The organism is Tumebacillus permanentifrigoris (genome assembly GCF_003148565.1).
Classification (GTDB): Bacteria; Bacillota; Bacilli; order Tumebacillales; family Tumebacillaceae; genus Tumebacillus; species Tumebacillus permanentifrigoris.
In genome coordinates, this window is sequence record NZ_QGGL01000010.1 from 1 (window position 1) to 53,569 (window position 53,569).

55 protein-coding genes are annotated in these 53,569 nt (G+C 55.2%); 49 read left to right on the forward strand and 6 right to left on the reverse strand.

Annotated features, from left to right (window positions below; all coding sequences use genetic code 11):
- Positions 1 to 165: 165 nt before the first annotated feature.
- Positions 166 to 603, reverse strand: coding sequence for a hypothetical protein (locus tag C7459_RS12340; RefSeq protein ID WP_109689616.1), 438 nt, complete (start codon positions 601 to 603; stop codon positions 166 to 168).
- A gap of 616 nt (positions 604 to 1,219) precedes the next feature.
- On the opposite strand from C7459_RS12340, the gene C7459_RS12345 reads away from it, so the two are divergent.
- Both C7459_RS12345 and C7459_RS12350 read left to right on the forward strand, forming a co-directional pair.
- Positions 1,220 to 1,762, forward strand: coding sequence for a site-specific integrase (locus C7459_RS12345; protein WP_109689617.1), 543 nt, complete (start codon positions 1,220 to 1,222; stop codon positions 1,760 to 1,762).
- Positions 1,763 to 1,845: 83 nt separating this feature from the next.
- Complete coding sequence (locus tag C7459_RS12350) at positions 1,846 to 2,271, forward strand: hypothetical protein (protein WP_109689618.1); 426 nt, start codon at positions 1,846 to 1,848, stop codon at positions 2,269 to 2,271.
- Positions 2,272 to 2,615: 344 nt separating this feature from the next.
- Here the strand turns inward: C7459_RS12350 and C7459_RS12355 are convergent, their stop codons facing one another.
- A complete protein-coding gene (locus C7459_RS12355; RefSeq protein WP_109689619.1) occupies positions 2,616 to 2,918 on the reverse strand; it encodes a hypothetical protein in 303 nt (100 codons plus the stop codon).
- A 177-nt stretch (positions 2,919 to 3,095) separates the two neighbouring features.
- Between C7459_RS12355 and C7459_RS12360 the strand changes: the two genes are divergently transcribed.
- From C7459_RS12360 to C7459_RS23335, 12 genes are all read left to right on the forward strand, one after another.
- Positions 3,096 to 3,479, forward strand: coding sequence for a helix-turn-helix domain-containing protein (locus C7459_RS12360; RefSeq protein WP_109689620.1), 384 nt, complete (start codon positions 3,096 to 3,098; stop codon positions 3,477 to 3,479).
- Entirely contained in the window at positions 3,476 to 3,712 is a 237-nt protein-coding gene (locus C7459_RS12365) for a hypothetical protein (protein ID WP_109689621.1), read from the forward strand. The genes C7459_RS12360 and C7459_RS12365 overlap by 4 nt, the downstream gene beginning before the upstream one ends.
- 72 nt (positions 3,713 to 3,784) lie before the next feature.
- Positions 3,785 to 4,522 carry a class I SAM-dependent methyltransferase gene (locus C7459_RS12370; protein WP_170119440.1) on the forward strand — a complete coding sequence of 246 codons (738 nt, stop codon included), beginning with the start codon at positions 3,785 to 3,787 and terminating at the stop codon, positions 4,520 to 4,522.
- 107 nt (positions 4,523 to 4,629) lie between these two features.
- Positions 4,630 to 5,358 (forward strand): iron-containing redox enzyme family protein, encoded by a 729-nt coding sequence (locus C7459_RS12375; protein WP_245884516.1) that lies wholly within the window; start codon positions 4,630 to 4,632, stop codon positions 5,356 to 5,358.
- Between the two features lie 95 nt (positions 5,359 to 5,453).
- Positions 5,454 to 7,052 (forward strand): spore germination protein, encoded by a 1,599-nt coding sequence (locus C7459_RS12380; RefSeq protein WP_109689768.1) that lies wholly within the window; start codon positions 5,454 to 5,456, stop codon positions 7,050 to 7,052.
- Complete coding sequence (locus C7459_RS12385) at positions 7,049 to 8,245, forward strand: GerAB/ArcD/ProY family transporter (protein WP_109689623.1); 1,197 nt, start codon at positions 7,049 to 7,051, stop codon at positions 8,243 to 8,245. The genes C7459_RS12380 and C7459_RS12385 overlap by 4 nt, the downstream gene beginning before the upstream one ends.
- Complete coding sequence (locus tag C7459_RS12390) at positions 8,226 to 9,407, forward strand: Ger(x)C family spore germination protein (protein WP_109689624.1); 1,182 nt, start codon at positions 8,226 to 8,228, stop codon at positions 9,405 to 9,407. Before C7459_RS12385 ends, C7459_RS12390 begins: the two co-directional genes overlap by 20 nt.
- 38 nt (positions 9,408 to 9,445) lie before the next feature.
- Positions 9,446 to 9,709 carry a hypothetical protein gene (locus C7459_RS12395; protein WP_109689625.1) on the forward strand — a complete coding sequence of 88 codons (264 nt, stop codon included), beginning with the start codon at positions 9,446 to 9,448 and terminating at the stop codon, positions 9,707 to 9,709.
- Positions 9,710 to 9,788: 79 nt separating this feature from the next.
- Complete coding sequence (locus C7459_RS12400) at positions 9,789 to 10,532, forward strand: HAD family hydrolase (protein ID WP_109689626.1); 744 nt, start codon at positions 9,789 to 9,791, stop codon at positions 10,530 to 10,532.
- Positions 10,532 to 10,981 (forward strand): DUF188 domain-containing protein, encoded by a 450-nt coding sequence (locus C7459_RS12405; protein WP_109689627.1) that lies wholly within the window; start codon positions 10,532 to 10,534, stop codon positions 10,979 to 10,981. The genes C7459_RS12400 and C7459_RS12405 overlap by 1 nt, the downstream gene beginning before the upstream one ends.
- Positions 10,982 to 11,151: 170 nt before the next feature.
- Positions 11,152 to 13,491, forward strand: coding sequence for a diguanylate cyclase (locus tag C7459_RS12410; RefSeq protein WP_109689628.1), 2,340 nt, complete (start codon positions 11,152 to 11,154; stop codon positions 13,489 to 13,491).
- A gap of 123 nt (positions 13,492 to 13,614) precedes the next feature.
- Positions 13,615 to 13,752: a hypothetical protein gene (locus C7459_RS23335; RefSeq protein ID WP_170119441.1), complete on the forward strand. Its 138-nt coding sequence runs from the start codon at positions 13,615 to 13,617 to the stop codon at positions 13,750 to 13,752.
- A gap of 98 nt (positions 13,753 to 13,850) precedes the next feature.
- Here C7459_RS23335 and C7459_RS12415 read toward each other — a convergent pair whose 3' ends face one another.
- Positions 13,851 to 15,767, reverse strand: a complete 1,917-nt coding sequence (locus C7459_RS12415; protein ID WP_109689629.1) for an ABC-F family ATP-binding cassette domain-containing protein — start codon at positions 15,765 to 15,767, stop codon at positions 13,851 to 13,853.
- 111 nt (positions 15,768 to 15,878) lie between these two features.
- Here C7459_RS12415 and C7459_RS12420 point away from each other — a divergent pair, with 111 nt between their 5' ends.
- The 6 genes from C7459_RS12420 (at position 15,879) to C7459_RS12445 (ending at position 25,240) form a co-directional block, all read left to right on the forward strand.
- Positions 15,879 to 17,780 carry a DUF2334 domain-containing protein gene (locus C7459_RS12420; RefSeq protein WP_170119442.1) on the forward strand — a complete coding sequence of 634 codons (1,902 nt, stop codon included), beginning with the start codon at positions 15,879 to 15,881 and terminating at the stop codon, positions 17,778 to 17,780.
- 327 nt (positions 17,781 to 18,107) lie between these two features.
- Positions 18,108 to 19,490, forward strand: a complete 1,383-nt coding sequence (locus C7459_RS12425; protein ID WP_109689631.1) for a glycine--tRNA ligase — start codon at positions 18,108 to 18,110, stop codon at positions 19,488 to 19,490.
- Positions 19,491 to 19,718: 228 nt separating this feature from the next.
- Entirely contained in the window at positions 19,719 to 20,993 is a 1,275-nt protein-coding gene (locus C7459_RS12430) for an MFS transporter (RefSeq protein ID WP_109689632.1), read from the forward strand.
- A gap of 16 nt (positions 20,994 to 21,009) precedes the next feature.
- A complete protein-coding gene (locus tag C7459_RS12435) occupies positions 21,010 to 23,433 on the forward strand; it encodes a B12-binding domain-containing radical SAM protein (protein ID WP_109689633.1) in 2,424 nt (807 codons plus the stop codon).
- Positions 23,434 to 23,666: 233 nt separating this feature from the next.
- A complete protein-coding gene (locus C7459_RS12440) occupies positions 23,667 to 24,545 on the forward strand; it encodes a multinuclear nonheme iron-dependent oxidase (protein WP_109689634.1) in 879 nt (292 codons plus the stop codon).
- Positions 24,542 to 25,240 (forward strand): hypothetical protein, encoded by a 699-nt coding sequence (locus C7459_RS12445; RefSeq protein ID WP_109689635.1) that lies wholly within the window; start codon positions 24,542 to 24,544, stop codon positions 25,238 to 25,240. The genes C7459_RS12440 and C7459_RS12445 overlap by 4 nt, the downstream gene beginning before the upstream one ends.
- 106 nt (positions 25,241 to 25,346) lie before the next feature.
- Here C7459_RS12445 and fliD read toward each other — a convergent pair whose 3' ends face one another.
- The gene (gene fliD / locus C7459_RS12450) at positions 25,347 to 26,591 is read right to left on the reverse strand and encodes a flagellar filament capping protein FliD (protein WP_109689636.1); all 1,245 of its coding nucleotides are present in this window, start codon (positions 26,589 to 26,591) and stop codon (positions 25,347 to 25,349) included.
- Positions 26,592 to 26,797: 206 nt separating this feature from the next.
- Here fliD and spoIIIAA point away from each other — a divergent pair, with 206 nt between their 5' ends.
- The 29 genes from spoIIIAA to C7459_RS12595 all read left to right on the forward strand — a co-directional run bounded on the left by spoIIIAA (position 26,798) and on the right by C7459_RS12595 (position 50,350).
- Complete coding sequence (gene spoIIIAA, locus C7459_RS12455; RefSeq protein WP_109689637.1) at positions 26,798 to 27,823, forward strand: stage III sporulation protein AA; 1,026 nt, start codon at positions 26,798 to 26,800, stop codon at positions 27,821 to 27,823.
- Entirely contained in the window at positions 27,816 to 28,334 is a 519-nt protein-coding gene (gene spoIIIAB, locus C7459_RS12460; RefSeq protein WP_109689638.1) for a stage III sporulation protein SpoIIIAB, read from the forward strand. The genes spoIIIAA and spoIIIAB overlap by 8 nt, the downstream gene beginning before the upstream one ends.
- A 20-nt stretch (positions 28,335 to 28,354) precedes the next feature.
- A complete protein-coding gene (spoIIIAC, locus tag C7459_RS12465) occupies positions 28,355 to 28,558 on the forward strand; it encodes a stage III sporulation protein AC (protein ID WP_109689639.1) in 204 nt (67 codons plus the stop codon).
- Between the two features lie 30 nt (positions 28,559 to 28,588).
- Positions 28,589 to 28,978, forward strand: coding sequence for a stage III sporulation protein AD (gene spoIIIAD / locus C7459_RS12470; RefSeq protein ID WP_109689640.1), 390 nt, complete (start codon positions 28,589 to 28,591; stop codon positions 28,976 to 28,978).
- Between the two features lie 30 nt (positions 28,979 to 29,008).
- Positions 29,009 to 30,292: a stage III sporulation protein AE gene (spoIIIAE, locus tag C7459_RS12475; RefSeq protein WP_245884518.1), complete on the forward strand. Its 1,284-nt coding sequence runs from the start codon at positions 29,009 to 29,011 to the stop codon at positions 30,290 to 30,292.
- A 7-nt stretch (positions 30,293 to 30,299) separates the two neighbouring features.
- Entirely contained in the window at positions 30,300 to 30,959 is a 660-nt protein-coding gene (gene spoIIIAF / locus C7459_RS12480) for a stage III sporulation protein AF (protein WP_109689641.1), read from the forward strand.
- A gap of 16 nt (positions 30,960 to 30,975) precedes the next feature.
- On the forward strand, positions 30,976 to 31,557 hold the full coding sequence (gene spoIIIAG / locus C7459_RS12485; protein WP_109689642.1) for a stage III sporulation protein AG: 582 nt from the start codon (positions 30,976 to 30,978) through the stop codon (positions 31,555 to 31,557).
- A gap of 38 nt (positions 31,558 to 31,595) precedes the next feature.
- Positions 31,596 to 32,135: a SpoIIIAH-like family protein gene (locus C7459_RS12490; RefSeq protein WP_109689643.1), complete on the forward strand. Its 540-nt coding sequence runs from the start codon at positions 31,596 to 31,598 to the stop codon at positions 32,133 to 32,135.
- Positions 32,136 to 32,324: 189 nt separating this feature from the next.
- The gene (accB, locus tag C7459_RS12495; RefSeq protein ID WP_109689644.1) at positions 32,325 to 32,840 is read left to right on the forward strand and encodes an acetyl-CoA carboxylase biotin carboxyl carrier protein; all 516 of its coding nucleotides are present in this window, start codon (positions 32,325 to 32,327) and stop codon (positions 32,838 to 32,840) included.
- A gap of 19 nt (positions 32,841 to 32,859) precedes the next feature.
- On the forward strand, positions 32,860 to 34,203 hold the full coding sequence (gene accC / locus C7459_RS12500; RefSeq protein WP_109689645.1) for an acetyl-CoA carboxylase biotin carboxylase subunit: 1,344 nt from the start codon (positions 32,860 to 32,862) through the stop codon (positions 34,201 to 34,203).
- Positions 34,204 to 34,272: 69 nt separating this feature from the next.
- Positions 34,273 to 34,692: an Asp23/Gls24 family envelope stress response protein gene (locus C7459_RS12505; RefSeq protein WP_245884533.1), complete on the forward strand. Its 420-nt coding sequence runs from the start codon at positions 34,273 to 34,275 to the stop codon at positions 34,690 to 34,692.
- Positions 34,693 to 34,763: 71 nt separating this feature from the next.
- A complete protein-coding gene (amaP, locus tag C7459_RS12510; protein WP_109689647.1) occupies positions 34,764 to 35,303 on the forward strand; it encodes an alkaline shock response membrane anchor protein AmaP in 540 nt (179 codons plus the stop codon).
- A 3-nt stretch (positions 35,304 to 35,306) separates the two neighbouring features.
- Positions 35,307 to 35,534: a DUF2273 domain-containing protein gene (locus C7459_RS12515; RefSeq protein WP_109689648.1), complete on the forward strand. Its 228-nt coding sequence runs from the start codon at positions 35,307 to 35,309 to the stop codon at positions 35,532 to 35,534.
- A gap of 86 nt (positions 35,535 to 35,620) precedes the next feature.
- Positions 35,621 to 36,043 (forward strand): transcription antitermination factor NusB, encoded by a 423-nt coding sequence (gene nusB / locus C7459_RS12520; RefSeq protein ID WP_109689649.1) that lies wholly within the window; start codon positions 35,621 to 35,623, stop codon positions 36,041 to 36,043.
- Positions 36,043 to 37,002 (forward strand): Kae1-like domain-containing protein, encoded by a 960-nt coding sequence (locus tag C7459_RS12525; protein WP_109689650.1) that lies wholly within the window; start codon positions 36,043 to 36,045, stop codon positions 37,000 to 37,002. Before nusB ends, C7459_RS12525 begins: the two co-directional genes overlap by 1 nt.
- Before the next feature lie 87 nt (positions 37,003 to 37,089).
- Positions 37,090 to 38,100 (forward strand): NAD(P)/FAD-dependent oxidoreductase, encoded by a 1,011-nt coding sequence (locus tag C7459_RS12530; protein WP_109689651.1) that lies wholly within the window; start codon positions 37,090 to 37,092, stop codon positions 38,098 to 38,100.
- Between the two features lie 126 nt (positions 38,101 to 38,226).
- Positions 38,227 to 39,564 carry an exodeoxyribonuclease VII large subunit gene (xseA, locus tag C7459_RS12535; RefSeq protein WP_245884535.1) on the forward strand — a complete coding sequence of 446 codons (1,338 nt, stop codon included), beginning with the start codon at positions 38,227 to 38,229 and terminating at the stop codon, positions 39,562 to 39,564.
- Entirely contained in the window at positions 39,548 to 39,799 is a 252-nt protein-coding gene (xseB, locus tag C7459_RS12540) for an exodeoxyribonuclease VII small subunit (protein ID WP_109689653.1), read from the forward strand. Before xseA ends, xseB begins: the two co-directional genes overlap by 17 nt.
- A gap of 4 nt (positions 39,800 to 39,803) precedes the next feature.
- Positions 39,804 to 40,700: a polyprenyl synthetase family protein gene (locus C7459_RS12545; RefSeq protein ID WP_109689654.1), complete on the forward strand. Its 897-nt coding sequence runs from the start codon at positions 39,804 to 39,806 to the stop codon at positions 40,698 to 40,700.
- A 158-nt stretch (positions 40,701 to 40,858) separates the two neighbouring features.
- Positions 40,859 to 42,079: an ATP-grasp domain-containing protein gene (locus tag C7459_RS12550; protein WP_109689655.1), complete on the forward strand. Its 1,221-nt coding sequence runs from the start codon at positions 40,859 to 40,861 to the stop codon at positions 42,077 to 42,079.
- Between the two features lie 10 nt (positions 42,080 to 42,089).
- A complete protein-coding gene (locus C7459_RS12555) occupies positions 42,090 to 43,133 on the forward strand; it encodes a YheC/YheD family endospore coat-associated protein (RefSeq protein ID WP_109689656.1) in 1,044 nt (347 codons plus the stop codon).
- A 142-nt stretch (positions 43,134 to 43,275) separates the two neighbouring features.
- Positions 43,276 to 45,483: an ATP-binding protein gene (locus C7459_RS12560; protein WP_109689657.1), complete on the forward strand. Its 2,208-nt coding sequence runs from the start codon at positions 43,276 to 43,278 to the stop codon at positions 45,481 to 45,483.
- A 3-nt stretch (positions 45,484 to 45,486) separates the two neighbouring features.
- Positions 45,487 to 46,062, forward strand: coding sequence for a Pvc16 family protein (locus C7459_RS12565; protein ID WP_109689658.1), 576 nt, complete (start codon positions 45,487 to 45,489; stop codon positions 46,060 to 46,062).
- A gap of 19 nt (positions 46,063 to 46,081) precedes the next feature.
- Positions 46,082 to 46,933, forward strand: coding sequence for a hypothetical protein (locus C7459_RS12570; protein WP_109689659.1), 852 nt, complete (start codon positions 46,082 to 46,084; stop codon positions 46,931 to 46,933).
- Positions 46,934 to 46,982: 49 nt separating this feature from the next.
- Positions 46,983 to 48,758, forward strand: a complete 1,776-nt coding sequence (locus C7459_RS12575; RefSeq protein ID WP_109689660.1) for a phage tail sheath family protein — start codon at positions 46,983 to 46,985, stop codon at positions 48,756 to 48,758.
- Positions 48,759 to 48,788: 30 nt separating this feature from the next.
- On the forward strand, positions 48,789 to 49,223 hold the full coding sequence (locus C7459_RS12580; RefSeq protein WP_109689661.1) for a phage tail protein: 435 nt from the start codon (positions 48,789 to 48,791) through the stop codon (positions 49,221 to 49,223).
- A gap of 93 nt (positions 49,224 to 49,316) precedes the next feature.
- Positions 49,317 to 49,694 (forward strand): hypothetical protein, encoded by a 378-nt coding sequence (locus C7459_RS12585; protein ID WP_109689662.1) that lies wholly within the window; start codon positions 49,317 to 49,319, stop codon positions 49,692 to 49,694.
- Entirely contained in the window at positions 49,691 to 49,882 is a 192-nt protein-coding gene (locus C7459_RS12590; protein ID WP_109689663.1) for a DUF6760 family protein, read from the forward strand. Before C7459_RS12585 ends, C7459_RS12590 begins: the two co-directional genes overlap by 4 nt.
- A gap of 15 nt (positions 49,883 to 49,897) precedes the next feature.
- Positions 49,898 to 50,350, forward strand: coding sequence for a phage tail protein (locus C7459_RS12595; protein WP_109689664.1), 453 nt, complete (start codon positions 49,898 to 49,900; stop codon positions 50,348 to 50,350).
- 32 nt (positions 50,351 to 50,382) lie between these two features.
- Here C7459_RS12595 and C7459_RS12600 read toward each other — a convergent pair whose 3' ends face one another.
- Both C7459_RS12600 and C7459_RS12605 read right to left on the reverse strand, forming a co-directional pair.
- On the reverse strand, positions 50,383 to 50,643 hold the full coding sequence (locus tag C7459_RS12600; RefSeq protein WP_146200998.1) for a hypothetical protein: 261 nt from the start codon (positions 50,641 to 50,643) through the stop codon (positions 50,383 to 50,385).
- Between the two features lie 1,121 nt (positions 50,644 to 51,764).
- A complete protein-coding gene (locus C7459_RS12605) occupies positions 51,765 to 52,469 on the reverse strand; it encodes a hypothetical protein (protein ID WP_109689666.1) in 705 nt (234 codons plus the stop codon).
- Positions 52,470 to 53,569: the final 1,100 nt, after the last annotated feature.

Genomic DNA, 53,569 nt, shown 5'->3' on the forward strand with positions numbered 1-53,569 from the left:
TAACAGGGTTTGCTATGATCACGCGGTCATGATTCACGTCAACTCTTGGACAAAAGTTACCGTCAGTTTTCGGACATCAAAAGGCGGTAGTAACATGATTGGTCAGCAAGAAAGAAGATGCAAGTGCAAGAGAGACGAAAGCTTTTTTCAATTCCAATTCTCCTTTCAGATTGACTTATTTTTTGTACGGTCGATGGTTTCAATTTCATCGAATACAACTTTCCATCCGTCTGCATCCTTTACCATCTTCGTTGTGAAACGTTGGTTTCCAAGCTCCTTCGAGTCATACTCGAAATCCATGACAACATGAGTTGCATCTGAAACTTTGACAGAATGGATTTTGTAGTCGTAAACAGGATCGTTTTGAAGCATCGTTTTGTAGGCAGATGCCAACTCGTCATGGTCTTTGAAGCGAACGTCTTTGACGTACTTGGTGGCTTCCTCAACGTTCTTGTTCACGACAGCATCAAAGTAAGTAATTGCTGTTTTTTTTGCTTCCAGTTCGGGAGTAGCGGACGCTTCGGACTTGGAAACACCAAAGTATAGACCGCCAGCTACACCGACAGCTATGAGCGCGGCAATTAGAGAAGTTGATTTCTTCAATTTACTGACCTCCTTGTAAGTTATCACTACAATTATACTTTTTTTGGCAAGTTTTACAAGTCGAATTTTAAACGCCAATTATTTAGTTAAATGAATTTATGCACACTGTAGTAAGCACTGTCGGTGTGGTCATTTACTGTCGAAGATCGGACGTATCACTACCTCCCCGCAACCGTGTTTCTATTTCTCGACGACGAAATTGATGTAAGTGGCTAAATCCGTGTAAGTTCTTGGTGATTGGTAAGATCGTCGATGACATGCTGACTACGGTATTCGGCTAACGTCCCGTACAAGGCTCATTAGGGCATGTCTATATGCAAGGGGCAAGATTGTGCGCCCTCCCACTCTGTCGTACCTTCGCGCTTACGTGAGAGCTGTTCGCGAAGGCTATGGACGTTGGCATGGGTCGTTGGTGGTGAGAACGTAAAAGGGTAACTCATTCCCACTATAAGAATAGATTATTAGAATGATAGTACATGTGAATATATTACTATACTGCTAAAGAATTACCCTTTTACGGTTGAAGATGCTGAGTTGGTCGGTCAGTACGGATGAATGCAACACAAAGCATGATAATATTGCATTGAATACAACATATTGGATAGAGGTGTTGAAGATGGAGTTCGTTCAACCGATTCGAAATTCAGAAGACATTGCAAAGATGAAAGCCACATTGAAGCGTCAATCCATGCGTGACTGGTTCCTGTTCGTCATGGGTATCAACGTGGGACTTCGAGTATCCGATCTACTGCCACGAACCGTAGCTGACGTTCGTGGACGGACGCACATCGTCATTCGGGAGAAGAAGACAGGCAAAGAGAAGCGATTCAAGATCAACACCACGATGCAATCAATCGTTGAAGAATATACCGAAGGGATGGCAGACACTGACCTCCTCTTTCCCTCTCGTAAAGGTGACAAGCCCATTGGAAGAGAGCAAGCGTACCGAATTTTGAACAACGCTGCAAAACAATGCGGTCTGGAAGAGGTTGGGACGCATACCATGCGGAAGACGTTCGGCTATCACCACTACCAGCGTAACAAGGACGTAGCACTGTTGCAGAAGCTATTCGGTCACTCTGCGCCTTCAATCACTCTCAGATACATAGGGATTGAACAGGACGAAATGGACGCATCTATTGATGACTTTAGCTTGTGAGCCACCTACTAACGGTGGCTTTAGGATTGAAGGAATTTGTAAGAATATGTAGAATCAAGTTGTTAGTCTAAAGGAGGGTTACTATGAATTTGGAAAGCGTTACTAATCTTATCATGGAAATGAACAGCAGGATGAAGGAATACGCAACCGCACTTGAAGAAAAAGGTAATATTGTTGTTGTGAAAAATTCCCCGCTCTATTCTCAGTACGAGGAACTTCTGTCCCTAATTGCTGAGTCGCGCTTAACTTTGCGTGATGTGGTGTTGAGGTTGGTTTATCTGGAACTTGAATATAATAAATTTTATCAAGTTTATGAGGAGATGAAGGTATCCCTTAATTTCATGGATGACTTCGAACCTCACAATATCCTCACAACGATATGCAATAAAGATCAACTGCTTGAAAACTTGGAGGCATTTGACGAAGAGGGCGATTATACAGAAGAGATGATTGTGGACTATATCTTGTTAACGAAACAAGAATTAGACGCAAAGTACGCCACCGCTTAGGTGGCTTTTTTTGTTCAATGAAACAATAGTTTTATCTGGGTTGAGGGGTGGGGGGCTAGTTTAGACCTTTCGCCCCCTATCTCTTTTGGGGAATGAGCATAGCACATCTAGCGCTCGACCCGTGAACATTTACCGACTCGATAACAAATAAGCCCTCCGTTGATGAAGGGCTTACAATTCTATTACAAGCACATTTGTTCTTGTGATAAGATAAACCGAGTGTAGTCTCCGTTTTCTCGTATACGTTACGCTTTGCAGAATACGTTACGATGATGGGAAACTACCTAAAAACTACAATGTTCTCTTGGGTTAATATACATCAGCTACCTAATCATCCCCTAGTATTAACAAACCCGCTCCGGCTGGAAGTACTCACTGTGTGTGTACTTGCTCGCAAACTGATACAGGCTCATCTGGGCAAGGTCGTGGAAGATCATCGGAAGGTCATCGCCTACATAGAACAGCGGGTTGGAGGCGAATTGCAGGTCGTACTCGTTGGGGTCGTCTGTTGCGGTGACGAGGTGGACTTCGAGGTGGAGATCGAAGATTGCTAAGGCGGTGTTGTCATTGACGAGGCAGCCGGGGATCTTGAAGTAGCTACCAGTGTCTTCGTTCGGCCAACGGATGACAATCGGGTGGGTTAGCATGGGGGAACCTCCTGTGAGATGGAGTATTGTGATAGAATGGAAGGGATGTTTCTATCATAAACACAACTATAGTTTCAGTCGAGTGGGCGAGGGTCAAAATTTGGCGATAGGATCGCTGTAGCTCGTTGTAGGTCATTATTTGGAGTGAAAACGAACGTGTGTTTGGGAGGCGGATGCATGGCGGAGTTGGGGACGTTGATTCGACAGGCCCGCAAGGAGATGGGTCTGACGGCCGTACAATTGGCGGAAGCGGTCGGCGTGACACCGACCTATATTGGGGAATTGGAACGCGGGGTCAAGAAAAACCCTTCGATGCAAGTGATCGCCGGCATGGCGGAGCGACTGGACAAGCCAGTCAATTACTTTTTCGGGGCGTCACAGGAGAGTCGCATCATCCGCTCGTTGCCACAGGACGTCAGCGGTTACGTGCGCGAGACGATCCTCGAACCGTACTGCGCCACGCGCGATCGTGTGGAGACGTTGAGCGACGCTGACGTGATGGAGGCGCTGGTCGACTATTTGCGCACGTTGAAAAGACGGACGGAGAGTGAAGAAAAATGAACCCACGCCTCGCGCTGATTCTCGCGTTATTCGCAGAGCTCGGACTGCTCGGCTGGCTCTATAGCCGCTACCACCAACTCGAACAAGACATCCTGATGGTCCAAGGGCAAAATCAACTGCGCTACGCAGAGCTGCACGCGGATTGGTTGAAGCTGGCGGGCGGGATTATCCTCGTCGTGATGGTGGCGGTCGGCACCGGCTACGCGCTTTGGAAGAACTGGCGCAAAGGGTAGCTTTTTTTCTCGTTGTGATCATACATATGGAACAGGCACAAACTTGATCGCAACTAGAGGAGAGAAGTGAGTGTGAGAGACCTTACCTATCATGATTTTTTGGCGACGTTCGGCATCGGCGGTGCCCACCCAGGGGGGATCGCACTGACCCGGGAAGTCGTGGCGAAGGAAGTGTTGACCCGCAAAAGCCGTGTGCTCGATGCGGGCTGCGGAACTGGGCAGACCGCCGCCTATCTCGCCAAGGTCTTCGGCTGTCAGGTGACGGCGCTCGACCTGCACCCGCTGATGTTGGAAAAAGCAGGCCGCCGCTTTCAGCGGGAGCATCTGCACGTGCAACTCGTGCGCGGCGACGTGCACGAGTTGCCTTTTGCCAGCGGGTCGTTCGATCTGGTGCTCGTCGAGTCGGTGACGATCTTCACGACGATCAACAAGGCGCTCGGCGAATACGCTCGCGTGTTGAAGCCAGGCGGCGTCCTGCTCGACCTCGAGATGACAGCCGAACGCCCGCTCTCGGCCCGGGAGCTAGAGGAGCTGCGCAGCGTCTACAACACCCGTCAGGTTCCCACAGAAGCGGAGTGGACCGGGCGGTTGCAAGGGGCGGGCTTTGCCGATGTGTCGGTCCTCCACGGCGGAACCGTCGCGTCGGCGATCCCTGGACAGGAGGTTTCGGAGCAGGAACTTCCGGAGTTTGACCCGTCTCAGCAGGTCGACCCACGCCTGTATGAGATCTGGCGCGGGCATCAGGAGTTGACGGAGCGATACTCGCGTCGACTCGGCTACCGGGTCTATCGCGCTGTACACCAGAGGTAAAAAAGGGACGGGGGAGCAGCGCTCCTTTCGTCCTTTTTTTGCTTGCAAGTGTGTGAGGGTTTGCTACAATGTGTTAGGTTAGGACATAGGATGGGGAGACGAGAGAGATGCAAGAAACAATGATGGAACTGCGTACTTATCAAGACGTGGAGCGCGCGGTGATGGAGCAAGTGGAGACACACATCGTGCGAGGACGCTTTTTACAAGCATTGGGTGCGGGGACGTTCACTCCAGCCCAGATTCGCGAGTTTGCGTTGCAATACGGTTATTACAGCCGCAATTTCCCACGTGTGTTGGGCGCGGCCGTCGCGGCCGTTGAACCGCTCGACCGCTGGTGGGTGCCATTGGTCGACAACCTCTGGGATGAGGCGGGACGTGGCAATCCGAAGGGCCTGCACTCGCGGATGTACCGCACGTTCCTCGAATCAGCTGCTCCAGACGTGGAGATCAACGACGAGCATGTGCCGAAGTATCCGGTCGGAGCCGCGACCAAGCGCGCAGTCGATGCGTTCCTGGATTACCTGCGCAGTGCGACCACGTTGGAAGCGATGGCGGCGGTCGGACTTGGTTCTGAGCTGTTTGCAGGCCTTGTGATGGGTTTGATCGGCGAAGGGTTGCGCCACCCGAACTACAACGTCGCACGCAAGTTGAACGTCGGGTTCTGGATGGCGCATGCCGACATGCATGAACCACGCCACTACCAACTCTGCCGGGATGTGCTGGTTGATTTCCAAGAACCCGAGCAATTACAGGCGATCTACCGTGCAGGCGTGACGATCGCGTTGTCAGAAGCCGCGTTCTATGACGGGTTGTACGACGAGATGATGGGCAAATAAAATATCCATTTGAGGTCATCCTACAGGTTAAGGGTGGCCTTTTTTTCATGGGCTGGTAAAAACGGGACGAAAGGGGGCGGCGACTTGTGGCCAGGATGATCAAACCGCGCAAACTCAAGGACTTCAAACAAGACAAGAAATTAGAGCAACGGTTTGAAGAGCAGATGCAAAAACTTCCTGATGCACAATTGGCGTCGAGTTTGGACGACCAGATTCGGGAGGTTAAGCTGATGTTGGGTGAGAGCAACGATCTCGTGATCCGCGAGTTTCACTGGGGGCCAGGTCGAACGTTGCGAGCCGGGTTGGTGTTTCTGGACGGACTGATCAAATCGGAGACGATCGACGAACAAGTCCTCGCGCCTTTGATGATCAGAACTGTCGAACTGCCCCCGTTGGAGAGGATACAGGAGTCGGAGATTCCCAAGCTGGTGTTGCAACACTACCTACCGCGAGCGGATGCCCAGATCGCCAAGAACTGTCGCGACTTGGTGAAAGGCGTGCTATCCGGTTCGACGGCGTTGCTGTTTGACGGCTCGGAGCAAGGCGTGCTCCTCAACACGCAAGGGTGGGAAAAGCGCCCCGTGCAGGAGCCGGTCTCTGAATCGGTTGTGCGCGGGCCTCGTGAAGGCTTCACGGAAACGCTGCGTGTCAACACGGCACTGATCCGGCGCCGGATTAAAGACCCGAATCTGCGCTTGTACAATTTCAAAGTCGGCACGCGCACTGCGACCGATGTGACGATGATTTATATCATGGGGCTGGCCAAGCCGGGTGTGGTCGAGGAGGTCAAAAACCGTATTGCGGCGATTGAGGTCGATGGCATCCTCGACAGCGGCTATATCGAACAGTACATCGAGGACAACCACTGGACTCCCTTTCCGTTGATCCAAAACACAGAGCGATCCGACAAGGCGGTGGCGAACCTGTTGGAAGGCAAGGTGATCATCCTCGTCGACGGCTCGCCGTTCGCGCTGATCACACCCTCTGTGTTCTCGCAGTTCTACCACAGTCCAGAGGATTATTATGAGCGGTTTCTGATCGCGACGTTGCTCCGTCTGATTCGAACAATTTCGATGACGATGGCCTTGTTGCTGCCTTCCCTCTATATCGCGTTCACGTCCTTCCATCCGGAGATGATTCCGTCAAAGCTGGTGATCGCGATGGCGGCGGGTCGAGCGACGGTGCCGTTTCCCTCCGTGATCGAAGCGCTTGCGATGGAGGTGTCGATCGAAATACTGCGCGAGGCCAGCGTCCGCTTGCCGGGCCCGATCGGTCCGACCATCGGGATCGTCGGAGCCCTCATCGTCGGCGAAGCGGCGGTGCGTGCCGGCATCGTGTCACCGATCATGGTCATCATCGTGTCGCTGACGACGATCGGCTCGTTTGCCGCACCGAGTTATAATTCCGCGATCGCACTGCGCATGTTGCGCTTTCCCGTCATGTTGCTCGCAGCCGCCTTCGGTCTCTATGGCATCATGTTGTTCATCATCGCCATCGTCATGCATCTCTGTTCACTGAAATCATTTGGCGTACCCTATCTATCTCCCATCACGCCAGTCAACTTGCTACAGATGGGGGACAGCTTTATTCGCATTCCGTTGCACAAGATGAAAAAGCGTCCGAATGAGTTCGCACAAGATCGCGAAAGTAGACGGATCAACCCCACTTCGGCGGAGGACATTGAACCCAAATGAGCAACGTAACCCAAAAAAAGTCGACCAAAAACAAGGAAACCTCGAAATACAACATCACCAGCTACCAGATGACAGCGATCATTGCGAGCACGATCATCGGCGTAAGCGTGCTCACCTTGCCGCGCTCCTCCACAGAGAAAGCTCATCAGATGGGCTGGATCTCGATCCTGTTCGCGCTTTTGATCTCGCTTTTGGGGATGTTGGTGATGAACAAGTTACTCGTTCGTTTTCCTGGCAAGACGCTCGTCGACATCTTGGCGGAACTGCTGGGCAGCCGCAAGAAACCTTGGGTCGGGCGTGTGTTGTCCATGCCGTTCAGCTTGATTTATTTCGCTTATTGGGCGTGGTTGACCGGGATGGTTTTGCGCACGTTCGGGGAGGTGGTGGTGACGGCGGTGCTCGTCAACACGCCACTGGAGGTGATTGTCCTCACGATGCTGTTGTTGTGTTTCTCCCTCTCGTACTATGACGTTGAGGTGGTCTCCCGCGTCAATGAGACTTTGCTGTTGCTGATCGTCATCCCCGTCATCGCGCTCGCCGTTTCTGCCTACCAGACGGCGCATCTCGACTTCATCCTGCCGTTGTTTTCCCTGCGTCACATGTCGGGTATTTTGCATTCGACAGTCACAGCGATGACGAGTTTATTCGGTTTTGAGGTGTTGATGATGTTCAATTCGCACTTGAGCCATGACCGACACATGTTGCGAGCGCAATTGATTGGGGTCCTGTTGCCGGGGATGATTTACTTGTTGATCGTAATTGCCGGCATTATGGCGTTCGGTTACGAGGAACTGTCGCGGCAAGCTTGGCCAACGTTGGAGTTGGTCAAGACCACGCAAGTGCCGGGGCTGGTCCTCGAACGGCTAGAAGCCGTGTTCTTGGGCGTCTGGGTGGCGGCGGTGTTCACGACGGCGGGCAATTGGTTTTACTGTGCCAACTGGATCATGAATGCCTTGATCTCCCGCAAAAAACGCACGTGGTGGAGTTCCGTGCTGTTGTTTGGGACCGTGTATTTGATTGCGATGACCCCGCGCAATGTAGAGGACTTGTTTCACTACTGGGAATGGATCGGCTACGCAGGATTCGCAACGACGTTTCTGTTGCCGTTGCTGTTTCTGATCTTCGCGATGATCCGTCGTCTCGATCATCGCCAGCAGGAAGGCGGGGAGACGGATGCGCAGGCTGCGAGCTAAACGCTTTTCGTCCGGCTTGCTGGTCGTGCTCCTGTTTAGCACCCTGTTGACCGGCTGTTGGGACAGCCATGAACTGGAGGAACGCACTTCGGTGGTCGCCCTTGCGGTCGACAAAGTCAAAAGCGAGAACTCGGCGCAGCAGTTGATCAAAGTGACGGTACAGATTCCGATCCCGATCAAGATCGCAGGATCTGGAGGAGGAGCGGGGGAGGGCGGACGCACGGCTGTCCGGGTGATGTCGTCAACGGGTCTCTCGATGGCCGATGCGTTGCGGCGACTGCAACAGCGGCTGAACCAAGAACTTTTCTACGGGCATACCCGCGTCATTGCCGTCAGTGAGGAGGTCGCTCGCGACAACATGGCGGGCATCATCGATGCCTTGCGCCGCACGCCACAGATGCGCCGCCTGTTGTGGTTGTTGATCACACCGGACGAAGCGGTCAACATGCTCCATACCGACCCGAAGTTGGAACAGATTCCGATCGTCTACGTCATGGATCTGATCCAGAACGGTGCCAAGCAAGGCCGCATCCCAGACATCACACTGGGACATTGGTTCATCGAGCGCTCCTCAACTGGGGTTGAGCCTTCAGCCAATCTGATCAGGGGCAATGACGAAGAGATCAAGTGGGAAGGCTTGGCGTTGTTTCACGGAGACCAGATGATCGGGAAACTTTCGGAGAATCAGTCTTGGGTGCTGATGAACATCAAGCAGGATCAAGTCGGAGGCACGATCACAATTCCGAGCCCGATTCCAACTCCGCAGGCCGGAGCCTCGCATTGCTACATCACCGTCCGCCCGAAAAAAGTTCATACTAAAACCAAGGTCATGCCAGACGGCGACACATTTCGCATGCAAAGCAAGGTCAAGATGGAAGTCGATGTGACAGAGACCATGTGCGATATCGACTACACAGATGAAAAGTCGTTCCGCATCATTGAGAGCGCATTGACCAAGGAAATGAACAACCGCGCCAAGGAGTTGATCGCCGATGTGCAGGGCAAGTACAAAGTCGACGTGTTCGGATTGGGCGATAAAGTACGGGGGCATTACCTCGATCGCTACGAGGCGTTGAACAGCTGGGAAGACGAGTTTCCCAAGACGAAACTCGAGATCAACTACGAGGTGCTGATCCGCCGAGTGGGAATGAAAATGCACTAATTGCAGACTCTAGTAGTGGAAGGGAGGCGTGATGGCTCATGAACCATGAAGACCAAAAGCGAAACGAACGCAAAAACTTTGACGATAAGTTTGAAGAGAACATGCACAAGGAGTATAACGATATCGAGGAGGAGTACCACGCGGCCTACCCGAACACCCCGGCACCGTGGACGATGGGCGCACTGACCGCCATCTTTAGCCGGAACGGCAAAGGCTTCCTCCTCTGGGGGTTGGTCGGTGCCGCCGTGGCGGTAGCGCTCTGGATTGCGTATATGGCGCTCTACCCAAACGGCAACTACTAGGACGGCGAACCGACGAACGTGCGGTTCGTCGGCTTTTTTTGTGGTAAAATATACGTTGCGAGAGGAGGGGATTTTGTAAATGAAGCAACATATCTTGTTTGACTTAGATGACACCTTGATTCATTGCAACCGGTTTTTCAACGAGGCGCGCTCTGAATTTATGGCGGCGATGCAATCGTTTTTTACAGAGTACCCGATTGAGGCCAAACTGATCGACGACACGCAACAGCACATAGACCTCTCTGGCATTGAGCAACATGGGCTCGGCAAGCATCGCTTCCCCGAATCGTTGGTCGCCACGTACCGCCTGATGTGCGACAAGTACGGCAAGACGCCGTTGCAAGCAGAGGAGCAAGAACTGGAAGCGATCGGCTACGGCGTGTACACCAAGCCAGTCGAACTGTACCCACACGCGCACGAGACGCTGGAAGTGCTGAGCAAGGAAGGGCATGAGCTCTACCTCTACACGGGTGGTGATCTGGAGATTCAGACTTCAAAAGTCTTGCGCGCTGGGCTTGATCAGATCTTCCCGGAGCAGCGCCGCTTCGTAAGTGAGCACAAAAACCGCAGCGTACTGGCGCGGATCATGCAGGAGCGAAATCTCCAGCACGAACACACATGGATGATCGGGAACTCGGCGCGCAATGACATCCGTCCTGCGCTAGAGGAAGGCATCCACGCGATCCATCTGCCAGACAAAGGCGGTTGGTCGTTCGACCATGCCGACCTCAACGTGCCGGTGATCAGACGGTTTATCACCCTGGACACGATCCAGAGTGTGCCGGAGATCATTCGCAAGCACGTCGCGGATGTGACGGAGTGATGTACTCCATCTGGATTGACGGAGATGGGTGCCCGCGTGGAGCGGTGCAGTTCACGATCGCCGAGGGGGAGCGACGGGGGCTAGACGTCTGGCTGGTCACCAACGTCCATCACGAACAGGTGGCCAAAAACCGCCTGGTCGTGGACGGCCACGCCCAAGCGGTTGATTTGGCAATCCTCAACCGCTTGCAGGCGGGGGACGTGGTGATTACGCAGGACATCGGGTTGGCGGCGATGGTGCTGGGGCGCAGTGGTTTTGCGCTCAATCCCAACGGTACGGAGTATGACAGCGCCGGGATGCCGCTGCTCTTGGAGATGCGCGAGGCCGCTGCCAAACACCGGCGCGGCGGTGGGCGGACGCGCGGTCCGAAAAAACGTACAAATGAAGACCAAGAGAAATTTCAATTTCATTTAGTCGGGTTGTTGAACAGAATTGGCGACTCTTGTTAAAGTATGCGGCCTATACGCATGCTTTTTTTATGCTATCGACTGAAACAACCTCTTTAAATAGAATGGCTTTAATTATTGCGTGAATATATACTTTGTTCTATCATAAAGGTACAACATTAAAAAATACACACCCAGCAGAAGGAAGCCTTTTATAAAGGAGGTGATATTCATTGAAGACGTCGCTTCGACTCTATGTCTACACGATCAATATCATCGGACTGGCATTGGTTGCCTACTCCCTGCAACAATTTCCAAAAGGTTTTTTTCTAGACGCTGTCATTTTTATCGTGTTGGCGGGCGTTGTGCAATTGATGCCTGTGGCACTGGCTAAGCAATCGTGGGTTTCCGTTTCGTTCTCCATCGCGTATGCGTCTGTGCTGTTGCTCGGTTCGGAAATCGGGGTGCTGACTTCGGTGGCGATCGGGTTGGTCGGTTCAACGTACCCGAAACGATTGAAGCCGCATAAAGTGATCTTTAACATCGCGTGTCTGGCGATCCCGGCGTACATCTCGGGGGAGATCTTGCACCTCACCTTAGAATCCGGCATGTTCTGGCTGTACGAGTTCTTGTTGGTGCCGCTCTTGTTTTACTCGTTGAATTCGTCGCTGATCACGTTCGCGATCGCACTGACGACCAACGAGTCGCCGGGGCGAATCTGGAATGAGAACTACCGCTGGCCGATGCTCAACTACCTGCTGCTCGCATGGATTGGCATCGGGTTGTACCGTGCATATGAAGTGCTAAACGTTCTGGGCTTGATGATTTTCGTGCTCCCGTTGATCATGGCGCGCTACAGTTTCAAACTGTACATCGACCAGACCAACAAGGTACAGCAGCATATGGAATCCCTGCAGACGGCGAACGGCATGTTGAACCGCAAAGTCAACGAAGTCGCAGCCCTGCAGAAACATGCGTTGCTGATGGGCACATCGCTCAACCTCGAATCGACGCTGCAGACTGTGTTTGCCCGCGTCTCAGACGAAGTGCCTTATCAAGCGCTCTACATCGTCTGGAGAAGTGCAGACGGTGAGCATTTCGAGCAGTATAAAGTCAACGAGTTGTTTGACGTTGAATTGGACAAGTCTGCTGAAGTCGATTCTAGCATCGCCCACGTGTTTGAATCGGGCAAGCGCCTCGTGCTCACAGCCCGTGAACAGACCCATGTCAAACTGTTGTGCCCCATGATAGCGCAGGGCAATGTGCAAGGCGTGATGGCGCTGTTGTGCCCCCGCGACTTGCTTGAGGAAATCGATTCCTCGCTCGACGTTTACGTATCACATGGCGCGGCGGCACTCTCGAACGCGTTTTTGTACCACCGTTTGGAGAAGGTCGCCAACACCGACAATTTGACCAAATTGTACAACCGTCACTTTTTCGCGCGAAAGTTATCCGAGATGCGTCAGGCTCCGCACGTTCCGAACACCGTGATTATCATGGACTTCGATAATTTCAAGGACATCAACAACCGCTATGGGCACCATGTAGGGGACTTGGCCTTGCATTACGTTGCCTCGTTAATCCGGGTGGAAGCACGTGTTCAGGACATACCAGTGCGGTATGGCGGGGATGAATTCGCGTTGCTGATGCCAAACGCCACGGAGGAAGTGGGACTGATCGTCGCTGCACGGTTGCTCGAACAGATTCGCATGCCTGTTGAATTGGACGGACATCTGCTGTCCATCTCGCTCAGTTTCGGGATCGCCACCTGTTTTGATGTCAACTGTGAAATTCGGGAGACGGTCAAACAAGCGGACAAGGCTGCGTATTTCTCCAAAGCCAGCGGCAAAGGCTGTATCACGCTCTACTCGCAAATTCAATCAGAAAACCAACCAGTCTATACAGGCACCTCAAGTTCGATCGTGCCAAGAGCAGAAGAAGTCGAATCAAGGCGCTCGATCACCAAGGGATTGCTGCATGCACTGAAAGCGCGCGACGTCGTGACCTACAACCATTCGATTCAAGTCGCCACCTACTGCGTCTGGTTGGCTCAACATCTTGGCCTGCCGCCGGAAGAGATCGAACGAGTCCGTTTCGGTGCCTTGCTGCACGACATCGGCAAGCTCGGCATTCAGGACCAAGTGTTGAAAAAAGCAGCGCTCTTGAATCGGGCGGAGCACATCAACATGCGGACACACCCGGTCGTCGGGCACGATATATTACGACATTTCGGAACCGTCTACGATTCCATACTGCCGATTCTCTTGTCACATCACGAACGGATGGACGGGCAAGGGTATCCGCACGGAATAGAGGCGTCCAAGCTAGATCAGGCGGTGCGCATCGTCACCATCGCCGACGCTTTCGATTCCATGACGCGAGACAGTTGCTACCGAGACAAATTACCGATGCACTGGGCTGTCGAGGAACTACGTCGCTGCAAAGGGACGCAATTCGACCCCGAATTGGTGGATCATTTTCTCGAAGTAGTACAAAAGCATTTTCCTGATCGCTGGATGGATCAAGGGGAAATTTCCGATCCAGCACTGGTAAGGGAGGCCTCGCTCCAATGATACGGAAGTGGATCGATGACTTAATGAAACGCATTCTGCGCTCGCTGTAGGGGTACAGCTGACAGAGTGAACATGGGGCTGGGTAACACAGGGGTATCAACCTATTAAAAGGGGATATGAGAAATGAAAAAAGTGGTACTGGCTGGCGTATTGGTAGCTTTTGGTCTGTTCATAACGGTTGCAGGCTTCGGAACGTCGCAACATCTGGCTGATGGTTGTACACCTCCAGCTTTTCCGAATGTCTTCATCTGGGGTGACTGATTGAATTGAAGCTACCAATCACTACTACACAAACATAAAGGAGAGAATCTTCCTGTGACGGAATGATTCTCTCCTTTTTTATGCCCAGCGGGTGGGGCTTAGTTTTTGGTGCGGGCAATCTCTTCGGCGAGTTCGTTCAGTTCGGCCCAGCGCTCGACGGCTGTTTCCAGTTCGGCGGTCAGGCGGTTTTCCTCATCGGTGAGCTGTTGTAGGTGTGTATAGTCACTGCCGCCCTTGGCGAGTTCGGCTTGTACTGCGGCGAGTTTCGTCTCCAGACTCGCGATGCGCTCGTCGATCGACTCGTACTCTTTTTGTTCAGCGAACGTCATCTTGCGGGCGCGCGGTTTCTCTGAGCGTTGGGCTTGCGTTTTCTCGCGTTCCTCTGGGGAGGGACTTGTAGGCGAGGCAGACGCGAGCCTTTTTTCCCGTTCCGCCTGGTAGGACGAGTACATGCCAAGGTACTCGAAGATCCCGGCAGACCCTTCGAAGGCGACCAGACGGTCGACCGCACGGTCGAGAAAGTAGCGATCATGTGAGACGGTGATGACGGTTCCGTCGAAATGGTCGAGATAGTCTTCGAGGATGGTCAACGTCTGAATGTCGAGGTCGTTGGTCGGTTCGTCCAGCAACAGAACGTTCGGTTCGCTCATCAAGATCCGCAACAGATAGAGGCGGCGGCGCTCTCCGCCCGAGAGTTTGGCGATCGGCGTCCATTGTTGATGGGGCGGAAACAGGAAGCGTTCCAGCATCTGACCGGCGGAGATCGTCTCGCCGTCGGTGGTTTTGATGTAGGAGGCGACTTCGCGGATGTACTCGATGACGCGCATCTCTTCATTCATGTCGAGGCTTTCCTGTGTATAGTAGGCGAGCTTGACGGTCGAGCCCGTGTCGACGGTGCCGCTGTCCGGTTGGAGACGACCTGCGATCAGGTTGAGCAGCGTCGATTTCCCGCTGCCGTTGGGTCCGACGATGCCGATGCGTTCGCCCGGCCCGACGAGCAGTGAGAGGTTGCGGATCGGCGTGCGCTCACCAAATGACTTGGTGACGTCGGTGAGTTCGAGCACTTTTTTGCCGAGGCGTTGTGAGCCGATGGCGATGTCGAGTTGTGCGGAGGCTTTTTCCACTTTTTGATCGCGGAGGGTGGTTGCGAAATCGACGCGGGCTTTCTGCTTGGTGGTGCGGGCCTTGGCTCCACGGTGCAACCATTCCAATTCGCGACGCAACAGGTTCTGACGCTTGTCTTCACTGGCTGCGGTCGACTCTTCGCGCGCCGCTTTGCCTTCAAGGAACGTTGCGTAGTTTCCGTTGTAGGAGTAGAGCTTGCCTTTGTCCAGTTCGATGATGCGGTTGGTGACGCGGTCGAGGAAGTATCGATCGTGCGTGATCATCAGCAGGGCCGCTTTGCTTTTCGCCAGATAGCCTTCGAGCCAGTCGACCGTCTCATTGTCGATGTGGTTGGTCGGCTCGTCGAGAATCAACAGATCGGCCGGGCGGATCAAGGCGCGCGCCATCGCGACACGCTTGCGTTGTCCGCCGGAGAGCGTGCCGACGACCGCATCGTAGTTGGTGATGCCGAGGCGGTTGAGGATGTTTTTGGCGTTGGCTTCCATCTCCCAAGCGTTGTTCTGGTCGATCTCTTGGGAGAGGCGCAACAGACGCGCCTGCATCTGCTCGTCATCTGGGTGCGCGTGCAGATGTGTCAAGGTCTGCTCGTACTCGTAGAGCAGGCGCAACACAGGGGAGTCGCCTTGGAAGACCGATTGCAGGACGGTGAGGTGCTCATCAAACTGCGGGTTCTGCGGTAGGAATTCGACGCGGATGTTGCTGGTGTGTACAATTTGCCCCGAATCGGCATGTTCCGTGCCTGCGATCGTGCGCAGGAGCGTCGATTTGCCAGTGCCATTGACACCGATCAAACCGATCCGTTCTCCGGTTTCGATGCCAAACGTGAGGTCTTGAAACAGCGTTTTCTCGCCGTGGGTTTTGCTGAGGTTGAGGATGGAGATTAGGTTCATTGAAATCTACCTTCTTTTCGTGTCGTTTGCTACTCTCCAGTGTAGCACATCGCTGCACCGACGAGTGGGGAGATGCATACTTTTTTACGTAGGCAAAGGGAGGGACGGCATGTGAAAAAAGCTCTGATTCGCTTGGAAGACGTTGGGCCGGGCGGGGAGTTTGGCACGGAGGAGCGCTTGCTGAAGCTGTGCGTGGTCGCGGATTTGCTCGCGCGCGAGGGCGTGCCTTTTCAGGTGGCGATGATTCCGCGCTTTGTCGATCCCAGCACCGGGTATGACAAGTCGATCGCGGATCGTACAGATCCCTTCGTGCGGAAGTTTTTGCGTGTGATCGAGTATTTGTGGCAACGCGGAGGCTCGATCGGCATGCACGGATATACACACCAATACGGCAAGGCTGTCAGTGCGGCAGGTTATGAGTTTTTCTACAGCGCGTGTGAGAGCGATTGCCCGCCGGAGGAGCCGGATGCGGCGTATCTGGAGCGGGAGGCGTTTGAGCACTCGTACTCGTCGAGTCGGATGCGGGCAGGGCTGGCGGCGGCAGAGCATGCAGGTGTGCCCGTGGACTGGTTTGAGGCCCCGCACTACGCGGCGGAGGGCAACGCTCGGCAGGTGTTGGAGGGGTGGGTCGGGGTGTTTTTTGAAAATGACCCGCGCCATGCCGAGACGAACAGACGCGTGCTGTTCGAGGACATCGACACGCCGTTGTATCGCGGGGCGGTGTATGTGCCGACGCCGCTTTTTTATGTGGACGGTTCACACCCGGATCAGGATGTGGCGCGGATGTGCCGGGAGATTGAGACGTATTCGCCACAGGATCTGGCGGGGTTCTTTTTCCATGCGTTTTTGGAATTTCCGTTTATTCAGTTGGAGCCGACAGCGGGGGGCAAGATGCGCGTCAGGTATGACCAGAACTCCTATCTGCACCGCTTGATCCGTTGTTTTAAAAAGCAAGGGTGGACGTTCGTGCCGTTGTTAAGTTTGGTGCCATTTGCCCCGTCGGCGAGGAAGACAGCGCTTTTTCCAGGTGCAGATGTCGTGGTGTTGACCGCAGACCTAGATGGTGATGCGCGATCGGAGTTGCTGTTCTGGGAGCAGGAGACCGGGAATTGGTCGATGCTGCGGGCGCGCTTGGATGGATATCCGAACCGCAACCTTGGGCTCGGTGAGCCACAGTCCCTGCTGACCGGATGGGCGCAGGGCGCGTATTGGAAACCGTTTACCGGGGATGTGAACGGAGACGGACGGGCGGATGTGATCGTGCTCGATACGAACCGTGGGCAGTGGCAGGTGGCGTTGAGCGAGGGTGGGAAATTGGTGCCAGCGGTCGGGGACCGCAACTTTCTGTGGCTGGAGAACTTCGCGGTTGGAGCGGATTGGGTGCCGCTGGTCGGGGACTTCAACGGGGATGGAAAAACGGACGTGGCGGGCTATCACCGCACGACCGGCGAACTGCGTGTCGCGCTGAGCACGGGGGCGCACTTCGAAGAAGTGTGGGTCGCGGGGAACGCTGGTACGTCGGAGATGGTGCCGCACAGTTGGCTCAAGGGCTGGGTGATGGGGGCAGATTGGACGGTGGCTGCGGGCGACTTCAACGGGGATGGTCGTGCCGACCTCGTGGCATGGAACGCTCGAACGGGCGACTGGAAAGTGGCGCTGAGCGACGGGAAGCGGCTGATTCCAGCGCTTGGGCACCTGAGCCCCTACTGGCGGCGCGAGTTCGGTGTGGGTGACCGTTGGCAGTTGCTGATCGGCGACGTGGATGGGGACGGGCGCGATGATGTCGTGCTGGTTGATCCGACCCAAGGCCAGTGGCTCGTTGCACGCAATGCTCGCGATCGCTTCGTCCCGCTCGACACCCCGTTTGGACCGTGGGCGGCAGGGGCGTATGCAGTCCCTTTTCTAGGAACCTTCACCGCAGACCGCCGCGTCTCGATCGGCATGCGGCAGCCGTTTTTGCGCGGGGGGAGTGTTGATTTTGCGGTTTCGCTGATCGGGAGAAAAAAGGGCTAGCTGTCCGCTTGACTTGGTTCCTACAAATTGGGTAAGATAGTTTCAACGTAAAATGTTGCGGCGATGAAGGAACAGATAGTACCTGTCGTTCCATCCAACAGCGAGTCGGGGACGGTGTGAGCCCGGTGGATGCAGGCAGGGAAACGGCGGTTTCGGAGCTGCAAATCGTGAAGAGGTGGGCGTGGCGAGTTCTCGCTGCGTCAACTAGGGTGGAACCGCGGGAAGCAAGCTCCCGTCCCTAGGCTGTTTAGCCAGCCATTGGGACGGGAGCTTTTTGTATGCTCTTGGCCCTGGGCTGAGCCCACACCCGTGAAGGAGATGTTACAGATGAGTGTTAAAATGGAAGAAATCGTAGCGTTGGCGAAACACCGTGGTTTTATTTTCCCAGGTTCAGAAATCTATGGTGGCCTCGCCAACACTTGGGACTACGGCCCGCTCGGCGTCGAGTTTAAAAACAACGTCAAAAAAGCATGGTGGAAAAAGTTCATTCAGGAGTCCCCGTACAACGTCGGTCTCGACGCGGCGATCTTGATGAACCCGAAGACATGGGTGGCATCTGGTCACGTCGGCAACTTCAACGACCCGATGATCGACTGCAAGTCCTGTAAAGCCCGCCACCGTGCAGACAAGCTGATCGAGGAAGCGCTGGGTGCCAAGGACATCGAGATCATCGTCGACGGCATGACGTTTGCACAGATGGCCGATCTGATCAAGGAACACAACATCGCGTGCCCGGATTGTGGCGCACATGACTTCACCGACATCCGCCAGTTCAACCTGATGTTCAAAACCTTCCAAGGCGTCACGGAGTCCTCCACCAACGAGATCTTCATGCGTCCGGAGACGGCACAAGGGATTTTCGTCAACTTCAAAAACGTACAGCGCACGATGCGCAAAAAACTTCCGTTTGGTATCGGCCAAATCGGTAAATCGTTCCGCAACGAGATCACGCCGGGGAACTTCACGTTCCGTACCCGCGAGTTCGAGCAGATGGAATTGGAGTTTTTCTGCAAGCCGGGTGAAGAGTTGAAATGGTTCGACTACTGGCGTCAAGAGATGAAGTCGTGGCTGTTGAACCTCGGTCTGAAGGAAGACGGCCTGCGCCTGCGCGATCATGACGCGGATGAACTGTCCCACTACTCGAACGCGACGACCGACTTTGAATACAAGTTCCCGTTTGGTTGGGGCGAACTGTGGGGCCTCGCGTCCCGCACCGACTTCGACCTCAAGCGTCATATGGAGCACTCCGGTGAGGACTTCCATTACCTCGACCCGGAAACCAACGAGAAGTACGTGCCGTACTGCATCGAACCGGCACTGGGTGCGGACCGCGTGACGCTCGCGTTCCTGATCGACTCTTATGAAGAGCAGCAACTGGAAGGCGGCGATTCCCGCACGGTCCTGCACCTGCACCCGGCACTGGCTCCGTTCAAAGCGGCAATCTTCCCGCTCTCGAAAAAGCTCTCCGAGCCGGCGACGAAAGTGTTCGCAGATCTGGCGAAGAACTTCAATGTGGATTATGACGAGACCGGCTCGATTGGCAAGCGCTACCGCCGCCATGATGAAATCGGCACGCCGTTCTGCATCACGTTCGACTTTGAGTCCGAGACCGACGGCGCTGTGACCGTGCGCGACCGCGATACGATGGAACAGACGCGTATGCCGATTGCAGAGTTGAAGTCGTTTATTGAGTCGAAACTGGAGTTTTAAACGGTAGGAAAAAGGGAACTGCACATGCAGTTCCCTTTTTTCGTCTCGTTGTTCGAAGCAATTCTCTGCCAACAGAGCGTGTCCGCTAAGCGAATCTGTAATTTGATCGAGTTAACTAGTGAATTATTTATAAATAGGTTATTGATTTTTCGTGCTATTTTGGATATGATTTGGTTAAGAAACACACCGAGGAATCAACACTTAAAATGAGGGAGTAGAAAATTCACCATGTCAAGACAATGGACTGTCCCTTTTCGTTATAAAGGGTTTCGTTGGTTCTTCTTGGGCCAATCGATCACCACGCTGGGTGACTGGATCAGTTATGTGATCCTCCCGGTGCTCTTGTACCACATCAACAACGATCCGAAATTGATCGGGCTGCTGATGTTGTGCAGGTTCCTGCCGAGTATCTTCGTCGCTCCGTTTGTCGGGCGCGTCTTGCGCAAGTTCTCGACTCTGCGCGTGATGATCGCGGCAGACGTCCTGCAGGGGATCTGTTATCTGATGTTTCTCTACACGACGAATGTCTGGATCATTTTCCTCCTACAGATTCTAATCGCGCTGGGGATGGCCTTCTACCGACCGGGCCGGGTGACCTTGATCCCGAAGCTTGTCCCGGAGGAGTCGTTGCTCGCCCGTGCGAACAGCTATATCTTTGGCGTTTCGCAGTTCATGATGTTGTTGGGTCCGGCCATCGGGGGTCTGATTTTCGGAATTCTCGGTCTCCAGATCGGGATCGTGTTCAATGCGGCGACGTTCTGGATCTCAGCTCTGACGCTGATGTTCGTCCGGGTGGACGAGCAGGGGGCTTCAGAGCAGGGAGCGGCGCAGAGCCAGGACGCACAGCCACAAGCGCAATCGGCTGAACCGGAGAAGACCTTCCGCGCGAAACTCGGTTTTCTCATCGGCGATCAGACCCGCCAGTTGTTACTCTTCATCGTCATCGGCGATGTCGTTGGCAGCATGGGCTTCGGAGCCCTGAACGTCATGTTCCCGATCGTGTCGTCCGACGTGTTCGGCTCGCCACAGGAAGTCTACGGGTACTTGATGTCGGCGCTCGGCGGCGGTCTGTTCCTCGGCACGATGTGGGGTCCGACGCTCATGAAGAAGATTTCGAGCGACTTGCTGTTCTGCTTGGCGATGATCGCCGGCGGGGCATGCGTCATCGCATTTGGTTGGTCGGGTCTGGTGCTGCTCTCGGTGGCGATGATCTTCCTGATTGGGATCTGGAACGGGATTCAGGACAACGCTTTGATCACTTTTATTCAGACTGCGACTTCGGAACGCGGCGACACCGCGGACGTTTTTTCGATCTACCAAGGGTTGATCTCCGCCACCATCGCCGTTGCGATGATCGGATCAACCTCGCTCGCTTCGGTGGTCGGCGTAAGCAAGACGATCGTGATCATGGGTCTGATTCCGCTGCTCATCGGCCTCTGTACCGTTGCAGCGCGTACCCGCCTTCGTGAGAAGATGGGCAAAACCAACAATTTAACTCTTTGAGTAAGGGGCGATAGAGATGGATGTCAGGCCGCTTCTGGTTTTCCCGCCGGGTTGGACGCCGTTCGGACCGTATCTTGCACTTCCGGCACTCAAGGGATACTTGGAAAATAGAGATGTACACTGCGAGATCATGGATTTGAACGTGGACTTTTTCGACTATCTGTTCACGCCAGAGTTCATGGCGGAGTGCTACGAGATCGTGAAGGACAAGCACGAGGAGCTGGATACGCGTGAGACGTTGACCCAGGAGGAACGTGTTTTGTACAACAAGTACGCCCGTGCGATGTTGAGCAAGAATACGATCACCAACGTCAACAAAGCCAAGGACACGATCCGCTCCGATGAATACTACGACCTGTCCAAAGCCAAGTACACGCAGAATATCCTGTTTGACGCTTTGCATCTGGTCGCCTCCCGCTATGACGGGATCACAATTCGCTTCAATAAGATCGGCCTGAAGTATAGCTCGAGATCCACGAAACAGGTTTTGCAAGCTGTGGAGGACCGGATTCTCAATCCGTTCATTCAATACTACGAACGCAACGTGATTCCGGGCATCCAAGAGAGTGGCCATACGTTTGTCGGCATCTCGATCACAAGCGAGTCGCAGTTGATCGCTGGGATCACGCTCGCGAAGTTGATTCGCGAGCACTGCCCGAATGTGCAGCATATCACCTTCGGCGGGAACATGATGACGCGCCTCGCCACCGGCTGGGAACAGCCGCATCCCTTTTTCGAGATCTTTGACACCTGTGTCATGTACGAGGGGGAGGAGGGGCTCTATCAACTGCTGACGGCGCTTGCAACCGACCAGCCGCTGGCGTTCGTCCCGAACCTATGCTATGTGGAAGACGGGAAACTGGTCAAGAACTCGGCCGTCACGGTTGCCGTACACGAATTGGCGGTGCCGAACTTCGATGGGTTCCCGATGGAGAAATACTTCATGCCAGATCTCGTGCTCCCGCTCTACAGTGCCAAGAGCTGTTATGCACGCTGCACGTTCTGTACGATTCCCTATGCCAGCCACGGAAAATACAGAATCTTAGATATCGACCAGATTTATGAAATCATGAATGAACTCTCGCAGCGCTACAACACAAAGTATTTCACCTTTGTGGACGAGACGTTCGCGCCCAATACGATGCGCAAAGTGGCTCAGGCGCTGATCGACAACAACGCCGACTTCCTGTGGTACGGGGAAACGCGATTTACCAAGTCGTTCACCAAGGAGTTTTGCGATCACATCTACCAGGGCGGTTGCCGCAAGATCCAGTTTGGTTTGGAATCCTACGACCAGCGCGTGCTGAACATGATGAAGAAGGACACGAAGGTCGAATGGATCGAACCGACGCTCGTCAACTGTTTCGAAGCAGGGATCGCGGCGCATCTGTTCTTCATGATCGGTTTCCCCACAGAGGAGCGGCATGAGGCGTTGAAGACCATCGAGTTTTCCCGTCGTATGCTCGACCTCTCGCGCAACACCTACAACAACCCGCACTCAACCCGTGGCTTCGGGACCTTCGGTCTCGACAAGTACTCAGGCGTTTGGATGAACCCAGAGGAATACGGCATCCAGATCACCGACCCCGGAGAAGAGTATGACCTCGCACTAAACCTCGACTATGAAGCGACGATCGGTCTCACGGCCGATGAAGCAGAGCAAGTTGTCTCCCTCTACAACCAGAACCCCTACACCATCTTAGATCAAACCAACTATCAATCGTTCCATGAATCAGCGAACAAACTGCACGCCGAGGAGGAACCGTTCCTTCGCTTGTGCCTGAATGAATCGACGGAAGAGAGCATGCCGACGTATTTCAACGTCCGTGTCCGTCTCGCCAGCCGTCCGCCCTCCGAAACGCTCTCGCTGGACGAGGAGACGCTCGCCTTCACGATGAAGCGCGACCTCTCGCGCAAGGATCTGGCGACCAACGAAAACATTCTCTTCTATAACAGCAAGACTCGTCGTTACTTCCAATTGGAGTCACGCTACCAGCCAATCGTGGACAGCTTGCAGGCCGGTGTTCTAACGGTCGGTGATATCCAAGGTGATGCCGACCTGCTCGAACGGTTCGAAGACCTGCTGTACTATGACATGCTGTTGCTACAAGGTCAGCGCTCATCTGTACAGAAACTCGATGTGCTCGACAGCCCGTTGCATTTCAACAAAGCGGCGACCCCGGTGCAGACCGGCGAGAAGGAAATCGTCCTGTTCAACCGCGTGACGGGCGAGATTATGAAAATGAACTCTCTGTCCTATGGCATCCTCCAGTTGCTGGACGGGAATCAGACGCTGCAAGAGTTGATGGGCGTTCTGCGAAGCAATTCCATCCCGGTGGACGAAGGGCTTTTGCAAGGCCTCGTGAAAAGCGGGCTGCACAATGGCATGATCCATTTCAGCGAACCGTTCGTGGAGTCTCGACAGGCTGAGCTGGCTTGATGACCCTTCGCTTTTGAAAGGAGGTGATTAGAATGTCCGTTGAACAACTCCGCAACCTCGCAACCGAGGAAGAAATCCAGTTCGAAGAAATCGATGTAGTAGAAGCAAACAACTCCAAGTACGCGGCTGCCTAATGGCGGTTAGGTGTCTCAAATGATTCACGTGAGGAAGTTTGTTGCGGCCTTCGAGCCTCGACAACTTCCTCATTCTTATATAGAAGGGGGTACATCTCAATGACGTTTGATCCTAAAACGTTTGATTTCAAGCAACTGCCCAAAATGGGGCTGGGGGTAGGACTCGATATCCACGATACCCAACCGAACATCCCAAACGTACTCCGCTTGAACAACGGCCACTTCGACTACCTTGAGTTTTACACCAGCAACCGCACCAGCATGACCGACCATGTCAAGCAGATGGTCGACAGCAACCTGCCCTTGCTCTACCACAATGAAATTCTCGACGTCTGCTGTCCGATCGACGGCTTGGAAGAGGCGCAGAGCATGGTCGTTGAGTATGTCAAAGTCCTGAATGCCAAGTGGTGCATCGAGGAAGCTGCGTTCCGCTCTGTCGGCGACAAGCGCTGTGACTTCATGATCCCGGCCCTGTTAACCGAGGAATCGCTGAAGACGACCATCGAAAACCTCCAGTTTATCCAGTCACACTTTCCATGTCCGGTGTTTCTGGAAAACCCGCCGTTCCAATTCGTCTACGGCGGTATCCACATCGTGGACTTCATGTCGCGACTTGCCCAAGAGCTCGACACGGCGTTCGTGCTCGATCTCGGCCACCTCTGGTCCTATCAAGTGGCTGCCGGTTTGCCGTGGGATGCGAACCTCGACAACTTGGCGTCCGACCGCATCATCGAGATCCACGTGGCGGGCGGTACATGGATGGAGAAAAACGGGGTCCAAGCCTACATCGACTCACATGGTCACGATAACGGTGTGATCTTCGAAGAGACCTACCGCTACCTCGACTACATGCTCCCACGCACGAAGAACTTAAAAGGCGTCACCTACGAAGCGGAAGGCACACCCGATGATGTGCTTTTGCAAAACCTCGTCGATCTACGGGCGCGTTGCCAGTCGTTCTTGGAGGTGAAGGCATGAGTCTCGAACAACAAATCCACCTGACGTACCACGTCTGCTACTCGTCCTACCTGCGCGAACAGATTCGCCAAGGCAAGACCGACGCGTTCCCTTACCCGATCACCGAAGTGGAACTAGGCCTGCTGGAGCAGACCAACCTCGACCGCCTCGAGATGATCGGGGATAACCACACCTTGCAGATGGTGAAAAAGTGGCGGGATCGCCTCTTCCCGCTCACCATCTCCCAGTTGCTTACCACGCGTTCGTTACAGGAGCTGGTGGACGACTACCTCGCATACAGCCGCATGACACCCGTCGGCCCACGCATGGATGTGGACATCTCTCCGGCACGTTTTGCTCAATATGTCCTGAAGCGTGAGGGGGCTGACCCGATTCTTTGCGAGCTGTTCATCCACGAACTGCTCGCAGCCGCGATCTCGGGCACGCAAAAAGAGCTGCAGTACGCCCCGGTTGAGTTGGAGTACGGGGCGTTGCAGGACAAGGTCTTCATCAAGGCATACACCGTGAACGTGAACAAAGGCAAGGACTTGCTGGAGCAGGTAGCAGGGGAGCAGCCAACCTACATGCTTTATTTAAATCTTGGGGGCAAAGCATTGAAGACTCCGTTACGGGAGACGTTCGCCCGCAACTTCATTGACGCAGGCCATCGCTACGAACCGGAAGAACTCTATGCGATGCTGACCCAGAAAAAGTAATCGTGCGTAGAAAAAAGAACCCATAAGATACAATGGGTTCTTTTTTACTGTCTACCGTAAGGGGATTGTTGGGCTGCTCTGAGGAAACGAAAAAGGAAGCAGTGCGTCAAGCCAACAAGTTCATAAAGTTCCCTTGGTTCATGCTGGAAAACTGGAAGTTCATCATGTTTTGATAGCGGCTGTACTCATCTACATGGACAGAGTCTGTTGGTCGCGCACTTTCAAAATACTGTGCCATCTGAGAGGCGCTCGTCTTCTGGGCTTGCACACCAACGCGTGCGATCAGTCCTCTAGGTCCAGTCAGGGCGTTTTGAACTTGGTCGAAGTGTGTACTGGCTGCCTTGGTCAGCACCGCCTCATCGACTCGAAGCGTATGATCCGCGTTGACCGTGATCCCGATTTTACTCAGGTCGGCACGGGTGGACTGTTGCGTCAGTTCGTTGTGCCATTTTTTGTTGATCGCAAAACCGGAGTTGCTTTTTAACGTTGTCAGCGTCTCGTTGTACGCCTTCACGAACTCTTTTACCCCGCTGGTAACGGCCTGCGTGTCCGATTTTACACGCAGCGTCTCCAGCTTCGCGGTTGCACCCTTTAAGGAAAGCGCAACTTTGCCATCGTCGAGTGTTACTTCATTGCTTTGGCTCGTGTAGGATTTTCCGTTCACTGAATACTCTGCGTTTTTTGCAGTTGTAGACACCGTGTTGGCTCCAGTGGCAGCTGCTAGATTGCCTGAGGTGTCGGTCAACTTGAATCCGGCATCTGTGCCCGTCTTCGCAGAGGTAACGACGAGCCGAGTCTGTGTGGTGCCGTCGCTTTGCTTTGCCGTCACCGCTTGCGCTTTGACGCCGAGGTTGGAACTGTTGATCGCACCCGCCATGTTTTTCAATACGGTTTCGTTGCTTTCACCAGACTTCACATTGACGGAGACGTTCACACTTTTCCCATCGGAGAGAGCGAGCTTCATCGAATGCGTTCCGTTGCTGAACGCTCCCGTCCCGTTCGATTGAAACAATCCGCCGGTGTTTTGCTGCGCGGTGGCGATCTGCTTGACTCCGACTTGATAGGAGGCGATCGACGCTCCTTGTTTCGCCGTTGCGCTGAAGAATTTCGAGTCCCCGGTATCGACTGCACGCTTGTTCAGCACGTTGTCGGTTTTGTCGGTCAGATTCCCCACGACTTTGCTCAGCGACGTGAAACTTTGGAAGACGCTCGACATCGCTTTGCTGTAGTTTTTCTGGAATGGATCGAAGGATGTCGTGGGGAGCGTCGGCTTCGTCGTGCGTGTGTACGGGGAAGCGGCCCAGTTCGTGCTGTACGGGTTCGTAGACGAGTTGATGCGGTAGCTGTTCATTTGCTATCACCCCTTTGAATTAAAAGTTTATTTTATTATATCACCTTGTTTAAATAAAATCTTTCGACTAAAGTCCTATGTCTCTAGCAAAGCCTGTGCAACCTATAAAACTTTTTCCTAGTGTTTCTTCACACAAGTTGGTATAACTGCACATCCTGTCCCATACACATGAAATAACCAAACGGGAACAGGGAGGTGGAGACACGATGATCGTACACAACCGGCCGCAAACGTCGCTCGACATCGATCCCGTCCTGCGGGATCAAATCGCGCCGGTGCTTCCTCAGCGCCTTCGCCAAGCGATCCTCTCGTTACCAGAAGAGGTTCGCCACCAACTGGAGGAGGTTCGCATCCGGCTCGGACGACCGCTGCAAGTCTACTATGGGGGACGAGAGGCGTTTGTCACGCTTGCCGGGTTGACTTCTCCCCGCGTGGAGGACGGGCACCTCGTCACGGACGAGGACATCGCCCAAACGCTCAATTTGATGACCAATTCGTCGCTGTACGCACTCGAGGAGGAGCTCAAGCGCGGCTACCTCACCATCCCCGGCGGGCACCGTGTCGGTCTCGCGGGACGAGCACTGCTGGATGGAACTGGACAGCTCCGGGGCTTGAAGGAAATTACCACCTTCAACCTCCGCATCGCTCGTGACGTTCGTCACGCGGCGGAGCAGATCCGCCACTTGCTGATCGACTCCGCCGCCTACCGTCTGCACAACACGTTGCTGATCTCACCGCCCCAATGCGGCAAGACCACGCTGTTGCGCGACCTCGCCCGACACCTCTCCACTGGCACGTTGCACGCCAAACTGCCGCCGTTGAAAGTCGGCATCGTGGACGAGCGTTCTGAGATCGCTGCCAGTTGGCGCGGAATTCCGCAACACGATCTCGGGCCGCGCACCGATGTGTTGGACGCCTGTCCGAAAGCCGAGGGCATGCAGATGCTGATCCGCTCGATGTCGCCCAACGTCCTCGTCACCGACGAGATCGGACGGCCTGAGGATGGAGCAGCCCTGCTGGAAGCGATTCACGCCGGGGTTCATGTCGTCACCACCGCACATGGCTTCGGGATGCATGAAGTTCGCAACCGCCCGGTGTTGCGCCAACTGTTCGAGCAAGGCGCGTTCACCCGCTACATCGTGCTCTCCCGTCGTCGAGGGCCCTGCACGATCGAAGGCGTGTACGACCGCCGTGGCGAGCGTGTTCAGACGGGGAGTGAGGATCATGATTAAACTCCTCGGCGGCGTGTTGGTGCTCGCGGCCTCGACGATGGCTGGCTTTCGCATCGCGAACCGCTATGGCGACCGCCCCAAGCAGTTGCGACATTTCGTCAGCGCTTTGAAAGTGCTGGAGACCGAGATCTTCTACGCAGCCACACCGCTGCCGGAAGCCTGCCAGCGCATCGCTTCGCGCATGCCCGCTCCGGTCGGAGAGTTTTTTCAAAAAATCTCTGACAAGCTCCGCGACGGGCGCGGGCTGACTGGCGATGGTGCCTGGCAGGAAGCGCTCAGCGAGATGCGCGGGAAGTTGATCCTGAAAGAGACCGACCGCGATGTGCTCCGTCAATTCGGACGGACGCTCGGCGTCTCAGATCGCGCCGACCAGATCAAGCACATCCACCTCGGCGTCGCACACTTGACGGCGGAGGAGGCCGGCGCCCGCGATGACCAAGCCCGCAACGAAAAAATGTGGCGGTACCTCGGCGCACTGCTCGGGCTCGCCGTCTTGATCCTGTTGTATTGAGTGGGGGGAAACGAACGATCATGGGCACCGAGATCAATGAAATTTTCTTTATCGCTGGCGTGGGCATCCTCACGGCTGTGATCCACACCGTCTTAAAGCAGTCCGGCAAGGAAGAGTTCGCCTCTTGGGCGACCTTGACCGGCTTCATCGTCATCATGTTCACGGTCGTTTCCTACATTGGAGACCTGTTTGACAAAGTCCGCGACGTGTTCCTGTCGCACTAGCGTCCGGGGTAGCAAAGGAGTTCGACGCCTATGGACATCATCCAAATTGCGGGCCTCGGATTGACCGCCACCATGCTGATCGTCGTCATCAAGGGCAAGTCCCCGCAGATTGCGTTTTTGCTGACCGTGCTCGTCGGGGTCTTCATCTTTATCTTCTTGCTCGACAAGATTCAGCTGGTGATATCGCTCTTGGAGCGGCTGTCCGTGCAAGCCGGGGTCGAGATGATTTTTTTACAGACGATCCTGAAAATCATCGGGATCGCTTACATCGCAGAATTCGCGGCCCAAGTCGCCAAGGACACCGGAGAAGGCTCGATCGCTTCCAAGATCGAACTCGCCGGGAAAATTCTGATCTTGGTGTTGGCTCTGCCGATTGTGCAACGCGTGGTGGAAACGGTGTTGAACCTGCTCCCGAATTGACACAGCGGGACATTCCAAGGAGGTGAGGCGATGAGGCTGAATCAAAAACGGACAACCAAGACGCGCTATACCTGGCTCTTCACGTGGCTTGCACTGATGATCGCTGTGAGCGTGGGCAACCTCACCTCCGCCTATGCGGAAGGGACCTCGCCGCCACCTGCGACACAAACCGTGCCCACGACGGCTCAACAGCCGCCGCAGCAAAGTCCGAGTGCAAGTTTGACCGACCCGCTGGTCGAGCAACAACTGAGCCAACTGGACCTGCACGACTTCGATCAATTTATGGACGAGATCGTGCAAGAGTACGGTGACTACCTGCCAGCGGAGGTCAAGGGACATGTAGGCGACCTCGTCCTGCATGGGCATCTCGGCACCGTGTTTCAAGGCTTGCTGACGGGGCTGATCAAATATCTGTTCCACGAGCTGTTTCTCAATTCGCGGCTGCTCGGCACGATTATCGTGCTCGCGGTGTTCGCGGCCATCCTTGAGAACATGCAGACCGCGTTTGAAGGCAACAACGTCTCCAAGATCGCCCATACGATCTGCTTCCTCGTCTTGATGTTGCTCGCCGTGCAATCGTTCGCAGCGGCGACCGGGTATGCCAAGGACGCGATCTCCACGATGGTCGACTTCATGACGGCCACGATTCCGATGTATCTCGCCTTGCTGGCCTCGACAGGCGGTGTGGCGTCGGCGGCGATGATCCATCCGCTGATCGTGTTTTTGATCAACGTGATCGGCGACCTGATCCAGTACGTGATCTTCCCGCTGATCTTCTTCTCCGCCATCCTGAACTTGGTCAGCAAGCTCTCCAGCCGTTACCAAGTCACGCAACTGGCGGGCTTCCTGAAGACCACTGCTGTCTGGATCATGGGTGTGTTCTTCACGATCTTCCTCGGCGTCGTCTCCGTCCAAGGTGCGGCGGGAGCGGTCGCTGACGGGGTCTCGCTGAAGGCTGCCAAGTACGTCTCCAGCAATTTCGTTCCGATCGTCGGCAAGCTGTTCTCCGACGCGGCCGATACGGTCGTCGGGGCCAGCCTGATCGTCAAAAACGCCCTCGGCATCACCGGGGCGGGCGTTCTGCTCCTGCTGGCGGCGTTCCCAGCGATCAAAATTCTCTCGCTGGCGATTGTCTACAACGTCTCGGCGGCGATCATGCAACCGCTGGGCAACTCACCGATCATCGCCTGCCTGTCGACGATCGGCAAGAGTTTGATCCTCGTGTTCGCGGCGCTGGCGACGGTCGGCTTCATGTTCTTCCTCGCGGTCACGGTGATCATCGCGGCCGGCAATCTGTCGGTGATGGTGAGGTGAGTCCACGATGATGACATTTCTAAGCGATTGGTTGCGCGGGTTGATCCTCGTGATCTTTCTCGCCGTGATCCTCGACATGATCTTGCCGAACAACGCCATGCAGCGCTACGCCAAACTGGTGATGGGGCTGTTGATCATCTTGCTGATGCTCAGTCCGATCTTGAAACTTTCTGGGAAATCAATCTACCAGATGGATTTCACGCTGGACTCGTTGCTGACGGGCGGTCAACACAAAGCCAACTTGCCCACGCTTGAGCAGATCAACGCACAGGGCGAGCAGCTCCGCCAGCAAAACCAAGGCCTGACCGCCGAGGCGTGGAAGGCTGGAATCACCCAAAACGTCAAACAGATTGTCGAAGCACAGAAGCCAGGGCTGACCGTGGACCGCGTCGAGGTGACGTACACTCCCAACGAGCAAGGCCAGCCACAGACGCTCGATGCGCTCGCCGTCACGGTGAAAACCCGCCTGGAGGCGGGGAGCGTCCAAGCGGTACCAGACGTTGCGCCGGTTGTGATCGGCAAAAGCACAGACAGCGCGGACAGCCCATCCACTCTCGCACAGGCAGACCGCCGACACGCGGAGACAGCGGCGGCGATCCGCACGCAGATCGCCGCCGAGTACAAACTCACAGCATCGCAAATCCGCGTCGTCTGGCGGGATTCCTGACAGGGGGTGAAGATTCTTGAGCAATTGGAACCACAAATTGCAAGAACTGATGAAAAACAAAGCCACGCTGATTGCGATGGGCGCCATCGGGGTCGTGCTCCTCTTCAACCCCTTCTCGTGGGGGGCGCAGGGGAGCGAACAGCCAGCGGCGGCGCAAAAAGCGACGGAAAGCGTCGTCGTCAACACCGAGCAGCATGAGATGGCCACCTACGAGAAAATGTACGAGGACCGCTTGACAGAAATCCTCGACACCATTCGTGGGGTCAGCGATGCCAAAGTGATGGTGACGATCGATTCTAGCGAAGAGATGGTCTACGCCCAAAACGACCAAGAAAACCGCCAGACCACCAACGAGGTCGACAAAAGCGGGGGAAATCGTTCGGTTACCACCTTTGACAAAAACGGACAGATCGTCATGACCAAGAAAAACGGCACCGACCAACCGGTGCTCGTCAAAACGATAAAACCCCGCGTTCGAGGGGTGGTCGTGGTTGCCAAAGGTGCCGAGGAAGTGAAAATTCAAGCGTTGATCACGGAAGCTGTCCAGCGCTCGCTGGACGTGCCTCCTCATAAAATATCCATCATGCCGAAAAAGTAACGCCCAAAAAACCGAACCTACTAGGAGGATGTTGAACAATGGCTAAACGTCAAACGATCTGGTTGTCTACGATGATGGTGCTCTCCCTGATGCTGATCGGCTTCTACACGGTGAACAACAACGTCAAGGAAGTCTCCACCGATCCGGTCCAACAAGCAGCCGACCCTACATCCGCAGAGAAAGGCAAGGCCGATGCAGCCAAAGGCGGCGACAAAACCGTCATGGAGCCGTCCGACTACTTCATCTCGCACCACCTCGAAGAATCGCAAAAATCGTCTGCCGAAGCCGAGCGTTTGCAAACGGTGATCGCCAACGACAAGACCCCGGCTGATCAAGTGGAAAAAGCAAAAAAAGACCTCGAATCCCTCACCGCCAACCAAGACAAGATCGACAATGCAATCGACAAGATCATGGCAGAAGGATATCCGGATGCAATCGTCGAAGTTAAAGATGACAAAGTGAATGTAACCGTACAATCACACGACCTTGACAAGAAAAAAGTGGTCAAATTGATGGGCATCGTCGCCAAAGAAATGGGCGTGTCCTCCAGCAAAGTTGTGGTCAGCAAACACGAATAAACCCTTGTGGCACAAGAGATCCCGAGCTCTCGGGGTCTCTTGATTTTTATGAGTTCGACCAGGGAGTGACTCTAATTTAGACCGGAAAGTAGAATGAAGGTTTTGGGCTATGGTATACTTGTGGTGGACAGGCAATCTAGGCGAGAAAAACCACCATTACATATTGGCACAGGAGAGTGGCATAGAGTCATGTTCAAATTGAATGAAATTCGTGAATTGATTCGCCTGCTCGATGAAACGAGCATTTCGGAGTTCAACTATGAACTCGACGGCGCAAAACTCTTGATCAAGAAGGACGCCGTAGGCGCTACTGTCGTAACACCGCAAGTGATCCATGCAGCACCAGCACCGGTCGCAGCACCGGTTGCAGCTCCGGCTCTAGTCGCAGCACCGGCACCGACCGCAGCACCTGTCGTAGAAGCACCAGCTGCCGCAGCACCGGTTGCGAAAGTAGAAGACAAAAACCTGCACAAAATCGTCTCCCCGATGGTCGGTACGTTCTACAAAGCACCGGCACCGGACGTAGATGCGTATGTCAAAGCAGGGGCACGCGTAGACGAGAAGTCGATCGTCTGCATCGTAGAAGCAATGAAATTGATGAACGAGATCGAGGCGGACGTAAAAGGCGAAATCGTCGAAGTGCTCGTCGAAAACGGTCAGCTGGTGGAATACGGTCAACCGTTGTTCCTCGTCAAACTCGACTAAGAAACAGGGGGATGACACCATGTTCCACAAAGTATTAGTGGCTAACCGCGGCGAGATCGCCGTTCGCGTCATCCGAGCATGCCGTGAACTCGGCATCCCGTCGGTGGCAATTTATTCAGAGGCTGACCGCGAGGCTCTGCATGTCCAACTCGCGGACGAAGCCTACTGTGTGGGTCCGACCCTGTCGCGCGATTCGTACTTGAACATCAAGAACATCCTGTCCCTCGCGACTGCAATCGGGGTCGATGCGATCCACCCAGGCTATGGCTTCTTGGCGGAAAATGCCGACTTTGCCGAGTTCTGCAAAGCTTGCGGCATCACCTTCATCGGTCCGGATTCCTCCGCGATTGAGAAGATGGGTGACAAAGCGTCTGCCAAAGACACGATGAAAGCAGCAAACGTTCCATGCGTTCCAGGCACCGAGGGCCTCGTCGAAGATATGGACGAAGCGTTGCGCATTGCGGATGAAATCGGATATCCGATCATCATCAAAGCGACCGCAGGCGGTGGCGGCAAAGGCATCCGAATCGCACAGGACCGCGACGAACTCGCGCGTCTGGTCACGATGGCCCAAACCGAAGCACAGACCGCGTTTGGCAACGCGGGGGTCTATCTCGAAAAGTACATCACCGAGATGCGCCACGTGGAGATCCAAGTCATGGGTGACAAGCACGGCAACGCGATCTACCTCGGCGAGCGCGACTGTTCGATCCAGCGCCGCCTGCAAAAGCTGATCGAGGAGGCACCGTCCCCGGCTCTGACGCCGGAGAAGCGCCAAGCGATGGGCGAAGCAGCGGTAGCGGCGGCGAAAGCGGTCAATTACTCGGGTGCTGGCACGATCGAGTTCATCTACGACATCGAGGGCAACTTCTACTTCATGGAGATGAACACCCGTATCCAAGTTGAGCACCCGGTCACAGAAATGATCACCGGCATCGACTTGATCAAGGAACAGATCCGTGTGGCTGCAGGCTACCCGCTCTCGATCACCCAGGAGGAAGTCGTCCTCGAAGGTTGGTCGATCGAATGCCGCGTCAATGCCGAAGATCCAGAGAAAAACTTCATGCCGTGCCCGGGCAAGATCACCCGCTACCGTGTACCAGGCGGTTACGGGGTTCGCGTCGATTCGGCGGCCTTTGAAGGCTATACGGTCAACCCGTTCTATGACTCGATGATCGCCAAGCTGATCGTTTGGGCACCGACTCGTGAAGAAGCGATTCTTCGGATGCACCGTGCGTTGAGCGAGTTCACCATCGAGGGGATCAAAACCACGATTCCGTTCCATCTGAAGGTGCTACGCCACGAGAAATTCATCGAGGGCGATATCACCACGAAATTCCTCGAAATGTATCCTTTGTCATAAAACAGCCAGAAGACTATACTTATATAGTAATGCATGGGACAAGACGAGGGAGGGAACTCACCAGTGACGATGAACACAGAATTCAGTTCCACAGATATGGGGAACATTCGCATTGCGAACGAAGTCATTGAGATTATCGCAGGTCTTGCTGCAACCGAAGTCGTCGGCGTAGCCGGCATGTCGGGTGGCGTAGCAGGCGGCATCGCCGAATTGTTGGGTCGCAAGAACCTCAGCAAGGGTGTCAAAGTGGAAGTCGGACAAAAGCAGTGCGCGGTCGACGTGTCGATCGTAGCTGATTACGGTGTTCGCATCCCGGAAGTGGCAGGCGAGATCCAAGACAACGTGAAGCGTGCGATTGAAAGCATGACCGGTCTCGAAGTGATCGAAGTCAACGTCCACGTGTTGGGCGTGACCTTCAACAAGCCAGTCGTTGAAGAAGTCATCAAAGACGAGGAATTGCAACAGCCCCCGAATCATCGTGTCCTGTAGTGCGTTTTGACTTGGGAGAACCCCCCTGTAATTCAGGGGGGTTATCTTCCATTGGAGAGGAGGACAAGCCTATGAAAATCTTCCCGCGTATTTTGCTTTGGCTGTTTGCACTTGGCATTGCTGCTGTGTCGGTGCTCGGCCTGTTGGACTATGCAGGTTTGTACCGGGTACGCACGTTGGAATTGAATGATCAGGCCGCTGTGGTCGCTGTGATCGCGATCCTGTTCTCGCTGTATTTCCTGTTTGCTCGCACGGGTCAACGCCCGGCGCGGGAACCTGAGACGGTCACACATCGCTTGGAAAATGGGGATGTGAAGATCTCGTATGAGACGATCGAACAACTCGTCGGTCGTGCCGCCTCGACGATTCGTGGCGTACAGAACCAGACGACCCGTGTTCGCACGACAGAGAATGGTCTGCTCAAGATCATGATCCGCTACTCGATTGAAGTGGATCTCGACATCCCGAAAACCACAGCAGACCTACAGGAAGCGGTCAAAACCTACATCGTGACCACGACGGGCATCAAAGTCGATTCTGTCACCGTCTACGTGACGGAGCTGGCTGTAAAGCCGGACGTCGTGCAAGTGACGAAGAGACGGGTGGAGTAGGAGATGGACAAGCTGATCCAGTCTGCACAATTCCTCCTCGAGAACAAGCGCTTTTTGGGACTGGCTGTAGGATTTGTGTTCGGGTTGTTGTACCTGATCTTTGGCTTCCTGCAGACGGTTGCATTTGGCTTGTTCCTCATCGTCGGGTACTTCGTGGGCAAGATGTTGGATGATCGCGAAGACTGGCGAGATGTACTGGACCGCATCGTGCCGCCGAAACACCGTGAGTAACCACCTTTCTAGGTGGTTTCCTTTTTGCCATTCGGGTACACTAAGAGATACAGAGACGCATGTGACACACATAAGGAGTGCAAGAGATGAGCCGCAGAACTTCCAGAGAATTTGCGTTGCAAGGACTTTTCCAGATCGACGTCGTCAGCGCCGACGTGCAAGATGCGATCTCCCATGTGTTAGATCAAGAAGGGGCTGAGGTGGACCCGTTGTTCGTCCGCGACCTCGTGTCTGGCACTGTCTCGCACCAAGCGATGATCGACGAACTGTTGGCCAAGTATTCGGTTGGCTGGGACCTCAGCCGGATGGCGAATGTTGACCGCAACGTACTGCGTATGGCGGTGTATGAGATGTTGTTCCACGCCGAGACGCCGAGCACCGTCGTGATCAACGAGGCGATTGACCTCGTGAAGGGGTTCTCCACCCCGGAGTCGGGCAAGTTCGTCAACGGAATCCTCGCGAAAATCATGCCGGAGGTCGACACGATTCGGGCGCAGGTGGGTCAGTAATGACCTACGTCTTGGGCATCGACACCAGCAACTACACGACCTCTGTCTGCCTTGTAGACGCACAGGGGAACATCGTGCGGGAAGAACGGCGTCTGTTGCAAGTGGAAGAGGGAGAGCGGGGGCTGCAACAGTCGGCCGCTCTTTTTCAGCATGTACAGAACCTCCCAACCCTGATTGAAAAAATCGGCAAATTGCCTACCGGGCTTGCCGCTGTCTGTGTCTCGACCCGCCCGCGTCGTCGTGATGGGTCCTACATGCCGGTGTTCACCGCAGGCACGGGTCTCGGCCGCAGCCTCGCTGCCACATTTGGCGTGCCGCTCCTCGAAACCTCGCACCAAGAAGGCCACATCGCAGCGGGAGAAGGCAGCACAGAGGTTGTCCCGTCCGAGCACTTCCTCGCCGTCCACATCTCAGGTGGCACGACCGACTTGCTCGACGTGAAACGATTGGCAGATGGCTATGAGATCGAAGAGCTGGGAACCAGCATCGACTTGCATGCGGGCCAGTTTGTCGACCGCATCGGTGTGGCGTTGGGCCTGACATTCCCCGCAGGGCCGCAGTTGGAGCAGTTGGCCCAGCAGTCGACCGATGAGAGTGTGACGCTGCCATCGCCTGTCAACGGTTACAACCTGTCCTTCGCTGGACCTGAGACGGCAGCTTTGCGTCTGATTCAGGCGGGCACTCACCCGGCGGATGTCGCCCGTGCTGTCGAGCGCTGTATCGCGAAGGGCCTCGAGAAGACTTTGCGCAAAGCGGTCGAGGAATTGGGCATCAAGCACCTGCTGATCGTCGGGGGTGTAGCGGCGAACGCTTACATACGCGAACGGCTCAAGCACCGTCTCGAACATCGAGCAGTCAAGGCAAAACTCTACTTCGCACTGCCTCGCTACTCCACCGACAATGCATTTGGCGTGGCGCGGCTGGGATTGACACAACTTCTATATAAAAGGAATTCCTGAGTACCTAACGGACTCAGGAATTTTATTGTATAATCGAGTTTGATATAAGCTCGAAATTGTTTGTATATTAGGAGGCAGTGAGAATTCATGGCAGAAACACAAGCTTTGAAAGTAGATCAAGAAATGTATGATATCACGATCGTTGGCGGCGGCCCGGCTGGGTTGTTCACCGCATTTTACGCAGGCATCCGGGACGCGAAGACGAAAATCATCGACTCGCTGCCGCAACTTGGCGGTCAGTTGGCAGAACTGTATCCGGAAAAGTACATCTACGACGTAGCGGGCTTCCCGAAGGTGCTGGCGCGTGATCTCGTCAACAACCTGAAGGAGCAAGCGTTCCAATACAGCCCGACCGTTTGCCTGAACGAAAAAGTCATCGGCTTGAACAAGCTCGAAGACGGTACGTTTGAACTGACCACCAACAACACGAAGCACTACTCCAAGACGGTGATCATCACCGCAGGCATCGGCGCATTCACCCCGCGTGAACTTCCGGCGGAGAACGCAAGCGACTTCCGCGACAAAGGCATCCACTATTTCATCGACAACCTCCAAGCGCACCAAGGCAAAAAAGCCCTCGTCGTCGGCGGCGGCGATTCTGCGGTCGACTACGCGCTGATGCTGGAAACGGTCTGTGAAAAAGTTACGCTCATCCACCGTCGCGACCAGTTCCGCGCACACGAAGAGTCTGTCAAGAACCTGCAAAAGTCATCCGTTGAAGTCAAAGTCTTTGCCGAACTCAAAGCGGTCCATGGCGAGGGCAAGGTAGAAAAAGCCCTGTTGGTCAACAACAAGGACAAGTCGACCGAAGAGATCGACGTCGACCTGATCATCGGCGCACTCGGCTTCTCGGCATCGCTCGGCCCGGTTCACGAGTGGGGCCTCGAGATCGAGAACAACGCGATCGTCATCAACACCAAGTGTGAAACCAACATCCCAGGCGTCTACGCGGCAGGCGATGTCGTCACCTACCCAGGCAAAGTCAAGCTGATCGCAACTGGCTTCGGGGAAGCACCGACCGCCGTCAACAACGCGAAACTGTTCTATGACCCGAACTCCAAGCTCCACCCAGGCCACAGTTCCTCGCGTGACCACTAGAGCGAAAGTTCACACCCGCGCGGGTGTGAACTTTTTTTTACCTGTGTTAGAATGCTACTATCTGACCCAATTGGCAACGAGAGGACGAGCGTTTTGATACAACCGCGTGAGATCCCGACCGTCAGCATGCTGACGATGAAGATCAAACAGATGTTTGAAACCAATCCTGGCCTGCAAGACTGTTGGGTGCGAGGGGAAATCTCCAACTTCACCCATCACAGCAAGGGCCACATGTATTTTACGCTCAAAGACCCGAATTCACGGGTCAAAGCGATCATGTTTGCCGGCAACAACCGCTACCTGAAATTTATCCCGAAGGAAGGCATGAAAGTGATCGTGCACGGCTACATCTCCGTGTTCGAGCGCGACGGGGCGTACCAGCTGTACGTCGACGACATGCAACCGGAAGGACTAGGTTCGCTGTTTCTCGCGTTGCAACAACTCAAGGAAAAACTCGAACGCGAGGGCTTGTTCGACGCGGCGCACAAAAAACCGCTGCCGAGCTTCCCGCGTGTCGTCGGCGTGATTACCTCGCCGACGGGGGCTGCCGTGCGCGACATCATCACCACGATCCGTCGCCGCTTCCCGGTGGCAAACGTGCTGCTGCACCCGGTCATCGTCCAAGGACCGCAGGCAGCAGCCTCTGTCGCGGACGCGATCCGCGCGATGAACGAATTCGGGGAGATCGATGTGCTGATCGTCGGTCGCGGCGGCGGTTCGTTTGAAGAACTGTGGGCGTTCAACGAGGAGGTCGTCGTGCGCGCCATCCACGCCTCGTCGATTCCGGTCATCTCAGCAGTTGGGCATGAGACGGATACCACGCTCGCCGACTTCGTGGCGGACGTCCGGGCGGCGACTCCGACGGCGGCGGCGGAACTCGCCGTGCCGCACTTGCAGGAGTTGCGTCGTCATGTCGAACAACTGAGCACCCGGATGGAAAAAGCGCTGCAAGGCCGCCTGCGCGAAGGGCGCAACCGTCTGCAGCGCCTCGAAGCATCACCGCTGTTTACGCGTCCAACGCACCAATTGAACCAATGGCGACAAGTGATCGACAACCAAGAAGACCGCTTGCAACTCGCCTTGACCCGACTGGCGAATCAACAGAACCGCCGCCTGTCCCAATTGGAGACGCGCCTGCTTCAGACCAGTCCCGTCGAGCGAGCGAAGCGGTTGGAGCAGCAATTGGTCTATGCGGTGGAGCGCTTGCAGCGCGGGATGGGGCGCACGGTGGAACGCGATGCGAATAAATTTGACCGTTTGCTGGACAAGCTGGATGCCTATAGCCCGCTGAGCGTGATGCGCCGCGGCTATTCGCTTGTCTACACCGCTGATCAAAAACGCCTGATCCGTTCCGTCCAGGACGTGAATCCAAGCGATCAGGTGCTAGTCCGTGTCCGCGATGGTTGGCTGGACTGCCAGGTTTGGGGATTGAAGGAGGAGAACACCGATGACGGAAACGATTGAGCAACCACAACACGAGGAAACCACCTTTGAACAAGCGCTGGAACGCCTCGAACAGATCGTTCGTGCGATGGAAGCAGGCGACCTGCCACTGGAACAAGCGATCGCCGAATTCCAAGAAGGCATGAGCCTCGCGCGCGTCTGTCGCGAGAAGCTGGACCAAGCGGAGCAGAAAATCGAGATGCTGGTCCAAGAAGCAGGCCAGTTGACGAAAAAACCCTTTACGACGGAGGAGTAGTTTCATGGCCTCGACTACGGATCTGCAGACATATATTGAAGAGATGTGCGCCCGCATCGAAGTGACGCTCGATGCGCTCCTACCCATGAAGACACAGAACCCTGGCGTGCTGTATGATTCGATGCGCTACAGCCTCTTCGCCGGCGGCAAGCGCTTGCGCCCGGTGTTGACCCTCGCGACGGTGGAAGCGCTCGGAGGCGATGTCGATGCAGCGCTGCCCGTCGCCTCGACGTTGGAGATGATCCACACCTACTCGCTGATTCACGATGACCTGCCGTGCATGGACGACGACGATCTGCGCCGGGGGATGCCGACCAACCACAAGGTCTATGGCGAAGCGACCGCCTTGCTGGCAGGTGATGCGCTGTTGACGCATGCCTTTCAGGTGTTAGGAACCCTGCAGACGGACGTTGCGGCGCCGACCATGCTCCGCATCATCGGCGAACTCGCCAAAGCAGCCGGAGCGATGGGGATGGTCGCTGGACAGATGGCCGACATGGAGAACGAAGGCAAGCAAGCGAATGCGGAAACGCTCGCTTTTATCCATGCCAACAAGACAGGGGCGTTGCTGACCGCGTCGGTGCGCATCGGTGCGCTGTTTGCAGGCGCGCAGGAAGCGCAGTTGCAGGCGTTGACGACCTATGCCCAGCGCATCGGACTCGCCTTCCAGATCCAAGACGACATCCTCGATGTCGTAGGGGAGACGGAGAAGCTCGGCAAAGTCGTAGGCGCTGATGCAGCGCATGCCAAGTCGACCTATCCCGTGCTCTATGGTCTGGACGAATCGCGGGAGATGGTGCGTCGCCTCACAGACGAAGCCCATCATGCGTTGCAAGCCTCGGATCTGGCGGCGGTGCGTCTGCACCAGATCGCCGATTGGCTCGTCTCACGGGATAAGTAAGGACTCATCATCGTAGGACTAGAAAACGTCACCCCGTTCGTAGCCGGGGTGACGTTTTTTTGTAGGATCATTGGGTCAAAAGGTGCATACCCCCAAGTACAGAAAGCGCGGTTTCTTCATATGGTATGACTACAGGAGATTCGATGAGGTGAAAGCCCGTGAAAACCATTGTGTTTTTAGGTACGAACAAGTCCGGTTCCAGTCGCGAAGCCATTCGTGCGGCGGAGCGCATGGGCTATTACACGGTGCTCCTGACCAATCGTCATGCCATGCTGAACCAGCCTGAGCAGTTCCCTGAAGTCCATCGCATGATTCTTGACAACCTCCGCGACCTACCGCGTCTGCGCCAAAAGTTGCGTCGTCTACAAAACGAACAGGGCTTGCGCATCAGCGCCATCTACTCATGCCTAGATTCGCACGTTCACACGGCCGCTTTGCTTTCCCAAGAATTTTGTGGTACCCCTGTATCGGTTGAGGCGATCCAGCGCATGGAAGACAAGATTTTGACGCGCCAATCCTTGCAAGGGACGCCGTATTCCCCGTATTACGCCGTACACCAGCCGGATGATTCCCTCGATGACATGTCCTGTGTACAGGCTGATACGCTGCCACTCGTCGTCAAATCTCCGAGCTCAGCGGGCTCCAAGGATGTGCTGCTGGCCCAGACTGACGAACAGTTGCGAACACACACGCGCAAGCTACTCGACAAGTACCCGGAGCAACCCGTTTTGTTTGAGGAATTTCTGAAGGGACCTCAGTTTTTGGTTGAGGTGTTGGTCGAGGACGGGAACGTGCACCTCGTCGCAGTGATCCTCCAGGAGATCACCGATACTTCTCCCTACCTCGTGATGGGCTATGCGGTACTCCCGACCATCGGCAGGCAGTTTCTAGCCAAGTTGAGTCAAGCGGTCGAGGACATCATCGAGGCGCTCGGCATGTGGCGGGGAGCATGCCATCTGGAACTGCGGTTGGTGCGCGGGGCGTGGAAATTGATCGAGATCAATCCGCGCATCTCCGGTGGTGCGATGAACCAGATGATCAAGGCGGCCTACGGGATCGATCTCACGGAGCAGACGTTGCGGCTCTGGTTGGGTGAATCGGTGTCGATGTCTCGACTTCATTCGAACGATGTGTTCACGCGTTTTCTGACGGTTGAAAAGTCTGGGGTCTTGAAAAAAGTGACGGGACGCAACAAGGCATGGAGGATGCCCGGCGTCGTCGATGTATTTATCAAACCAATCAAAGGACAGTACGTGACCACGCCTTCCTCGATGGGGCATCGATATGCGTATGTGATGGCAACGGGGCGTTCGGTGGAGGAAGCGCGGTCACAGGCAACAGCGGCGGCCGCGGAAATTCAGTTTCATTTGAGGATGTAAGACAGGCGGGGTGTGGGCATTGACGCTGATCGGGTATTTGCATTTTCGCAAAGACCCGGCAAAGGTCAGCAAGTCCTATCCCTTGGCAGTCGTTGCCAAGGCGGAGGGGGCGGAACTGGTCTATTTTTCGCCAGGCCGGGTCTGCTGGGAAGACGAGACGATTCGAGGGATGTTTTACGAGGCGGGTCGGTGGGTGGAGCGCACCACGCGCTTTCCCGATGTGATCTACAATGAAGGCCAAAAGCTGACCACACAGAATCTGCAAACGGTACAAAAACTTCGTGCCCGCATCCCGTTTACCTCCTATGGTGTGGGTGACAAGATGGTCGTGCACGACAAGATTCTAACCGCCGGGCAGTTCGCTCAGTACGTGATCCCCTCGGTGGAAGTGCGCACGGTGGATGAAGTGTGGGCGCTGTTGGATCGCTATCGTGATTTTGTTCTCAAGCCGATTCGGGGACGGCAGGGAAATGGAGTGCTCTACATCCAACAACTTGTGCCGATGCACTCGTTTTGTTTGCATGAAGGGGCAGACAAGCGACAGGTCGACGCAGAGGAGTTCCGGTCCTTCATCCAAACACGTCTCGCGGGCGAGATTCACCTGATCCAGCGCTATATCAACTGCAAGACGAAAACGGGCGCCGCATATGATTTCCGACTGCATGTGCAAAAAGACGGTGCCGCTCGCTGGGTGGTCGTCTCGATCTATCCGCGCATTGCAGCACCTGGACAGATCGTCTCCAACATCAGCAACGGGGGATACACCAACTACGCGAAGCCGTTTTTGCAACAGGAGTTTGGGGAGCAGTGGTTCGAGATGAAGCGGTACTTGGAGCACTTTTCGCTCGTGCTCGCCAAGCATCTGGACGACATTTATGGCGCATCGTTTGACGAGTTAGGCATCGACGTGGGACTGGATGAGCAGCAAAAACTGTGGCTGTATGAGGTCAACTGGAAGCCAGGGGCTCCCCCTACTTTTTATCTGGAGCTCGATGTCGTGAGGAATACCGTACACTATGCCATGTACCTCGCGGAAAAGCACAAGGTCCGATAAGGGCTTTGTGCTTTTTTATCTAGGAGAGGGTACACTCGTGCTACATAAAAGTTAGAGGCTTATCTAGATATTCGTACCTTCCTTGTGTTATAAAGACTATGTAAGGGTAAGAACGGACGGACTTTACACTGGAGGATGGAACGTGGGGAATGCGAAGGGCTGGAAGCATCTGGTGGATTCGTTGCAATGGCTTGATTTGAAAATTCAGATGCTTTTGAACAAACAACAGCTTGATGCACCGCCACAGGACGATTTTATGGACCCATTTAAGGGGTTGGTCGTGTCGGAGCAGGAAGTGCAGCGGCTGCTGTTGCAGGAGCCCGTGTTGTTGGCCGAACCGGAAGCGGATGTGGAAATGCAGGCGGCGTTGGCGGAATGGGAAGCCCTGTTAGCACGTCAGGTGGCGCAGTGTCGCCTCGAACAAGTTCGCCTGCCATTGCCGCACACTGCGGACGTTTTCGCGCTCACCCCGTTCGAAGCGCGGTGTCTGCTCGCCTGTATGGCGGTGGAGATCGATCGCAAGTACGAGAAGCTGTATGCGTTTTTGCAAGACGATGTGACATGCAAGCATCCGACGGTGGATCTCGTGTTGAAGCTATTGTGCGATACGCCGGCAGAACGGATGGAGGCACGGGTGGCGCTGGGACCGGATGGGAAGCTGATGACCTACTTTTTCAAACCGGAGGAGTCGGCGGCGGCAGGCACCTGGCTTGCGCGTCCGTTGCGCTTGGATGAGCGCCTCGTGCGATTTTTCCTGCACGGGGAAGACTCAGGACGGGTGTTGCCTTGCCTCGACGTATACGGCGCTGATCACGAGTGGCCAGCACTGATCTGGGAACACGAGGTCCAAGACCGGCTCACAGGGGGACTTCCAGACTTTTTTGCGAAAAATGCTGGAGAATCAAGTCGCAATGTTGCGAATCCTCGACAGTGGGTGGTGCGCTTGACGGGCAATCCGGGGTCTGGGAAGTTGTTGCAGGCGGGTCACTTCTGCCGCCGGGTCGGGCGGGCGTTGGTCGTGGTCGATCTGCGGCGGGCTTTGGAAGAGGAGTACGCGGTACATGAGGTTGTTGCGCAGGCGGTGCGCGAGGCGCGGTTGCTGGAGGGGGTGCTGTGTATCCGCCATGTACATCTGCTGTTGGAGGGGGATCTTTCCGACCGACGGATGTATCGGATGCTCGACGCCATCCGCCACGCACCGGGCTTGGTGTTCCTGCTCTCGGAAAAGCCGTGGCGGTCGTCCGACTGGAGCGAATCGCAAGTCGTGCAGTCGATCGACCTGCAGATCCCACCGGATGATCTGCGCCGCACGATCTGGGAACAACTGGCTGCGGGTCGCCCCTTTGACGCTGGAATCGATTGGCAAGCGGTGGCAGGCAAGTTCCGATTCACGATCGGACAGACCCGCCGAGCGCTGGAAGCGGCGGAGCACTTCGCCCGCTGGGATCGCGGTGGCACGGCCAGCATCGACCTCGAAGCGGTACACAAAGCCTGCTACCTGCAAGTCCAACACAAGTTGGAAAAAAAAGCGGTGCGCATCACCCCGCGTCAGGACTTCGACAAACTCGTCCTCCCGCCGGAGCAAAAAGACCTGCTGCGCAACGCTTGTGCCCAGATGAAGTTCCGCACGCAGGTGTACGGCGACTGGGGCTTCGGACGCAAGCTGTCCTATGGCAAAGGCTTGAGCATGTTGTTCGCCGGACCGCCGGGGACGGGCAAGACGATGTCAGCGGAAGTGATCGCGATGGAATTGCAGTTGGAGATTTACAAGATCGATCTCTCGCAGATCATCTCCAAGTACATCGGGGAGACGGAGAAGAATTTGCATGAGATTTTTGCGGAAGCGCAGCTGAGCAGTTCGATCCTCTTTTTCGACGAAGCGGATGCCCTGTTTGGCAAGCGTTCGGAAGTGAAGGACTCGCATGACAAGCATGCCAACGTCGAGACCGCCTATCTGCTGCAAAAAATGGAGGAGTACGAAGGGATCACGATCCTCGCCACCAACTTCCAGCAGAACATCGATGAAGCGTTTATGCGCCGCTTGAACTATGTCGTGCGGTTCCCGTTTCCTGATGCTCAGTACCGCGAGCTGATCTGGCGCACGACGTTCCCACGGGAAACGCCGCTCGGGGACGATGTTGATTTTCCCTACTTGGCCGAAAAGTTTCAACTGGCGGGTGGTTCTATTAAAAACATCGTAATGTCTGCCGCGTTTTTGGCGGTCGAAGCGGGTGAACCCGTGCGGATGCGCCATCTGTTGCGGGCGATCAAGCATGAGTTGGACAAAACGGGCAAGTTGCTTTTGAAAAACGAATTGGAAGACTACTTGCACGAACTGGGGTTGAACTAAGAGATGGCAGAGTACACCGCGATAGCAGATGTTGGACGGACGCTGGTGCACTTGTTGCGGTCGCAGATGACGCCCGACCCCATCCCGTCACCGGAGATGATCGGGTTGGCTTCTCCGGCTGACAAAGGTGACTTGGCGCTCTCCCTGTTCCTCTATGAAGTGCAGCAGAACGGGCTGAACCAGCAACAATATTGGCAGGAGCAAGGCAATGCACAGACAGCCCCACCGATGGCGCTCGACCTGCACTTTTTGCTGACGGCGCATTCCAACGCCGACTTGCAGACGCGGGCGCTGGATGAGCATCGCATCATCGGGCGGGCCTTGCAAGTGCTGTATGACAACCAAAATGTGCGCGGTTCGATGTTGCAAGGGGCGTTGGCCGACAGCAACGAAGAGTTTCGTGTGTTGCTGATGGAACCGCTTTCGTTGCACACGGCGATCACCTTGTTCCCGAACCAACCGTACAAGCTCTCCTACAATTTGATCGCTGGCCCTGTCTACATCGACTCGGGTCGCAACAAGCCGATCCAGCGCGTGCTCGACCGTCAAGACAAATTCAAAGGCATCGAGCAGCCGTAGGGAGAGCGAGGGAACAGGCATGAGCGAGGAAAAACCGAAACGGGCCCCACGCAAAAAAAAGGTCGAACCGGAGGCGGTTGTCACACCTGAAAACGCAGGGTCGGAGATCAACGCAGCTTTTCGGGGCTTGTTGGTCGTTCATCTTGTGGATAGTTTGACGTATGGGCCACCGGGTGCTGGAACGGACGTTGTCGTCCACGTGGAGGGCACGGTGAAAGCACCGCTGCGCAAACCGAACGGGATGGTCGTGTTCACCGACACGCCGGCTGGCGTTCGTCGAGTGACGATTCGCACAGGTCGCTACCATCCGGTGACGTTCGATGTCACACCGGAGGCGCTCGATCCGACCTATCCGGTTGTGCTCGTGCCGTTGGTACCGTTGCCCTCCTATCCGTTTCCAGACGGTGTGACGCTGCTCCGGGCTTCGGTGCGCGACCCAGACGGGCGTCCGCTGGCGGGCGTGCCCGTGCGTGCGGTCGTCATCACCGAGGCGTGTGCCAAAGCACGGCTGGCGCAAGACAGTTCGGAAGGGGCGCAGGAACTCGCGCTGGCTCGTGTGGCAGGACGGTTGATGCCAGGCGAGCGCTTGTGGCTTCCCGGCGAATCCTGTGTCGTGTACGAGGTGGGAAGCACCAACCGTGCCATCCATATCACGGCCCCGCTGCAGAACAGTTTCCCACGCCAGACGCAGCTCTTGCCTTGTGTGGAGACGCAGAGCGACGAGCGTGGGGAAGTGGTGATTCCCTTCGGAAACTGCCGCAGTGCGGCGTTTGACGTACAAGTGCAACTATTGAGTGATGACATGCTATCTAAGGAGGTGAGGATGGAGGAAGGCAAGATGACGAATTTAGGCGTGATCGCGATAACTTGAAACAGAGAGGAGGGACCGGTTCGGGAGATCGTGCACGAACCGGGACGAGATGCCGGAATATTTGACCCCAGGGGTCTACGTAGAAGAGTTTGACAGCGGCTCGGTGCCGCTCGAAGGGGCAAGCACCAGCACCGCTGGTTTTATTGGTCTCGCAGAGCGCGGGCCGTCCAAAGGAATGCCAGAATTGGTGACGGGGTTCCATGATTTCCGTCGCATTTACGGCTCGTACCTCTCCAAAGCGAAGTGGGAGGAGTTTCGTTTCCTCGCCTACGCGGTCGAGAACTTTTTCCTGAACGGGGGTTCCCGTGCCTATATCATGCGGGTGGTTCCGGAAAATGCAGCCCCGGCTGCGAACTTCGACACCAAGCTGGAAGACGACAAACTTCCGGAAACCTTGCTCGTAGAAGCGAAAAACGAAGGCGTCTGGGGCAACCAGATCCAAGTGATCGTCCGTCCGGACAGCAAAGCCAAGTCGGCGATCAAAGCGGTCGTGGATGCAGCAGCGTTCAAATACCAACTGAAAAATTCCTCCGGCTTCAACGCGGGCGATATCGTGCTGTTTGAAGGTGTGGATGGGGCGGAACCGATCACGATCGTATCTGTGCAAGACGATGTGATCCAACTGTCGGCTGCTCTGCCGGACAGCCCGGTCGATGAAGCATTGCCGCCGACCAAAGTATTGAAGACTTGTGAATTCTCCGTCGCTGTCAAATCGGGCGACGAAGTAGAGTTCTATGAACAAGTCTCGCTGAACCGCGAAGCACCGAACCATGTGGACAAGCTGCTGGCAAAGTCCAACCTGATCTACGTCAAGGACAACTTCCCGACTTTCGATCCGGCAAAACCGTTGCACCCGTACTCCGTCGTATCGGACGGCAAGGATGCAAAGGAAAAAGACACGACGTTCGCGATCTCGCTCACAGGCGGCAGCGACGGTAGCTATGAGTCGATCAAGGCAGATCCGAAGCGATACACGGGCGTTGATGATTCCGACCCGTCCAAGCGCACCGGGCTGCAAGCGTTCCTCAACAACGAGGTCGTCTCGATCATGGCGGTGCCAGGTGTGACCGACAAAAACGTGCAAGTCGACCTCGTCGCCCACTGTGAAAAGACCCGCAACCGGGTTGCGATCCTCGATGTGCCGCTGGAACTGGTCAAGCCGGACGACATCCTCACCAAGCACCGCGATCTGTTCGACACGTCGTTTGCGGCGATGTACGGCCCGTGGTTGCAAGTGTTCGATCCGCTGGACAAGCGCAACATCTTCATCCCGCCGTCCGGTTCGGTCGCAGGGATCTATGCTCGCTCCGACAGCACTCGCGGCGTCTCCAAGGCTCCGGCGAATGAAGTCGTGCGCGGATGCACCGGCCTGTCCACTTATTACAACAATGGTGCCCAAGACATCCTGAACCCGAAAGGCGTCAACTTGATTCGTTCCTTCCCGGGCCAAGGCATTCGCGTCTGGGGCGCACGCACACTGTCCTCGAATGGGCTGTGGAAGTACGTCAACGTCCGTCGTCTGTTTATCTTTGTCGAAGAGTCGATCCGCCGTGGGACGAACTGGATCGTATTTGAGCCCAACGATGAACCGCTGTGGGCGCGTGTCCAACGCACGATCGATGTGTTCTTGACCGGCGTCTGGCGCTCGGGCGCACTGATGGGGGCATCTCCGGCAGAGGCGTATTACATCAAGATCGGCCGTGCGACGATGACACAGGATGACATCGATAACGGGCGTCTGATCTGTGAGATCGGCATCTCGCCGACCAAACCGGCTGAGTTTGTCATCTTCCGCTTCACGCAAAAGACCAACGACGCACAATAAGGCTTTTTTGGAGAGAAAGGGGTTTAACACATGGCAGACCGCAAGGACCCGTATCGCAAGTTCCGATTTGCCGTTCAAGTGGACAGCGTGTTGTCCGGGGGCTTCAGCGAAGTCAGCGGCTTCGATGCGTCGATTGACGTCGTCGAGTACCGTGAAGGCGATGAGGTGGCAATCACCCCGCGCAAATTGCCAGGACTGGCGAAGTACGGCAACGTGACGCTCAAGCGTGGCGTGACCGACTCGATGGACATGTTCAACTGGATTCAAGGCTTTACGGAAAATAAAATCGTCCGCAAAGACATCACGATCATCGCGCGTGACGAAGCCAACAACGAAGTGGCGACCTTCCAGATCCGCAACGCGTGGCCGACCAAGTACACCGGTCCGGACTTCAATGCGACGGCATCGGAAGTCACGATTGAGTCATTGGAATTTGCACACGAAGGCATGAAACGCACGAAATAACTGCTGATTGGGTGAAGAACGGGGCCTGGCCAACAAGGGACTTGGGCCTCCGCTTCCCATCCCGCACGACTATTTTTTAGGAGGAAAACGATCATGGCATTCCAGACCGAGTATGAGTTTGTACTTCCCAGAGGCTACGTGGATGAGGAAGGAACTTTGCACCGCCGTGGGGTGATGCGCCTAGCAACGGCAGCGGATGAGATTCTCCCGATGCGCGATCCGCGTGTGCAGAGCAATCCGAGTTACTTGTCGATCATCTTGCTCGCCCGTGTCATCACCAAGCTCGGCGATCTGCACATGATTGACACGCGCACGGTAGAAGGTTTGTTCACGGCAGACTTGGCGTATCTGCAGTCGCTCTACCGCCAAGTAAACGAAGGGGATGGGACGATGCTCAAAGCTTGCTGCCCGAAGTGCGATCATGATTTTGAGGTCGACATGTCTTTTCAGACGATGACGAGCGGGGCATGATGGGCTATCCCGTCGACAAGATCTACGAGGAAGCCTCGTTCATCGCGTACTATTTTCATTGGACGCATGATCAGATCATGGCGATGGAGCACCGGGACCGCCGGAAGTGGTGTGAGGAGATTTCACGCATCAACCGCAATTTGAACGGGGAGAAAGACAAGCCGAAAAACCCGTTCGACGTCTTCTAGCAGGGGGGAGTGTGAATGGCACCGAAGGGAAGCGAACCACGTGCATTTGTCGGAACGTATCGGTTTGCTGTGGAGTTGAAGGGCATTCAAGTCGCCAGTTTCAGTGAGGTCTCGGGGTTGCAATCCGAGATGGAGTATGAGGAGTACAACGAAGGCGGCGTGAACGATTTTACGTACCGTTTTCCGAAGCGGACGAAGTATTCGCCGATCGTGCTCAAGCGCGGGTTGGGCGATGCATTCGAGCTGTGGCAGTGGTATCAGAACACGACACAAGGCAACATTCAGAAAAAGGATGGGGCTGTGATTTTGAATGACGCGGCCGGGCAGGAAGTGTGCCGCTGGTCGTTCCAAGACGCGTACCCGGTCAAATGGTCGGGCGCCGATCTCAACGCCTCGCGCAGTGAAGTGGCGATTGAGACGTTGGAGATCGTATTTTCGCAATTGAAGATGTCCAAAGGAAGTTCGTAATGAGTGGTTCGTTTTTTTGGGAACCCCGTACACTACGCCCCATCGGATCGCTTGCCACGCAGGTGGATCACGGGTTTGCCGTGTCGATCTTGGGGAAGTACGGAACGTATCGCGAGGATTGGCTCGGGTGGCTGGACTTGGTGTACCGCCAAGAAGTCGAAGGAGAGAGCGAAGCAGTCGAGGGTGGAGTCACCCAACTGAATCAGTATCTCGTGCAATTGAAATTGCAGTTGCAGACCTTGCAACACCCGGAATCCCCGCCGTTGATGATGCAACAGACCCTTGTTACCCAACTACAGAATGTCATGCGGCAACCTGCCGTTTTTCATACGATAACGAAACACACCGTGGAGCGGGAGTTGGTTTTTGCCCCGCCGCGTGTAGAGCGGGTGGAAACGCCCGTTTTGCAAGTCACCCAGATTCGCCCGTTTGGTGTGGGTGTGAATGTCGAGATGACGCACACTCAACCAGAAGGGGGAGGGAATTCGAACCCCAGTAGAAGTGCGGAGGCATCGGGAGTACGCAACGCGGATCGCCTTCCATTGTCTGCACCGAGGGTGAGGGCTGACACCGTGCGTGAAGCGGCATCTGGTCCTGTGAAAAATGGATCAGGCATGCGTGCTGATCCACGATCTACGCAGGAGAAGGTCACACACGCAAGCGATGCCCCTGCTTCGGAATCTACAACTCATAATGGGCGCGCGCGACTGTCGAGATCATCGACCTCTCCAGAGGAAGTTCGATCAACGCACGCGACTTCAGACGACGTTGGCGCTGTGCAGACGTTTGATGGAGGCAACAAGCTACTGCCTGTAACTGGTTTGCAAGTGGATGCAGTGAATACAGCGATACCAGTCACAGAAGGGGTACAGTCTCCTGATCACAAAGTCGATCCAGCAAAATCGATCGAGGCTGGGACGGATGGTGTGGGAAGTGCGCAGGTATCGGAGGGATCATCTCGTTCGTCAACTGTGCGCTCGGCAAACCTGCCAGTAGCAGGTCCCCCACTTTCTACACAACTTGGGGAATCGATCTCTTCTGCAGGAACTCCTATGACCACCGTCGGGGAGATGCACCTACCCAATGCGTCGATCCATCCCGCAAGTTCGGAAGACATCTCCGCCAATTGGAGCGGACATCTGTCAGCGGAATTGACGTATGCAGTCAACAGCCAGCCAACTGACGATGCATCTGACAATCCGACTGGAGGACCTGTCCAAGCAGGGCCTGTGCAAACGGTGGGAAAAACGCCTTCTGCACAGAAAGCGCCTAAGGCTGGGACGGAACCGCTGGCTGGACGAGCAAATTCATCGAGCAGAACTGCGTTGTCTCTGGACGAGATTTTAGCACGAGCCTTGCAGTCACGGACCAAGCGCGAAGTTCCAGTTGAAACAACATCATCCATCGAACTGATTCAACCATCGTCAGCAAGTCCAACGATAGCGTCTACTAGAGACCTTACGAGCGATTCTCGAAGTACCACTGCACAGACTGACAAGCCTGTTTCGACAGGCGCACTTGTTCCCCACGATGCAGAGACGTTGGCTGTGCCACCGAGCGGGGGGAGTTTTACCGAGAGTGCGAGTATGAGTACGCCGAGTACGCCGAGTACGCCGAGTACGCCGAGTACGCCGAGTACGCCGAGTACGCCGAGTACGCCGAGTACGCCGAGTACGCCGAGTACGGAACCCTCGTCTCGAAAGGCGTTCAACAGGCGAACGACACCAATTGGTGCCGGACAACCTCCGGGACGGTCACCATCGTTCTGGAGAACGACCTCAAATGGAGTCGTCCCACTATCGGGAGTACCCGAGTCGTATTGGCGAAATCGTGCGGTCGCAGCACCCGATCGAAGTTTGTCATCACCGATCATGCGGATGATCGCTTCGGGCGTGTTACAAGGGTTGCGCATGCCATCCCCGATCTGGGGGATGACCCACGGAATGGAGCATTTTTCGGGGGAGGCCTCCTTGATCTGGCGGATGACCTCTGCAGGTGTGGAACAACGACAAGATCCAGATAGGCAACCGCTGCTGAGGAGTAGTACCATTTCAGAAGCGGAACGAGCAACTGGCGAAGGGCAATCCTCCGGCAGGCGTGTCGTACAAGATCTGAGCATGTTGTTTTCTCCCCGTGAGAGATCCATTTCAGGTACAGCGCAAGGTCACGGAATGGCAGCCCGACTTTGGAGAGCATCTCAAGCAGACGCGGGGGATGGATTGGTTAAGACCTCGCAACTTTGGAAAGTCCTTCCGGTGAGCGTGAAACAAGGTCTAGGCATGTCATCCACCGACTGGAGAACCACCCTTGGAGCGGAACGAACTTCCGTAGGGACACCTTTCATCTGGCGGACCACGTCCGAGGTTGGAGAAGGAACACAAGCTGGAATACAAGTCCCGAGCGTGTCGTCTGCTCCAAACGGAAGGCTCATTCAGGGCACAGCGCCAGAAATAGGTCAAGTGTTAGTAGCTCCGCTCTGGAGAGAACTACCTGCAGAGACGATGGTAGGTCTAGCTAATACAACCCCTCTCTGGAGAGCATCTCAAACAAACGCGGTGGAAGGTTTGGATAAGACCTTGCCAATCTGGAGAGCCCTTCCAGCAAGTGTGATACAAGGTCTAGGCATGTCATCCACCAGCTGGAGAACCACCCTTGGAGCGGAACGAACTCCCGTAGGGACACCTTTCATTTGGCGGACCACGTCCGAAGCTGGAGAAGGACCACCAGACGGATTACAAGTCCCGAGCGTGTCATCAGATCCAAACGGAAGGCTCATTCAGGGCGTAGCGCCAGAAACAGGTCAAGGTGTGATAGCCCCACTCTGGAGAGAACTTCCTGCAAGAGTGTTAGAAGGAGAATTGCAAGGTCTGATAACCCCTCTATGGAGAGCCCTTCCAGCAAGTGTGATACAAGGTCTAGGCATGTCATCCACCAGCTGGAGAACCACTCCCGGAGCGGAACGAACTCCCGTAGGGACACCTTTCATTTGGCGGACGACCTCCGAAGCTGGAGAAGGAACACAAGACGGATTACAAGGTTCGAGCGTGCCAACTGCTCCAAACGGAAGGCTCATTCAGGGCATAGCGCCAGAGCAAGGTCAAGGTGTGATGGCCTCTCCCTGGAGAGAACTACCTGCAGAGACGATGGTAGGTCTAGCTAATACAACCCCTCTCTGGAGAGCATCTCAAACAAACGCGGTGGAAGGTTTGGATAAGACCT

What these genes read in the sequence shown, in the direction of transcription:
- C7459_RS12345 (WP_109689617.1), top strand. Translation starts at nt 1,220, where the DNA reads ATGGAGTTCGTTCAACCGATTCGAAATTCAGAAGACATTGCAAAGATG.
- C7459_RS12350 (WP_109689618.1), top strand. Translation starts at nt 1,846, where the DNA reads ATGAATTTGGAAAGCGTTACTAATCTTATCATGGAAATGAACAGCAGG.
- C7459_RS12355 (WP_109689619.1), bottom strand. Translation starts at nt 2,918, where the DNA reads ATGCTAACCCACCCGATTGTCATCCGTTGGCCGAACGAAGACACTGGT.
- C7459_RS12360 (WP_109689620.1), top strand. Translation starts at nt 3,096, where the DNA reads ATGGCGGAGTTGGGGACGTTGATTCGACAGGCCCGCAAGGAGATGGGT.
- C7459_RS12365 (WP_109689621.1), top strand. Translation starts at nt 3,476, where the DNA reads ATGAACCCACGCCTCGCGCTGATTCTCGCGTTATTCGCAGAGCTCGGA.
- C7459_RS12375 (WP_245884516.1), top strand. Translation starts at nt 4,630, where the DNA reads ATGCAAGAAACAATGATGGAACTGCGTACTTATCAAGACGTGGAGCGC.
- C7459_RS12380 (WP_109689768.1), top strand. Translation starts at nt 5,454, where the DNA reads ATGATCAAACCGCGCAAACTCAAGGACTTCAAACAAGACAAGAAATTA.
- C7459_RS12385 (WP_109689623.1), top strand. Translation starts at nt 7,049, where the DNA reads ATGAGCAACGTAACCCAAAAAAAGTCGACCAAAAACAAGGAAACCTCG.
- C7459_RS12390 (WP_109689624.1), top strand. Translation starts at nt 8,226, where the DNA reads ATGCGCAGGCTGCGAGCTAAACGCTTTTCGTCCGGCTTGCTGGTCGTG.
- C7459_RS12395 (WP_109689625.1), top strand. Translation starts at nt 9,446, where the DNA reads ATGAACCATGAAGACCAAAAGCGAAACGAACGCAAAAACTTTGACGAT.
- C7459_RS12400 (WP_109689626.1), top strand. Translation starts at nt 9,789, where the DNA reads ATGAAGCAACATATCTTGTTTGACTTAGATGACACCTTGATTCATTGC.
- C7459_RS12405 (WP_109689627.1), top strand. Translation starts at nt 10,532, where the DNA reads ATGTACTCCATCTGGATTGACGGAGATGGGTGCCCGCGTGGAGCGGTG.
- C7459_RS23335 (WP_170119441.1), top strand. Translation starts at nt 13,615, where the DNA reads ATGAAAAAAGTGGTACTGGCTGGCGTATTGGTAGCTTTTGGTCTGTTC.
- C7459_RS12415 (WP_109689629.1), bottom strand. Translation starts at nt 15,767, where the DNA reads ATGAACCTAATCTCCATCCTCAACCTCAGCAAAACCCACGGCGAGAAA.
- C7459_RS12425 (WP_109689631.1), top strand. Translation starts at nt 18,108, where the DNA reads ATGAGTGTTAAAATGGAAGAAATCGTAGCGTTGGCGAAACACCGTGGT.
- C7459_RS12430 (WP_109689632.1), top strand. Translation starts at nt 19,719, where the DNA reads ATGTCAAGACAATGGACTGTCCCTTTTCGTTATAAAGGGTTTCGTTGG.
- C7459_RS12435 (WP_109689633.1), top strand. Translation starts at nt 21,010, where the DNA reads ATGGATGTCAGGCCGCTTCTGGTTTTCCCGCCGGGTTGGACGCCGTTC.
- C7459_RS12440 (WP_109689634.1), top strand. Translation starts at nt 23,667, where the DNA reads ATGACGTTTGATCCTAAAACGTTTGATTTCAAGCAACTGCCCAAAATG.
- C7459_RS12445 (WP_109689635.1), top strand. Translation starts at nt 24,542, where the DNA reads ATGAGTCTCGAACAACAAATCCACCTGACGTACCACGTCTGCTACTCG.
- fliD (WP_109689636.1), bottom strand. Translation starts at nt 26,591, where the DNA reads ATGAACAGCTACCGCATCAACTCGTCTACGAACCCGTACAGCACGAAC.
- spoIIIAA (WP_109689637.1), top strand. Translation starts at nt 26,798, where the DNA reads ATGATCGTACACAACCGGCCGCAAACGTCGCTCGACATCGATCCCGTC.
- spoIIIAB (WP_109689638.1), top strand. Translation starts at nt 27,816, where the DNA reads ATGATTAAACTCCTCGGCGGCGTGTTGGTGCTCGCGGCCTCGACGATG.
- spoIIIAC (WP_109689639.1), top strand. Translation starts at nt 28,355, where the DNA reads ATGGGCACCGAGATCAATGAAATTTTCTTTATCGCTGGCGTGGGCATC.
- spoIIIAD (WP_109689640.1), top strand. Translation starts at nt 28,589, where the DNA reads ATGGACATCATCCAAATTGCGGGCCTCGGATTGACCGCCACCATGCTG.
- spoIIIAE (WP_245884518.1), top strand. Translation starts at nt 29,009, where the DNA reads ATGAGGCTGAATCAAAAACGGACAACCAAGACGCGCTATACCTGGCTC.
- spoIIIAF (WP_109689641.1), top strand. Translation starts at nt 30,300, where the DNA reads ATGATGACATTTCTAAGCGATTGGTTGCGCGGGTTGATCCTCGTGATC.
- C7459_RS12490 (WP_109689643.1), top strand. Translation starts at nt 31,596, where the DNA reads ATGGCTAAACGTCAAACGATCTGGTTGTCTACGATGATGGTGCTCTCC.
- accB (WP_109689644.1), top strand. Translation starts at nt 32,325, where the DNA reads ATGTTCAAATTGAATGAAATTCGTGAATTGATTCGCCTGCTCGATGAA.
- accC (WP_109689645.1), top strand. Translation starts at nt 32,860, where the DNA reads ATGTTCCACAAAGTATTAGTGGCTAACCGCGGCGAGATCGCCGTTCGC.
- C7459_RS12505 (WP_245884533.1), top strand. Translation starts at nt 34,273, where the DNA reads ATGAACACAGAATTCAGTTCCACAGATATGGGGAACATTCGCATTGCG.
- amaP (WP_109689647.1), top strand. Translation starts at nt 34,764, where the DNA reads ATGAAAATCTTCCCGCGTATTTTGCTTTGGCTGTTTGCACTTGGCATT.
- C7459_RS12515 (WP_109689648.1), top strand. Translation starts at nt 35,307, where the DNA reads ATGGACAAGCTGATCCAGTCTGCACAATTCCTCCTCGAGAACAAGCGC.
- nusB (WP_109689649.1), top strand. Translation starts at nt 35,621, where the DNA reads ATGAGCCGCAGAACTTCCAGAGAATTTGCGTTGCAAGGACTTTTCCAG.
- C7459_RS12525 (WP_109689650.1), top strand. Translation starts at nt 36,043, where the DNA reads ATGACCTACGTCTTGGGCATCGACACCAGCAACTACACGACCTCTGTC.
- C7459_RS12530 (WP_109689651.1), top strand. Translation starts at nt 37,090, where the DNA reads ATGGCAGAAACACAAGCTTTGAAAGTAGATCAAGAAATGTATGATATC.
- xseA (WP_245884535.1), top strand. Translation starts at nt 38,227, where the DNA reads ATGCTGACGATGAAGATCAAACAGATGTTTGAAACCAATCCTGGCCTG.
- xseB (WP_109689653.1), top strand. Translation starts at nt 39,548, where the DNA reads ATGACGGAAACGATTGAGCAACCACAACACGAGGAAACCACCTTTGAA.
- C7459_RS12545 (WP_109689654.1), top strand. Translation starts at nt 39,804, where the DNA reads ATGGCCTCGACTACGGATCTGCAGACATATATTGAAGAGATGTGCGCC.
- C7459_RS12565 (WP_109689658.1), top strand. Translation starts at nt 45,487, where the DNA reads ATGGCAGAGTACACCGCGATAGCAGATGTTGGACGGACGCTGGTGCAC.
- C7459_RS12570 (WP_109689659.1), top strand. Translation starts at nt 46,082, where the DNA reads ATGAGCGAGGAAAAACCGAAACGGGCCCCACGCAAAAAAAAGGTCGAA.
- C7459_RS12575 (WP_109689660.1), top strand. Translation starts at nt 46,983, where the DNA reads ATGCCGGAATATTTGACCCCAGGGGTCTACGTAGAAGAGTTTGACAGC.
- C7459_RS12580 (WP_109689661.1), top strand. Translation starts at nt 48,789, where the DNA reads ATGGCAGACCGCAAGGACCCGTATCGCAAGTTCCGATTTGCCGTTCAA.
- C7459_RS12585 (WP_109689662.1), top strand. Translation starts at nt 49,317, where the DNA reads ATGGCATTCCAGACCGAGTATGAGTTTGTACTTCCCAGAGGCTACGTG.
- C7459_RS12590 (WP_109689663.1), top strand. Translation starts at nt 49,691, where the DNA reads ATGATGGGCTATCCCGTCGACAAGATCTACGAGGAAGCCTCGTTCATC.
- C7459_RS12595 (WP_109689664.1), top strand. Translation starts at nt 49,898, where the DNA reads ATGGCACCGAAGGGAAGCGAACCACGTGCATTTGTCGGAACGTATCGG.
- C7459_RS12605 (WP_109689666.1), bottom strand. Translation starts at nt 52,469, where the DNA reads ATGCTCAGATCTTGTACGACACGCCTGCCGGAGGATTGCCCTTCGCCA.